Below are 56,407 nucleotides of genomic sequence, written 5' to 3'. Positions count from 1 at the left end.
ACGTCGCTGTCGACCCGGCCGTCGACGAAGCGCACGGTGCGCCGTGCATAGACGGCCATGTCGGGCTCGTGGGTGACCATCAGCACGGTGATGCCGCGGTCGCGGTTCAGGCCGACGAGCAGGTCCATGATCTCGCGGCTGCGGGCGGTGTCGAGGTTGCCGGTCGGCTCGTCGGCGAGCAGCACGGTCGGCTTGCTGACGATGGCGCGGGCGATGGCCACGCGCTGCTGCTGGCCGCCGGACAGCTCGGCCGGCGTGTGCGTTTCCCAGCCGGCCAGCCCGACGGCGGCCAGCGCCTCCCGGGCGTTTCGGTGGCGGTCGGCGACCGACTCGCCGCGGTAGAGCAGCGGCAGCTCGACGTTTTCCTGCGCGCTCGTGCGCGCCAGCAGGTTGAAGCCCTGGAAGACGAAGCCGAGGTGGCGCCGGCGCAGGCGGGCGCGCTGGTCGCGATCGAGCCGTTCGACGTGCACCCCGTCGAACAGGTACTGGCCCGCCGAGGGCACGTCGAGGCAGCCGATCAGGTTCATCGCCGTCGACTTGCCCGAGCCGCTCGGACCCATGATGGCGACGAAGTCACCCGCATCGACATCGAGGTCGATGCCGCGCAGCGCCTGGAAGGCGGCCGTGCCTTCGCCGTAGACCTTGACGATGCCGCGCAGGCGGATCAGCGGCCTGCTCATGGTGCGGCGCTGGCCTGGCTGACGATGACGGCCTGGCCGGCGCTCAGGCCTGCGCCGCTCACCTCGGTCAGGCGGCCGTTGGACAGGCCGGTGGTGACGGTCAGCGGGGTCGGCTGCTGGCCCTGCAGGATCCAGATCTGGCGCTGGCCGCCTTCGCGGATGGCGGTGTTGCCAGCGCGTTTGGTCGTGGTGTTGCCGGGCGGGCGGGGCATGAGCTTCGAGACCAGACTGCCGCCGCTGGCCGCCGCGGCTGAGGCGGTGGCCGGCGTGAAGCGCAGCGCGGCGTTCGGCACCAGCAGCACGTTCTGGCGCTCGGTGGCCGCGATCGTGGCGGTGGCGGTCATGCCGGGGCGCAGGCTCAGGTCGTCGTTGGTCACCTGCAGGTCGGTCGGGTAGGTGACGACGTTGTCGGTGATGGTCGAGCCGAAGGCGACGCGGCGGATGGTGGCCGGCCAGTTACGCGCGGGCCAGGCACTGACGGTGAACTGGGCGGTCTGCCCGGCCTGGACCATGCCGACGTCTGCCTCGTCGACCTTGACCTGCAGCTTGAGCTGGCGCAGATCCTCCGCCAGCGTCAGCAGCGTGACGGCCTGCAGCGAGGCCGCGACCGCGTTGCCGGGCTCGGCCGTGCGGGTCAGCACGACGCCGTTGATCGGCGAGCGGATGGAGGCTTTTCCGAGATTCGTCTCGTCGACCCGGACGGCTGCGCGCGCGTCGGTCACGCTGGCGCGGGCCATCGCCAGCGCGGCATTGGCGCGGGCCACACCGGCGCGGCCCGTGTCGAGTTCCGCCTTGGACGGCACCTTGCCGCCCGACAGCCGCGCGACTTCTTCAAGGCGGGCCAGGTTGCTGCGCTGTTCCGCCGCGGTCGCCTCGGCCTGCTGCACGCCCGACTGCGCCGAGGCCAGCGCGGCGCGCGAGCGGGTGAGCTGGTCGTCGAGCTTGCTGGTGTCCAGCTCGATCAGCACCTGCCCGGCGCGCACGGTGTCGTTCACGTCGACGTGCACGCGCTTGATCGTGCCGGACAGTTCGCTGCCGAGGGAGACCTGGCGGGTCGGCTGGAGCGTGCCGTTGGCGGTGACGGTGATGGTCAGGTTGCCGCGGGTGACCGGCTCGGTGACGTAGCGCGGGGCTGACTGGGCGACCTGCCGGTCCTGCCACCAGACGAAGGCGGCGCCCGCGGCGGCGAGCAGCACGACGCCGATCCAGACGGCGCGCCGGCGCCACCACGGCGCGGCCACGGCGTCGGCGCCGAGCAGGGCGGTCAGCTCGGCCGGGGTGTTGCCGGAGGCCGGGACCAGCGGGGCAGGGGAAGCAGAGGTGGGTGTCGTCATGGGGCGGTGTGTCCGGCCGGGTCCTGGGCAGTCCAGTCGCCTCCGAGCGCCTTGTGCAGGCGGATCAGGTTCAGGCTGGTGTCGGCGGCGGCGGCTGCGCGGCTGCTGTCGATGCTCAGCAGGGTGCGCTGGGTGTCGAGCAGGGTGGTGAAGTCGACCAGGCCGGCCTCGTAGCGCTGGCGGGCCATGCGGTTGGCGTTGCGGGCGGCGTCGGTGGCGGCGTCGAGGGCGGTGGTCTGGCGGCGACTGCCCTCCAGGGCGCTCACCGCGTCGGCGACATCCTGGGCGGCGGCGAGTGCCGTGGCCTGGTAGGTGAGGCGGGCGCGGGCGAGCACGGCCTGCTGCGCCTGCACCTGCGCGGCACCACGGCCGCCGTCGAGGATCGGCCAGTCGACCGCGGCGGCCAGGCTCGCCGCCAGCGCACCGGGACTGCCGAGGGCTGCCAGCGTCAGCGCCTGCCAGCCGAGCGCGCCGCTCAGGCGGAAGGCGGGGCGGCGGGCGGCCTGTGTCTGGTCGAGCCGGGCGAGTTCGGCGGTGATGGCCGATTCGGCGGCCTGCACGTCCGGCCGCTGGCGCAGCAGGTCGGCGGGCAGGCCCTGGCGCATGAGGTCGTCGACGCCGGTGGCGGCAGCGGGCACCGGCACGCGGGTGCTGTCGCCCAGGCGGGTGCGCAGGGCCTCGGGCTCTTGGCCGAGCAGGATCGCCAGCGCGTGTTCGCCCTGCGCGATGGCGGTGTCGTAGGCGGGGATCTGGGCGCGCGTCTGCTCGGCGCTGGCGCGGGCTTGCTCGACCTCCAGCGAACTGGCCAGCCCCGCCTGGGTGCGCCAGCCGGTGAGCTGCAGCGTCTCGTCCTGGGCGGCGAGGCTGGACTGGGTCAGCGCCCGCCGGGCGCGGTTGGCGCGCAACTGCACATAGGCCAGCCCGACTTCGCCGGCTACGGCGAGGCGCGCCGCTGCGAGGTTGGCGCTGGCGGTGGCGAGGTCGGCGCGGGCGCCCCGTTCGGCCGAGGCGAGTTCGCCGAACAGGTCGGCTTCCCAGCTCGCGTCGAGTCCGAGGCTGTAGGACGAGGCGGTCCGGTCGCTGCTGCGGTTGCGTGACAGGCTGGCGCTGCTGCCGAGTTGCGGCGCGCGGCTGGCGGCGGTCTGGTCGCGCAGCGCGCGGGCCTGCAGCAGCCGCGTGCGGGCGATGCCGAGGTCCAGGTTGGCCTGCAGCGCGTCGGTGACCAGCGCCCCCAGCAGCGGGTCGTCGAAGCGGGTCCACCAGGGCGCCTGGGCCCGCAGGCGCAGGGTGTCGGCCGAAGGTGCGTCTGCGTCTGCTGCTGCTGCGGGTGCTGCGGTGGGTGGGCGGTCGCCTTGGGGCGTCAGCGTGGCACAGGCGGTCAGCATGGGCAACAGTGGCAGCCATGCCAGCCACCGCAGAGGGCGGGACGCGCCGCGAGGGCGCCCGTCAGGCAGATCGTCGGAGGTCATCGCGCACAGTCCATGTCATGGAGCAAGGGTGTACCAAGCCCGGGTGGCGTGTCTGTGCGCTGTACGTAAAGTTAGGTGGATGACCGCAGGGAGCGGGTCCGTGGCTTGATCTGGATCAGGCCGGGACGGCCGTGGCGCTGGCCTCGACCGTGCTCCGCGGGGCCAGCACGACCTGCCCGCGCCCGGCGCGCTTGGCTTCGTAGAGGGCGGCGTCGGCGCGGCGCAGCAGGTCGTCGAGCGACTGGTCGTTCGGGCCCTGCGCGGCCAGACCGGCGCTGTATTCGAGCAGGAACCCCAGCTCCTGCTCCGACTGCAGGCGCAGGCAGTGGCGCAGCCGCTGGTCGAACGAGAGTGCCTGGCCTTCGCGGGTGTGGGTCAGGATGACGCAGAACTCCTCGCCGCCGTAGCGCCCGGCCAGGTCGCCGCCCCGCAGTTCCTCGCGCAGCAGGCGTGCGAGCAGCTGCAGCGCGTGGTCGCCCTTGGCGTGGCCATGGGCATCGTTGACGTGCTTGAAATGGTCGATGTCGAGCATGACCACCACCAGCGGATGCCCATAGCGGCGGGCGTCGGCCAGTTGGGCCTCGGCCCGCTCGGTCCAGGCACGGCGGTTGAGCAGGCGGGTGAGGTCGTCGGTGATGGCCTGTGCGTGCAGTTCGCGCTCGGCTTCCTCGCGGTAGGCCATCAGGATGGCGGCGGTCGTCAGCACCAGCGAGAGGTTGCTCACCAGCGCGGCCACCTTGTTGACCGGGTGCGGCGCGGTCAGGAAGGGGTAGGAGGCGGTGAAGAAGGCGCCCAGGATGCCGCGCCAGAAGGTCACGGTCGCGGTGGCGCCCATGCACAGTCCGATCAGCGCGCGCCAGCGCCAGCCCGTCGCGGGGCTGTGCCGGCTGACAGCGAACACGATCGCCAGCATCTGTGTCCCCAGCACGCCGTTGGCCAGTCCGACACGCCATGGGTAGTTCTCGAATCCGATGCCATAGCCGAGGGTCATCAGTACTGTCAGGGTCCACATCGGCCAGGCCCGCTGCGGACGTCCGGTCCACAGGCCGATCGACCGCCAGAGCAGCACGAGGCTGGCGGACATTCCCGCCATCGCCAGCACCGAGCACACCTGGTCCTGCCACTGCTGGCGCCAGAAGGTCGACAGCACGAGGAAGAACCATCCGCCCGCCTGCAGCAGGGTCGACAGCACGGCTTGCCGCGCGGCCGGTCCCACGCGCCAGCCCATGATGGCGGGCAGCGCCAGTGACACGGCGAAGACGTTCACCGTGAACACGACCATCAGGGTGCGGACATCCAGCTCCATTTACTGGAACGCGACTTCGGCGAAGCTGCGCAGCTTGCGGCTGTGCAGGTGGTCCAGCCCCTGGTGGCGCAGGATCTCGATGGCACGGATGCCGATGCGCAGGTGCTGATCGACCCGCTCGCGGTAGAAATGGTTGGCCATGCCGGGGAGCTTGATTTCGCCGTGGAGTGGCTTGTCGGAGACACACAGCAGGGTACCGTAGGGAACCCGGAAGCGGAAGCCATTGGCGGCGATCGTGGCGCTTTCCATGTCGAGTGCCACGGCGCGGCTCTGGCTGAAGCGGCGTTCCGGACCCGGGTGCGGCAGCAGCTCCCAGTTGCGGTTGTCGGTGGAGGCCACCGTGCCGGTGCGCATGATCTTCTTCAGCTCGTAGCCGGAGAGCTGCGTCACTTCGGCCACCGCGGCTTCGAGCGCGACCTGGATCTCCGCCAGGGGCGGGATCGGCACCCACAGCGGCAGCTCCTCGTCGAGCACGTGGTCCTCGCGGACATAGCCGTGGGCGAGCACGTAGTCGCCGAGCTGCTGCGTGTTGCGCAGGCCGGCGCAGTGGCCGAGCATCAGCCAGGCGTGCGGGCGCAGCACGGCGATGTGGTCGGTGATGGTCTTGGCGTTGCTGGGACCGACGCCGATGTTGACCATCGTGATGCCGCTGTGGCCGTGGCGCTTGAGGTGGTAGGCCGGCATCTGCGGCAGGCGCGGCGGCGGGGCGCCCAGATCGTCGCCCGGCTCGGCGGGCAGGCCGGTGCGGCGCGTCAGCACGTTGCCGGGTTCGACGAAGGCGGTGTATTCGCCGGTCTCGTCGGCCATCAGTTCGTGGCCGAGGCGGACGAACTCGTCGATGTAGAACTGGTAGTTCGTGAAGAGCACGTAGTTCTGGAAGTGCTCGGGCGCGGTGCCGGTGTAGTGGCGCAGGCGGTGCAGCGAGTAGTCGATGCGCGGCGCGGTGAACAGCGCCAGCGGGTGGCGGGTGAGGCCGTCGGCGCTCGGGTGGGGTTCGTGGCTGCCATTGGCGATGCCGTCGTCCATCGCGGCGAGGTCGGGCAGGTCGAACAGGTCGCGCAGGCGCGAGCGGCGCTCGGGCGCCATCGTGCCTTCGATGTGGTCGTGCTCGGCGAAGCTGAAGTGCACGGGGATCGGCTGGTTCGACAGGCCGACCTCCAGCGCGATGCCGTGGTTCTTCAGCAGCAGCTTGAACTGCTCGCGCAGGTAGTGGCGGAACAGGTCCGGGCGCGTCAGCGTCGTCTCGTAGACGCCCGGGCCGGCGACGAAGCCGTAGGACAGCCGGGAGTCGGCCCGCTCGACGGTGTCGACCCGGACCCGCACGAACGGATAGCAGGCCCGCACATGGGCCATGCCTTCCTGTCCGCCGACAAAGTCCTTCAGCGACTGCCGAAGGTGGGCAATGCCCGAGTCATAGATGGCCTTGGCGTGCGCGAGCGCGGCGTCGGCGTCGGTGAAGCTTTGGGTGTTGATGACGGTGCGTGGCATGGGCCATTGTCCACGCAGCGGGCCGATTGTTCCAGTTCCCGCGCGGCGTCAGAGCCTGCCGAGCAGTTCCGATTTCTTGGCCGCGAATTCTTCCGCTGTCAGCAGGCCCTTGGACTGCAGATCGCCCAGGCGCTCGATGGCGGCGAAGATCGCGGTGGCATCTCCGGCCGGGGGGGCCGCGACCGGGGAGGACGGCGCGTTGAACGCCGGTGCACCGTAGGCGGGGGCCGGTGTCGGTGCCGATGCTGGTGCGGCGACGGGCGCAGCCTGCACTTCCTGCCCGTTGCGCAGCACCACCGGCAGGCTGCCGAGGTTCACCGTGCCGTACTGGCTGGAAAAGGTCATGCCGCCGCCCGAGCCCTGCTGCTGCGAGAAGCCGCCGATCTGGTGGTCGAGCGTGTCGTAGACCCAGACGTCGCCGCCGGTGTCCACCGCCAGCCGGCGGCTGTTGGCGAAGTAGGCATAGCGGGTGTTGTTCTGCGCGCCGGTGGCATTGGGGCTGCCCAGCCAGGCGGGCCACCACGTCACCGCCGCCGGTGCGGGCGGGACCAGGTCGCTGCGGCTGGCCAGCAACTGGCTCAGCTCGCTGCACAGGCTGTCGACGCGGCCCTTCAGCTGGTTGTTGAACATGTCGCCCAGCATGATCATGCCGCCGCGCATCCACTGGCCCGAGCCACCGAACTCCCAGTGGCTGAACTGCGCCATGCTGCCGTTGCCGTTCCAGACGGCCCACAGCATGTGCGTGACGGCCTCGGGGCTGAAGCCGTGGCGGGCGGCGATCTGCTGGACGGCTTGCTGGCCGGCGGCGGTGAGTGACTGCATGGTGGTTCTCTGGCTGGAAGGTGGTCTGGTCCGCAGACTAGCAGACGCCATGCCAGATTCCATGACAGCCTTCGCCGCCGGGCTCAGAGCGCGTTCAGCGGGATCTTCAGGTAGGAGATGCCGTTGTCCTCGGGCGGCGGCAGGTGGCCGGCGCGCATGTTGACCTGCACCGAGGGCAGGATCAGCACCGGCATGTCCAGCGTCGCGTCGCGCGCCTGGCGCATCGCGACGAAGTCCGCTTCGGCAATGCCGTCGTGCACATGGACGTTGGCGGCGCGCTGCTCGGCGACCGTGCTGACATGGGCCAGCGGGCGGCCGCCGGGGCGGTAGTCGTGGCACATGTAGAGCTGCGTGTCGCCGGGCAGCGCCAGCACGCGGCGCACCGAGCGGAACAGCGTGGCTGCGTCGCCGCCGGGGAAGTCGCAGCGCGCGGTGCCGTAGTCGGGCATGAACAGCGTGTCGCCGACGAAGGCGGCGCGGGTGTCGCCGTCCTCCACCAGGTAGGTCATGCAGGCGGGGGTGTGGCCGGGGGTGTGCAGGGCCGTGGCGCGCAGGCCGCCGATGGCGAAGGTGTCGCCGTCGCGGAACAGGTGGTCGAACTGGCTGCCGTCGCGGGCGAAGCCGGGCTCGGCGTTGAACAGCGTGCCGAAGGTCTTCTGCACCGTGGTGATCTGCGCACCGATGGCGATCTGGCCGCCGAGCTGCGCCTGCAGCCACGGGGCGGCCGAGAGGTGGTCGGCGTGGACGTGGGTCTCCAGCAGCCACTGCACCTGCGCGCCTAGTTCGCGCACACGGGCGACCAGCCGCTCGGCGCCGGTGGTGCGGGTGCGGCCGGATTTGGGGTCGTAGTCGAGCACGCTGTCGACCAGCGCGCACTGGCCGGTCTCCCGGTCGAGCACCAGGTGGCTGAAGGTGGACGAGGCCTCGTCGAAGAAGGACTCGACCTGCAGGCGGGAGAGGGAGGCGGTGGCGGTGTGCATGCCGCGATTCTATATACCTGTCAGGGTATGTTGTGGTGTTCCCGGTGCTTGGCTGCACGGGGAGACAGGGCATTGGGGAAATACAGCGCAGTCAGGCTCTTGCTGTGCACGGGCGAGTAGCCGCGGCCCTCGCTGCCCTGGGCGGTTTCGGCGTAGCGGCGCCAGTCGCGCACCCAATGCAGGTGGTCACAGACGTCGAGCAGGCCCATCGTTTCCCGGTCGCCGACCAGCACGCCCTGCACCCGCAGCCCGAAGCGCGCCCGGGCGTCGTCCAGCCGCGCCAGCGTCGCCGGCATGCAGCCGAACTCGCCGTCGCTGACGATGAGCAGATCGGCCTGCTGCCAGCGCGCCTGGTGGACGCGCTCGATGGCGTGCTCGATCGGCGTCTGCACGTCGGTGCCGCCGTCGAAGCTCTGGCCCATCAGGTCCATCAGCGCCTGCAGGCCGGCGGGGCGCAGGTCCAGCTCGCGCTCGATCACCTCGTCCGGCCCGCCGAAGGCGATCAGCACGCAGCCGCGCCGCTCGGCGTGCGCGGCACGCAGGGCGGCGATGACGACGGCCTTGGCGATGTTTTCCGGCGCGCCGCGCATCGAGCCGGAGGTGTCCAGACAGAGGATGAACGGCCCGCGGGCGCGCGGCTCGGGCTGCGGCGGCGTGGCGCTGGTGCGGGGTGGGGCGGCGGGGTCGTGGCGCCAGTCGGTCAGCACGGCCTGCGACTCCCAGCTCAGCAGCCGCGACTCGGCATGGCGCGCCCGCCACAGCCGCTGCAGCACCGGGTGGCGCAGCATCACCGCCTCGCTGGCCAGCATGCGCTCGATGCGGCCCGAGAGGTGGATGCCGGTCAGCTCGCCCGGCATGTCCGGCAGCCGGGTCTCGACGGCGCGCAGGCCGTGCACCGGGCGGCGGTCTGGTTCCGGCGCGATGGCCGGTGCGGGCGGGCTGGCGTCGTGGCGCTCGGCGCGGCCAAGCTGGCGGATCAGCTCGGCGAGCTGCGGCAGTTTCTCCAGCCAGGCGGCGGCGCGGCGGGCTTCGGCCCAGGGGCGCGAATGCAGGTGGCCGCGCAGGTCGTCCCAGCGCAGCGCGCTCAGGTCGCCCAGGCCCTGCAGCAGCACGAAGTGTTCCTCCCAGCCCTGCGTCTCGATCTGCCAGGCGCCGCGGAAATCGTCCACCACCTGCGCGATGGCGCCAGCGCGGTCGAGGCGGGGCTGGTGGTCGGCGATGCGGTCGAGGTGCCACAGCAGCGTGCGCAGCACCTGTTCGGCCAGCGCTGGCGCGCTGCGACTCAGGCCCGGCAGGCCGAGTTCGCCGACCACCGCCCGCAGCGGCTCGGCCGCCTGCGCGTCGCCAAAATCGGCGTCGGCGGGCGGCAGGTCGCCCGCCAGCAGCGCCTGTTCCCAGCGGCGCGTGTCGAGCAGCCGGGCCTCCGCGGAGCCGACGCTGGCGATCAGTGCCGGCAGCCACAGCGTGCGTGGCAGCGGGGCGAGGTGGTGGAACGGCGGGTCCGCCGATGGCTGCGGCGTCACGCTAGAGCGCCACGGGTTCCGGTGCCGGCGCGGGGGGTGCGTCGGTCGCGGGGGTTTCGACCGGCAGCGCAGCGAAGCCGGCGCGGGTGGCCTCCAGCCGGGCCAGCAGACCGTCGAGCGTGGCCAGCGTGTGGGTGTGGGCGCCGAGCAGGCGCTCCAGCACCGGGGCCGGCATCCACACGCGGTCGTGCAGCCGGTCGGCCAAGGCCGTGGCGTCCTGGTGGACCCGGGTCCAGTGCGCGGCGGCCGGGCCGGTGATCTCGTCGAGCTGCGCCAGCCGGGCGGCGATGTGGACCGGGCTGTAGCGGCGGCGCGTGTGCGCTTCGAGCGACTCGGTCATCAGCCGGGCCATGCCGCCGTCGTCCTGGCTGCCGCTGATGGCGCGGGCCAGCGCCAGCTTGCCCGCCGTGCCATCGTCGTCTTCGGCCTCGGCGCTGCGTTCGATTTCCCACTGGTGCTCGAAGGCTTCGACGGCGCGGGTCAGCCACGGCGCATCCTGCGGCACGGCACCGGCGACCTCGGTGTCAAACCACTGGGTCAGCCTGGGCACCATCTCCGGCGTCGGGCTGGCCATGAACGGCGCCAGCCACAGGTCGAGCGCATCGACCTGTGCCCGGCCCTCGGTGGCGGCCGCCGTGCGCATCAGGCCGACCCACAGCCGCCAGCGGCGATCCGACAGCGTGATCTGCTGCTCCCCGAGCCAGCGGCGCAGCGCCCGCAGCGCCTCGACCGCCTCGACGCTCAGCCGCACCCGGGCGCTGGCGCGGGTGATGTCGGCCCGTTCGGCGGCGGTCAGCGCGTCGGTGGGCGTGGTGTCGTCGTCGGTGGTGGTGAGCCGCAGCAGGGCCTCGAAGCTGGCGTCGCTGACGGGCGCGATCGGCAGGCGCACGAGGAAGCGGTCGTGGAAGGCCTGCAGCGCTTCATCGGCCGGCACCTCGTTGCTGGCGGCGATGACGCTGACGAGCGGCGTGCGGGTGCGGCCGACGCCGTTGTCGAACTCGCGTTCGTTGAGCAGCGTCAGCAGCGCGTTCAGGATCGCGGAGTTCGCCTTGAACACCTCGTCGAGGAAGGCGATGCCGGCGGTGGGCAGGAAGCCGGCGGTCAGGCGCTCGTAGCGGTCGTCCTCCAGCGCCTTGAGCGAGAGCGGGCCGAACAGCTCCTCGGGCGTGGAAAAGCGGGTCAGCAGGCGCTCGAAATACGGTGCACCCTCGAAGACGCGGTGCAGGCGGCGGGCGAGCTCGCTCTTGGCGGTGCCGGGCGGGCCGATCAGCAGGACGTGCTCGCCGGCCAGTGCGGCCAGCAAGGCCAGGCGGACCTCGGTGGCGCGTTCCAGCAGACCGGATTCCAGGGTGGCGAGCAGTCCGCGCAGGCGGTCGGGCGAGGGCAAGGGGAGCGGGGTGTTGTCGACCATGGCGAATTTTCAGTGGCCGGGGCGGATTGCGCCAGCCCTGCTAAACCCGACGGCCCGGCCCGGGGGCCCGTGGTCGCGGGTCAAGGTTTATCGGGTGATCCGTACATCGTCCAGGTAGACCGTGGTCGCTGTCGCGCTGTAGAGCTGGATCGTCACGCGCTTGGCCAGGTCGGGATTGCCCAGCTGGCTCCGGGTGACCACGACATCGGTCCAGACGCCGGCGGGCAGCGTGACGTAGCGCGGAGTGAAGCCCGTGCTGCTGTCGCTGGTCTGCACGTAGATCTGCAAGGGGGTCGTGACGGCGCTGTAGGCCCAGAAGCGCAGGGTCGAGGTGGCCGACAGCGGCACGCCGGTGGTGTGGCTCAGCGACAGGCCGCCCCAGCCGCTGTAGGCCACCTTCAGCGAACGGGTGCCGACCTTGACCGGCGTCGCGTTGGCGTAGTCGCGCACGGCCCCCCAGGACCAGTCGCCCCAGCCCGCACCGAGCGCGTCGCCATAGGCCAGTGTGCTGGCGGTCGGGCAGGCCGCGGTGGTGAAGGCCAGGGTGTTGCTGGCCGCCGAGGTGTTGCCGGCCGCGTCGCGGGCCCGCAGCGTCAGGGCGTAGCTGGTGGCGCAGGCGAGATTGCTCAAGGTGGTCGAGGTGCCGCGCAGGTTGCTGGCGAGCAGGGTGGTGCCGCCGCGGTACAGGTCGTAGCCGGTGACGCCCACGTTGTCGGTCGAGGGGCTCCAGCCCAGGATGGCGCTGGTGCCGAGGCTGCTGCTGACGACGGCCAGCTTGGTCGGGGCGGTCGGCGGGGTGGTGTCGGGCGCGGAGGCGACCATCAAGCGGGCCAGCAGCTGCACATAGGCCGCCTGGTAATAGATGCCCGGCTCGGAGATCTCCCAGGAATTTTCGGGCCAGCTGCTGTTCCAGTCCTTGTAGGCCTTCTGGCGGGGCTGGTTGCTGATGCCGGCGACGCTGCCCGAGTAGTTCGGGTTGGGGCCGCCGGGCAGGTAACCCGGCGCGGGGCCATTGACCGAGGTCCTGGCGCTGTCCCAGAGCGAACCATCTTTGAACCAGGCGTGGTAGATCTCGCTGACCGAGGACTCGGCGCCGTAGGCCCCCATGTTCGACAGCATCACCAGCCCCAGCGGGTTGGCGCCGTGCAGCCAGTGCAGGTGCTGTTCGGCGACGTGGCGGTATTGCGCGGCATTGGCCGTGTTGAGGTTGAAGGCGATGAAGTCGAGGTTGTTGTTGGCGGCATTGGCCCGGACCATGTTGTGGCCCCACTGGTACTCGTTGTCGCTGATGTGGGCGCGGTAGAGGTCGGTGCCGGCGTTGAAGTCGTTCAGGGACAGGGTGCTGTCCTGCGTGCTCTTCTTGCTGCGGAGGTCGGCGGCCACGGTGGCGCTCACGCCCGCCAGTCCGGCGTAGCGCAGCAGGGCCACCTGGTTGGTCGAGGAGTAGGGGCTCCACCACCAGGCCGACGTGCGGTACGGCTCGGCGCGGGTGTAGTTGCCTTCGACGAAGCTCCGGTACTCGGCCTTGCCGGTGGCCTCGTACAAGGAGATGGCGGCGATCAGCGCGCTGTCCAGCTGTCTGCCGGCGTCGACGTCCGCGTCGCCCGCGCGGATGTCCAGGTCATCGCACTGGGTCTGGAAGGTGGTGAAGTTCGCCGTGGTGGTCTTGGCGCGGTTCCAGGCGGCCTCGGCGCGGGCCAGCAGGTCGGCGCCGTAGGTGGCTTGCGAGGTGATCCCTTTGTAGACCACGCTGGCGGCGGCGAACACTGCGCTGCCGGCCAGCGTGGACGAGGTGCATTCGGGCAGGTAGTAGCGCGGGCTGGTATCCAGGCTGAGCGGCGTGATGTCCCGGGCGGTACCGTCCACGCCGACCTTCAGGAACAGGCCACCGGTGCCGGTGGCGTTCTGCATGCGCTTGAGGAACTCCAGCTCCCACTTCACCTCGTCCAGCACGTCGGGCAGGCCGTTGCCGGACTCCGGGATGCCGAAGTTGTCGCCGAAGACCCGCGGGTTCAGGCGGTAGGCGTCAAGCAGCTGCAGCACGGCCGACTGGGCGAAGGTGGTGTACTTGTTGGTGTCCCCGGCGTCCATCCAGCCACCCGAGAGGTCACGTGCCGTCGCCGCATCGCCCTTGGCCCAGCGGCTGGTGGCGTAGCGGTCCTGGTTCTTGCCCTCGAAGGCGGCGGTGTCGGTCCATTTCGCCTCGGCGTAGGGCAGGGCCTTCGGGGTGTTCAGCCGCTGGTAGTAGTAGGTCCGCACGGCCTGCTTCAGCACCGCGTCGTAGACGTTCGGGCCGATCTCGAAGCGGCCCGAGCCGACCTTGTTGACCGTGTCGTAGACGTAATACGCGCCGGCCGTGGTCAGCGCCGAGAAGTTGAAGTGCCAGCCGCGGTCGCCGGACTGGGCGTGGGTGGCGCCCGCCTTCCAGGGGGTCAGCGTGCCCGAGAGCACCGGCACGTCGTCGGCCCAGCGTCGGACTTGATACTGGTTGGCGCCTGTGCCCGGGGTGAAGGATTCGGCGGCGTTGTAACCCGCCTGCGGATCGACCACGATGGCCACCTTGCCCATGTTGCCCAGATAGCCGAACTGGTCAACCTTGAGGTAGGGCACGGTGGTGGTGGGGGCAGCGTGTGCTGTCGACCATCCCGCAGCGAGGGGCAGCACCGCCAGGGCGACAAGCCGTCTGCACCGCGCTGGGTGCTGTGTGCGGTACGAATGGACTCTGGTCATGGCATCCCCTCCTTGAATCGGACTGCAAGCTTGTACTTGCGAGGCTGACAGTGTCCCTTCAGACCGTGCATTTTTTCATTATTTTTCGTTTTAGGGTGTGTCGCGCCTTTGTCGCCCGGCGAGGTGTCCGGCGTCACCAGGTCGTGTCCACGAACCGGTGCGGATCCAGGATCGCCACATGCGAGCCTGCCAGATCCAGGGCCCGCGGCAGCAGTTCGATCTGCACGCGCAGGCTCGCGGCCAGCAGATCTCCATCGACACGCAGCGACAGCGACCGGTCGCTCTCGACCCGGAGCAGGCGCCCCTGGCAGTGGGGCATCGGTGCCGCGGCCGACGGCAGGCCGAGCGGTCGCAAGGGCCGCAGCCAGCGCAGCCAGCGGCCTGCGCCACCGACGACCACGGCGTCGAACTGTCCGTCGTTGAGCTGCACCGGCAGGCCTTCGGGGGTACTCCATTGCGGCAGCGCGTTGCAGAGCAGGACCCGCCGTGCCGTGCCTGTGGGCAACCGCTGGTCGTCTGCCCACACCGACCACCCGGCCGTTCCCCAGCGGCCGAGCCCGCCAGCCCGGTCGACCCGCACCTGGGAGATGAAGTGGGTGACCGTCTCCCCGGTGTCCAGCAGCCCGACATCCACCGGTCCGGTCGGCGAGCGCAGCGCGAACACCAGCGCCTGCGACCAGGTCAGCTCGTCCAGCCCGAGCGTGCGTGCCAGCAGGTTGTGCCGGCCAGCCGGCACGAGGCCGACCTTCAGCCCGCCCTTGAGCAGCGCCGGCAGCATGGCACTCACGGTGCCATCCCCGCCGATCAGCACCACCCGCGTGCGCGGCGCGAGGATGGTGAGCATGGCCCGGGCTTCGAGAATGGAGTCCGGCACCAGCAGCGACACGCCTGGTGCGTGGCGCGACAGCCAGGCCGCGACCGGGCGACGCAGTTCGGCCGCCCGGCCCGCGTCGGCGACCGGATTCAGCAGGGCAACGGCGGCAGACGACGTCACCAGGCCCGGATCAGTAGGCGTAGACACCACGCCCGCTCTTGCGGCCGAGGTAGCCGGCCGCCACGTATTCCTTCAGCAGCGGGCAGGGGCGGTACTTCGAGTCGCCGAACTGGTTCAGGTAGACCTCCATCACCGCCAGACAGACGTCCAGGCCGATCATGTCCGCCAGCGCCAGCGGGCCGATGGGCTGGTTGCAGCCGAGCTTCATGCCGGCGTCGATGTCTTCCGGCGTCGCCAGCCCTTCCGACAGCACGAAGAAGGCCTCGTTGATCATCGGCACCAGGATGCGGTTGACGACGAAGCCGGGCGCGTTCTTGACCGTGATCGGCGATTTGCCCAGGCGCACGGCCAGGTCCTTGACAGCGTCGTGGGTCGCATCCGAGGTCTGCAGGCCGCGGATGATCTCGACCAGCGCCATCATCGGCACCGGGTTGAAGAAGTGCATGCCGATGAAGCGGTCGGCGCGCTTCGTGGTCGCGGCGAGCTGGGTGATCGAGATGGAACTCGTGTTGGTGGCGACGATGACCTCGGGGGCGAGCTGCGCGTCGAGCTGGCCGAGGATCTTGATCTTCAGCGCCTCGTTCTCGGTGGCAGCCTCGATGACGAACTGGGCGGCGTTCAGCGCGGCGTAGTCGGTCGAGGTGGTGATGCGGGCGAGGGCGGCGGCCTTCTGCTCGGCGGTGAGCTTGTCCTTCTTGATCAGGCGATCAAAGCTGCCGGCGATGGCGGCCAGGCCCTTGCTGACCGCGGCGTCGCTGATGTCGACCATCACGACGTTGATGCCGGACTGTGCGCAGACCTGCGCGATGCCGTTGCCCATGGTGCCGGCGCCGATGATGCCGACGGTCTGGATGGTCTGGGTGGTCATGGAGTGTTCCTTTTCGGGGTGGTCGATCGGCCAGTGGCTGGCACGTCGGGATTGTTCATTCGGAGGCCGCCCGGATTTTGCATCGGGCCGGCGCAGCCACAGTTCATAGAATGACGCCCTTGTCCGCGAGACCACCACAACAGCCATGACCGACGCCCTGAACGCCCTCTCCAAGTCCTTTGAGCCCGCTCCGATCGAAGCCCGGTGGGCGCCGCAGTGGGAGGCCAGCGGGGTCTACGCCCCGACGCTGGACCCGACGAAGCCGAGTTTCTGCGTCCAGCTGCCGCCGCCGAACGTGACCGGCACGCTGCACATGGGCCACGCGTTCAACCAGACCATCATGGACTCGCTGACGCGCTACCACCGCATGTCGGGCGACAACACGCTGTGGGTGCCCGGCACCGACCACGCGGGTATCGCCACGCAGATCGTCGTGGAGCGCCAGCTGCAGGGGCAGGGCGTCAGCCGCCATGACCTGGGCCGCAAGAACTTCGTCGCCAAGGTCTGGGAGTGGAAGCAGCAGTCCGGCGCCACGATCACGCAGCAGATGCGCCGCATGGGTGACTCGGTGTCGTGGGGCCACGAGTACTTCACGATGGACGACAAACTGTCCAAGGTCGTGACCGAGACCTTCGTGCGCCTGTTCGACGAAGGGCTGATCTACCGCGGCAAGCGGCTGGTGAGCTGGGATCCGATCCTGAAATCGGCGGTGTCCGATCTGGAAGTCGAGAGCGAGGAGGAAGACGGCTCGCTGTGGCACATCCGCTATCCCGTCGATGGCTCGGACGAGTCGCTGGTGGTCGCGACGACGCGGCCGGAAACCATGCTCGGCGACACCGCCGTGATGGTCCACCCGGAAGACGAGCGCTACACCCACCTGATCGGCAAGCAGGTGCGCCTGCCGGTCACGGGCCGCCTCGTGCCGGTGATCGCCGATGACTACGTGGACAAGACCTTCGGCACCGGCGTCGTCAAGGTCACGCCCGCGCACGACCAGAACGACTACCAGGTCGGCCTGCGCCACAAGCTGCCGATGCTGACGATCTTCGACCTGGAAGCCAAGGTCAGCGCCCATGAAGCCACCGACATCCCCGCCGAGTACGTCGGCGTGGACCGCTTCGTCGCCCGCAAGCAACTCGTGGCCCGCTTCGAGGCCGAGGGGCTGCTGGTCGAGGTGAAGAAGCACAAGCTGATGGTGCCGCGCTGCGCCCGCACCGGGCAGGTGATCGAGCCGATGCTGACCGACCAGTGGTTCGTCGCGATGACCAAGGCCGGCGCCAACGGCAAGTCCATCGCCGAGGAAGCCATCGAGGCGGTGGACTCGGGCGACGTGAAGTTCGTGCCCGAGCAGTGGGTCAACACCTACAACCAGTGGATGAAGAACATCCAGGACTGGTGCATCTCGCGCCAGCTCTGGTGGGGCCACCAGATCCCGGCGTGGTACGGCACCGACGGCCAGCTCTTCGTCGCCCGCAGCGAGGACGAAGCCCGCGAGAAGGCGACGGCCGCCGGCTACACCGGCGCGCTGACCCGCGACGAGGACGTGCTCGACACCTGGTACTCGTCGGCGCTGGTGCCGTTCTCGACGCTCGGCTGGCCCGAGAAGACCATCGAGCAGGATCTCTTCCTGCCGAGTTCAGTGCTGGTGACCGGCTACGACATCATCTTCTTCTGGGTCGCCCGGATGATCATGATGACCAAGCACTTCACCGGCCAGGTGCCGTTCAAGCACGTCTACATCCACGGCCTCGTGCTCGATGCGCAAGGCAAGAAGATGTCCAAGTCCGAGGGCAACGTGCTCGACCCGGTGGACCTGATCGACGGCATCGAACTGGCGCCGCTGCTCGACAAGCGCACCCAAGGCCTGCGCAAGCCGGAAACCGCGCCCAAGGTGCGCAAGGCCACCGAGAAGGAATTCCCGGACGGCATTCCCGCGTATGGCGCCGATGCGCTGCGTTTCACCTTCGCGGCGATGGCGACGTTGGGCAGAAGCGTCAATTTCGACTCCAAGCGCTGCGAGGGTTATCGCAACTTCTGCAACAAGCTGTGGAACGCGACCCGCTTCGTGCTGATGAACACCGAGGGCCAGGACTGCGGTCTGAAGGACCACACGGCCGAAGAATGCGCCGTGGGCGGCTACCTGCGCTTCAGCCCGGCCGACCGCTGGATCACGGGGGAACTGCAGCGCGTCGAGGACACGGTGGCCCGCGGCTTCGCCGATTACCGCCTCGACAACGTCGCCAACGCCATCTACCAGTTCGTCTGGGACGAGTACTGCGACTGGTACCTGGAGATCGCCAAGGTCCAGCTCCAGGTCGCCAAGGATGCCGGTGACGAGGCCGCCGCCCGCGCCACGCGCCGCACGCTGATCCGCGTGCTGGAGACGACGCTGCGCCTGCTGCACCCGGTGGCGCCCTTCATCACGGCCGAGCTGTGGAACACGGTGGCGGTGGTGGCCGGACGCAAGACGGCGGACTCCACCGAGACGGTGGCGACGGTGGCCTACCCGGTGGCGCTGCTGGCCAAGGTCGATCCGGTGGCCGATGCCTGGGTGGCGCGGCTGAAGGATCTGGTCGGCGTCGTGCGCGCGCTGCGCAGCGAGATGGGCTTGTCGCCGGCCGAGCGGGTGCCGCTGCTGACCTTCGGCGATGCGGACTTCATCGGTTCGGCCGCGCCCGTGATCCGCGCACTCGCCAAGCTGGGCGAGGTGCAGGTGATCACCGACGAGGCGGTGTTCGCCGCCGCAACCGAGATGGCGCCGGTGGCGGTGCAGGGCGCGGCGCGGCTGGCGCTGAAGGTCGAGATCGACGTGGCTGCCGAGCGCGAGCGCCTGGGCAAGGAAGTCGCCCGCCTGACCGGCGAGATCGCCAAGGCGACGGCCAAGCTCTCCAACGAGAGCTTCGTGGCCCGCGCGCCGGCCGCGGTGGTCGAGCAGGAACGGGCGCGGATCGCCTCGTTCAGCGAGACGCTGGCGAAGCTGCAGACGCAGCTGGCGCGCCTGGGCTGATCCAGTCGCGCAGCACCGGCGGGGTGGTTGCGCCCGGCCGTGCACCCGGTCGCACCGTGGCCGGTGTGCGGCGCAGCACGTCGTGCAGCTGCCGTGCCACGCCCCAGGCACTGCGCAGGCGGGCCTCGCGGGTGTAGGCCGCCAGCCGGGGGGTGGTCTGCAGGCCCGCGGCCCCGTGCAGCGGCTGTCCGGGGGCGAGCGGTCCGGGGGCGACGCTGTCCAGCCAGGCCGCAGCCAGCCGGCCGCTGTTGAGCATGTCGGCCAGCACCGCCTCGTCGAACAGCTCGATCGGTGCCACGCTCACCAGCACCTGCCCCGGCTTGCACCACGGCAGGATGCGGTCCCCGAGCAGCCCGACATAGCGGCTGTAGAGCGGCAGCTGCACGCACACCGCGTCCGACTGCTCGAACAGCTCGCGCAGGCTGACCGGCTGCACGCCCCAGCGGCTCCAGTGCGCGCTGTTGGCGTGCAGGGCCGGGTCGTAGCCGCGCACCTGCGTGCCGAGCGCCTGCAGCACGGTGGCGAGGCGGCGGGCGCCGGCGTCCATGCCGACCAGACCGACGGTGCAGTGGGCCAGCTCCCGGCCGACCACCCGGTGTGGCGCCTGCGGATTCGGCCGCAGCAGGGTCAGCAGCGCGCCGAGCATGAACTCGGCTTCGGCCGGAGCGCTGGCTTCCGGACTGCGCAGCACGGTGACACCGGCGCCGTTGCAGGCGTCCAGATCGATGTTGTCCTGACCGCCCACGACCCGGCCGATGGCGCGCAGCAAGGGCGCACGCGCCAGCACCCGGGCGTTGACCGGAATCTGCGCTGGCAGGATCACCGCGCGAGCCTGTGCCAGCGCCTCGGCGAAGCGCTTGCGGTCCTCGGGCAGCCGCGGGGCGTAGTGCAGTGCATGGCGCGTCTGCAGCCATTGCAGCACCTCGGCTTCCAGGGGTTCGGCAACGAGCAGGTCCATGATTTCGTGAGAGATGAACAAGGGCTGATGTTAATCAGTGGAGCTCTGGCTTAGCCCCCCCTGATCACGCGCCGGAATGTCACGTTCTCATGCCAGAATTGAAGCAGTTGACGCAGTTTAGGTGTTCTTTAGAGAGGACTTGGCGCGTTACTTCAACTGCATTCCAGTTTCATTCCGGTTTCATTTCAACTCCATTCCAACTGCATTTCACAGGGTACTTCCGCACATGCAAATCAAGAAAGCCATCTTTCCCGTTGCCGGTCTGGGCACGCGTTTCCTGCCCGCCACCAAGGCGCAGCCCAAGGAAATGATGCCGGTGGTCGACAAGCCGCTGATCCAGTACGCGGTCGAGGAAGCCTATGCCGCCGGTGTGCGTGAAATGATCTTCGTGACCGGCCGCCACAAGCGCCCGATCGAGGACCACTTCGACATGACCTTCGAGCTGGAAGTGGCGCTGGAAAACGCCAACAAGACCGAGCTGCTGAACGTCGTGCGCAGCGTCAAGCCCAAGGACATGGAGTGCATCTATGTCCGCCAGGCGCAGGCGCTGGGCCTGGGCCACGCGGTGCTGTGCGGACAGCGGCTGATCGGCAACGAGCCGTTTGCCGTGCTGCTGGCCGATGACCTGATGATGGGCGAGCCGCCGGTGCTGGCCCAGATGGTCGAGCAGTACAAGGAGTGGCGTGCTTCGATCCTGGCCGTGCAGGAAGTGCCGGCAGAGCACACCAAGCGCTACGGCATCGTCGCCGGCACGCTGGTCAACGACCGCGTGATGGACGTCAGCAAGATCGTCGAGAAGCCGTCGCCGGAAGATGCCCCGTCGCGCTGGGGGGTGGCCGGCCGCTACATCCTGACGCCGGGCGTGTTCCACGAGATCGCCACCCAGCCGCGCGGTGTGGGCGGCGAGATCCAGCTCACCGACGGCATCGCTGCGCTGCTGCGCCGCGAGAAGGTGTTTGCCTACCGCTACGAGGGCCGCCGCTACGACTGTGGCAGCAAGGAAGGGTTCCTGCAGGCCAACGTCGAGCTGGCCCTGAAGCATCCCGAACTCCGTGACTCGTTCCGCCAGTACCTCAAGGAACTCGAGTTCTGATCTCAGCGCCGGCGCAGCAGGTGCACGAACTCGTTGCCGGGCAGGGTCTCCTGCCCGAGCAGGGCATGGCCGGTCTGGCGCGCGAAGGCCTGGAAATCGCGCAGTGACCCCGGGTCGGTCGCCAGCACCCTGAGCACCTGGCCGCTGGTCAGATCGGCCAGGGCTTTCTTGGCTTTCAGGATGGGCAGCGGGCAGTTGAGCCCGCGGGTGTCGATTTCCTTGTCGGCAGTGGTCTGGGTGTCCATCGGGGCTCCTTGGCGGCCCTGATTCTAGTCACCCTTGTCCACCCGCCCCCCGCGGGTTTTCAGCGCTGGTAGCGCTGCGCCAGCGCCTGCTGGGCGCTCACCCCGGTCTCGCCGACACGCTGGTAGCGGCCCGTGCTGTCCAGCGTCCACGCATCGCGTTCGTCGCGCAGGTAGGGGACCAGGCACTCGTCGATCACGCGCTGGCGCAGGCTGGCGTCGCGGATCGGCCAGGCGATCTCGATGCGGCGCAGCATGTTGCGCGTCATCCAGTCGGCGCTGCTGAAATACAGGGCTTCGTCCGTTTCCTGTGCGCCCCAGCGGAAGTACAGCACCCGCGTGTGCTCCAGGAAACGCCCGACCACCGAGCGCACCCGGATGTGGTCGGTCTGGCCGGGCAGGCCCGGCGGCAGCGCGCAGGCGCCGCGCACGATCAGGTCGATCTCCGCGCCGGCCTGACCGGCGGCGATCAGCGCGCGGATCAGCGTGGCATCGGTGAGCGCGTTGAACTTGCAGACGATGCGCGCCGGCTGCCCCGCCCGGGCCGCGGCCGCGACCCGCTCGATCAGCGTCACCATCGTGGACTGCAGCGTGAACGGCGCCACCAGGAGCTGCTTCGTCGGGCGCAGCGTGTTCAGGCTGGCCAGGTGCAGGAACACGGCGTCGGCGTCGGCGGTGATCTCGGGGTCGGTCGTGAGGAAGCCGACGTCGGTGTAGAGCCGCGCGGTCTTCGAGTTGTAGTTGCCGGTGGACAGGTGGCCGTAGCGCACCAGCCGGCGGCCTTCCTTGCGCGTGACCAGCAGCAGCTTGGCGTGGGTCTTCAGCCCGACGATGCCGTACACCACCTGCACGCCCACGGCTTCGAGCCGGTCCGCCCAGTTGATGTTGGCCTCTTCGTCGAAGCGGGCCTTCAGCTCCACCACGGCCAGCACTTCCTTGCCGCGCCGCGCCGCCTCGATCAGCAGGTCCATGAGCACCGACTCGCTGCCGGTGCGGTAGATGGTCTGCTTGATGGCGAGCACCTGCGGATCCTCGACCGCCTCGCGCAGGAACTGCACCACGGGGTCGAAGGACTCGAAGGGCTGGTGGGTCAGGATGTCGCGCTCGGCCATGCAGTCCATGACACGGCGGCCGAGCGGAAGCTGGTCGGTCGGCCACGAGGGCTCGTGGGGCGGGAACCGCAGGGCCGGCGCGTCGGCGCGGTCGATGAGCGTGTTCATGCGCACCAGGTTCACGGGGCCGTTGACGCGGTAGAGCGCAGCCGCCGGCAGGTCGAACTGCGTGAGCAGGAAGTCCGACAGGCGCGCCGGGCAGGTGTTGACCACCTCGATGCGCACGGCGCGGCCATAGTGGCGCGTCGTCAGCTCGCTGCGCAGGGCCTGGCGCAGGTTGGTGACGTCGTCCTCGTCGACGTCCATGTCCGAGTCGCGCGTCACGCGGAACTGCGAGAAGGCCTCGACCTCGCGTTCGGGGAACAGCTCGCCCAGGTGCGCCCGGATCACGCTGGTCAGCAGCACGAAGACCTGCTTGCCGTCGGACAGCCGGTCCGGCAGACGGATCACGCGCGGCAGCACCCGCGGCACCTTGACGATGGCGATGGTGTTCTCGCGCCCGAAGGCGTCGATGCCGCCGAGCTGCGCGATGAAGTTCAGCGACTTGTTGGCGACCTGCGGAAAGGGGTGCGCCGGGTCCAGCCCGACCGGCACCAGCAGCGGCTGCACTTCCCGGTGAAAGAACTGGGACACCCACTGCCGCTGGGCGGCGTTGCGGTCGGCGTGGTTGACGATGACGATCTGCTCGGCCGCCAGCGCGGGCATGACCTCGTCGTTGAAGATGCGGTACTGCTCGTCGATCAGCGCATGGGCGTCGGCGGCGACGACGGCCAGATCGCTGTGGCTCGTGCCGCTGTCGGGCAGGCGGGCGGCGTCCAGTGCGTCCGAGAAGCGCACCTCGAAGAACTCGTCCATGTTCGACGAGACGATGCAGATGTAGCGCAGCCGCTCCAGCAGCGGCACGTCCGCACGCCGGGCTTGGGCCAGCACGCGCCGGTTGAATTCCAGGATCGCGCGCTCGCGGCTGAGCAGGGTGACCGGATCGGACGGGGTCGAGGAGGCTTCGGGCATGGCCCGATCCTAGGCCCGCTGCGTGACCAGTTCGTGACAGCGGGCGGGTGGCCGCATCGGAAGTTTCAGCCGGTTTGCACGGTCTGCAGGCGCACGGCGCTGACCTTGGCCCACGCCTCCACCTCGCCCTGCAGCAGGTGCAGCGTGCGGGGGTGTTCCCGGGCCCAGTCCGCGGTGAAGCCCAGGCGGACCTGGCGACCATCGGTGGACAGGCTCGGCAGCGGTTGCTCGGGCGCGCTGCGGGCATGGCAGAGCAGCACCGCCAGCCGCAGCGCCAGCACCTGCTGTGCCAGCACGGGGTCGGCCAGCGCCACGTCGATCTTGCGCAGTCCGCCGCGGTGGCCGAGCACCAGATCGGCCAGCCGGCGCTGCTGGTTCTGCGAGAAGCCGGGCGCGTCCACATGGCCGATCAGGTAGGCGCTGTGGCGGTGGTGGTCGTGGTGCGAGACCATCATGCCGATCTCGTGCAGCGCGGCGGCCCAGCCGAGTTCGCGCTGGTGGTCGAGCGTGGCGCGGGGCTGCACCTGCCGGTGCAACTGGCCAGCGACCTCCTGCACCCGCCGCGCCTGGGCCACGTCGATGCGGAAACGCTGCTGCAGATCGACCACGGTGTCGTCGCGCAGGTCGTGGTGGGTCGGGTCGCGGTCGGCGGCCAGGCGCTCTTCGAGGTCGAAGATCACGCCCTGGCGCAGCGCACCGCGTGCCGGTTGCAGTGCCGAGATGCCGAACTGCGCCGCCAGCGTGCTCAGGATGGCCAGTCCGCCACCGAGCACCGCGCGGCGTTCCGGCTTGAGGCCCGGCAGCTTCAGCGCGTCCTGGTGCCCGGCGCGGATGCACTCCTGGATGCACCATTGCAGGCCCTCGGGGGTGATCGCGCCGTCGGTGATGCCGCTGGCGGCCAGCAACTGGGACACCGCACCGGCCGTGCCCGACGAGCCCAGTGCCTCGACCCAGTGCTGGTGGGAGAACTGCGCCAGTGCCTCTTCCAGTTCGGCGCCGGCGGCGATCTGGGCGGCCTGGAATCGTTCGGCGGTGAAGCAGCCATCGGCGAAATACTGCATCGACAGGCTGACGCTGCCGATGCGGAAGGACTCGGCCTGCAGCGGCGTGGCGCCGACGCCGATGATCATCTCGGTCGAACGTCCGCCGATGTCCACGACCAGGCGCTGCCGGTCCGAAGGCTGCAGCCGCGCCACGCCCTTGTAGATTAGCCGGGCCTCTTCCCGGCCGGAGATCACCTCGACAGGATGCCCTAGCGTTTCACTGGCCCGGGCCAGGAACGCGTTGCGGTTGGTGGCCTCGCGCAGGGTCTGGGTCGCCACGGCGCGCAACTGCTTCGCCGGGATGCCGGCCAGCCGGGTGCGAAAGCGTGCCAGACAGGCGAGTCCGCGCAGCGCGGCTTCCTCGCTCAGCAGGCCGTCGGCATCAAGGCCTGCACCCAGGCGCACGGTGTCCTTGAGGTAATCGATGCGGCGGTAGCGGCCGCGGGTGATCTGGCCGATCTCCAGGCGGAAGCTGTTCGAGCCGATGTCGATCGACGCGAGCACGCCGCGCCAGGACGGTCCGGCGGTGGAAGTGGAGGTCACGGTGGAGGCGTTCTGGAATGGCATGGCCCTATTGTCCATGTCCCGGCAGAGGGCTTGTCCGGGGCACCGCCCGCCACCGCCCGCATTCCTAGAATGCGCCTTCCCCCTGCAACGGAGTTTCCCCATGACCGACCCCGTGAACCGCGCCGAGTTCGACAGTCTCACCCCCACCCGGGACTTCACCCGGCGCAACTTCGTGCAGACCGCCATCGGCAGCGGGTTTGCCGCTGCGGTGCTGCCGGTCGTGGCGCAGAACGTCATCACCACGCCATCCGACGGACTGGTGGTCGGCGAGGTCACGATCGACGTGGCCGGCTTCAAGATGCCGGCCTACCGCGCGGCGCCGGCGGGGGGCAAGAACCTGCCCGTGGTGCTGGTGATCAGCGAGATCTTCGGTGTCCACGAGCACATCGCCGATGTCGCCAAGCGCTTCGCCCGGCAGGGCTGCCTGGCGATCGCGCCCGAGCTGTTCGTGCGCCAGGGCGATGCGGGCAGCTACGGCGAGATGGCCAAGCTCATGAGCGAGGTCATCGGCAAGGTGCCTGACGCGCAGGTCATGGGCGACCTTGATGCCGCCGTCGCCTGGGCAGCGGCCAACGGCGGGGACACCGCGCGGCTGGGCATCACCGGCTTCTGCTGGGGCGGCCGCATCACGTGGCTGTACGCGGCGCACAACCCGGCGATCAAGGCCGGTGTGGCGTGGTACGGGCGGCTGGTGGGCAACGCGACGGCGCTGACGCCGCGGCACCCGGTGGAGCTGGCGGGTGACCTCAAGGGGGCGGTGCTGGGTCTGTACGGCGAGAAGGATGGTGGCATCCCGCTGGACACGGTCGAGAAGATGAAGGTGGCGCTGGCCGCGGGCAGTGCCGCCGCGAAGCGTTCCGAGTTCGTGGTCTACCCGGACGCGCCCCACGCCTTCCACGCCGACTACCGTCCGAGCTACCGCCAAGCGGCGGCGCAGGACGGCTGGGCGCGCTGCCTGGCGTGGTTCAAGGCCAACGGCGTGGCCTGAACTGCGACCGATTTCCCCCTGATGTGATGGCGATCATGCAGGGGGGCGCGGGGGCACGCGGCGTGACGGGAGCCACCAGTACACTGCCGCACCGTGTTCTGGACCTCCCGCTGCATGATCTCGCGTCGCTCCTGTGTGTTCTCCTCCGCCGCCGCACTGCTGGTGGCCGCCTGCGATGCCCGTGTGCCCGGAGTCGCAGCGCCGTCCACGGCCGGATCCGCACCCGTGCCTGCGTCGTCGCCCGCGTCCAGTCTGGCCGCTTCGGCTGTTGACGCGGCTTCGGCACCTGCCGCCTCTGCTGAGTCCGCCGCTTCCTCGCCTGGCGCGCCGGGCCGCCCGCCGATCTTTGTCCTGAACTCGCTGGACGCCACCATCAGCGTGATCGATCCGGTCACGATGACCGAACTGCGCCGCCTGCCGACCGGCAAGGAGCCGCACCACCTCTACCTCTCGCCCGACGAGAAGTCGCTGCTGGTGGCCAACGCGGTCGGCAACACCATCACGCTGGTCGATCCCCGCACGGGCCAGATCCAGCGCACGATGACCGACATCATCGACCCCTACCAGCTGCGCTTCTCGCCGGACATGAAGTGGTTCGTCACGGCCGCCAACCGGCTCAACCACATCGACATCTACCGCGTCACGCGCCCGGCGGCGGGCGGTTTCGAGCTGGCCCTGGCCAAGCGCACCGCCACCGGCAAGACGCCCAGCCACGTCATCATCGACACCAAGTCCACGGTGGTCTACGGCAGCATCCAGGACGACGACCAGATCACGTCGATTGACCTGGCGACCCAGACCACCCGCTGGACGGTGCCCTCCGGCAAGATGCCCGCCGACGTGTTCCTGAGCGCCGACGACAAGACGCTGTTCGTCGGGCTGACCGGCGACTCGGTGGTCGAGGCGTATGACGTGAGCGTCAACCCGCCGAAGCTGGTCAAGCGCATCCCGACCGGCGCCGGTGCCCACGCCTTCCGCGCCTGGGGCGACAAGCGGCATGTGCTGGTCAGCAACCGCGTGGCCAACACCATCAGCCGCATCGACACCCAGACGCTCACCGTGGTCGACAACTACCCGGCGCCGAGCGGCCCGGACTGCATGGACCTCTCGCCCGACCGCAAGTTCATCTTTGTGGCCTCGCGCTGGGCCGGCAAGCTGACGGTGATCGACACCGAGCAGAAGAAGGTGGTGCGCCAGATCAACGTCGGCAAGTCGCCGCACGGCGTGTGGACGCTGGAGCACGCCGGGCGGCTGTGAGGACTCGATGAAGCGCTCGTTCACGCAAGGACTGGCGGCGGTCGCCTTGGTGCTGGTCGCCGGCAGCGCGCAGTCGGCGTCCTGCGAGAAGCCGCTGTTCCTGACCTTCGACACCGGCCACATGGGGGTCGCGCCACTGGTGGCCGAGGTGCTGGCGCGCCAGCAGGTCCAGGCCACCTTCTTCCTCGCCAGCGAGCGCACGAAGACCGAGGGCCGCAGCCTGGATGCGCAGTGGGCGCCTTGGTGGAAGGCGCGGGCGGCGGAGGGCCACCTGTTCGGCTCGCACACCTTCGACCACGTCTACTGGCGTGCCGACCGGGCCGATGGCGCCTTCGACGTGCGCCCGACCTTCGGCCCGCAGGCCGACCGCACGCTGCGCATGGACGCCGCGGCCTACTGCGCCGAGCTGCAGCGCTCGGCCACCCGCTTCACCGAGATGACCGGCCAGCGCATGGCGCCGCTGTTCCGCGCGCCGGGTGGCAAGACCTCGCCCGCGCTGCTGGCGGCGGCGGCGCGGTGCGGCTGGGCGCATGTGCCGTGGAGCCCGGCCGGGTTTCTTGGCGACGAGCTGTCGAGCGACAAGTTCCCCAACGCGACCTTGCTGCAGAAGGCGCTGCGCGACATCCGCCCCGGCGACATCCTGCTGGCGCACCTGGGCATCTGGTCGCGCCAGGACCCGTGGGCACCCGCCGTGCTGGAGCCGTTGCTCACCGGTCTCCAGCAGCGCGGCCACTGTTTCGCGACGCTCGCCGAGCACCCGACGTACCGGGACGCCCTGCGCACCACGCCGACACGGTCTGGACCATGAACGTGACCGTGATCGACACGCTTGTCGAGGCCTTCGGGCTGACCCAGCAGTGGCTGTTCGAAACCCTCGTGCAGCCGGTGGTGTTCGGGCTGGGTGGTGCCTCCATCCTGGTGGATGCCTACAACGCGACCGGCTGGCTGCTGGTCGGGCTGCTGCAGTTGATCGTCATCGTGGGGGTGTTCGGGTCGCTGCAGCGCTGGCGCCCGATCCAGGCCGTCACCGACCGCGCGGCGGTGCGCACCGACGTGGTCTACACACTGGTCCACCAGCTCGGGCTGTTCCGGCTGGTGCTGTTCTTCGCGGTCGATCCGCTGTGGGAGACGCTGTGGGGCTGGCTGGCGGTGCAGGGCGTGACGGGCTGGCAGCTCGACACGCTGATCGCACCACTGTGGCCGGGGATGACCGACACGGCGCTGGCGTCCTTTCTGGCCTACCTGGTGGTGTTCGATCTGGTCAACTACCTCATCCACCGCGGTCAGCACCAGTTCGGGTGGTGGTGGGCGCTGCACGCCGTGCACCACAGCCAGCGCCAGATGACGATGTGGACCGACAACCGCAACCACCTGCTCGATTCGCTGATCGTCGATGTGCTCATCGTGCAGATCGGCCACGCGATCGGTGTGGCACCGGGGCAGTTCGTCGCCGTGGTGGCGCTGTCGCAGCTCGTCGAGAACCTGTCGCACGCCAACGTGCGTCTGCGGTTCGGCTGGCTCGGCGAGCGGCTGCTGGTCAGCCCGCACTTCCACCGCATCCACCACAGCCTGGGGCTGGGCCACGAGTCCCGCGGCAAGGGCACGCTGGGCGGACACAACTTCTCGGTGCTGCTGCCCGTGTGGGACATGCTGTTCGGCACCGCGCGCTTCGAGGGCCGGCCGGGTGATACCGCCACCGGCATCCGCGACCAGCTGCCCGAAGAGGGCGGGCGCGACTACGGGCGCGGTTTCTGGGCGCAGCAGCGGCTGGGCGTGCTGCGGCTGCTCGGGCGCGCCTGAGCGGCAGCGGAAGCAGGCCTTCAGCAGGTCCGGCGCCGAGTCGGTATGCTGGTGGGCATGTCCAAAGTCCTTGATGCCTTCTGGCGCGCGCTGGGCTACTGCCTGCTGCCGCGCGTGATCTTCCTGTCGCTGCTGCCGGTGCTGCTGCTCGGCGGACTCGCGTTCGGGCTGGCGTGGTTCTTCTGGGATCCTGCGGTCGAGGGCGTGCGGCAGTTCATGCTCGACACGCCGCTGCTGGCGCCCGTCACCGCCTGGATCGACCAGTTCACCGGCGGTGTCTTCCGCAGCGTGATCGGGCCGCTGGTCGTGGTGGTGCTGGCGGTGCCGGTGATGATCGTGGCGTCGCTGCTGCTGGTGTCGGCGTTCATGGGCTCGACCGTGGTCACCCTGGTGGCCCGCCGCCGCTTCGAGACGCTGGAGCGCCGCCACGGCGGGCGCTGGTGGCAGGCGCTGTGGTGGTCGCTGGGCTCGACGCTGCTGGCGCTGGTGGTGATGGTCGTCAGCCTGCCGCTGTGGGTGATCCCGCCGCTGGCGCTGCTGGTGCCGCCGCTCATCTGGGGCTGGCTGACCTACCGCGTGATGGTCTACGACGCGCTGTCCGACCATGCCACCCACGAGGAGCGCCTGGCCATCATGCGCCGCCACCGCACGCCGCTGCTGGTGATCGGCGTCGTCTCGGGCTACCTGGGCGCGGCGCCGTCGCTGATCTGGGCGATGGGGGCGCTGGCGCTGCCGATGATGCCGCTGCTGATCCCGGTGTTCGTCTGGCTCTACACGCTGGTGTTCGTGCTGGCGGCGCTGTGGTTCACGCATTACAGCCTGGCCGCGCTGGACGCGCTGCGCCGTGAACAGGCCGTCGAGGTGCTGCCGCCGGTGGTGCAGCCTGCACCCGCCGCACCTGCCTTGCCGGGCAGCCCGACCACCGGCTCCGGCCCCGATTCCTTCCCACCCATCGCCCTCCCATGAACTTCGGCCTCATCATCATCGGCGACGAGATCCTCTCGGGCAAACGCCAGGACAAGCACCTCGCCAAGGTCATCGAACTGCTGTCGGCCCGCGGGCTGGCGCTGGCCTGGTGCACCTACGTCGGCGACGACCCGCGCCGCATCACCGACACGCTGCGCACGGCCTTTGCCAGTGGCGACGTGGTGTTCTCCTGCGGCGGCATCGGCGCGACCCCGGACGACCACACGCGCCAGTGCGCGGCCGCAGCACTCGGCGTGCCGCTGGCGCTCCACCCGGAAGCCTACGAACTCATCATGGAGCGCGTGCGCCAGATGGCCATCGAGAAGGGCTGGAGCGACGATCCGAACCACCCCGACACCATCCACCGCACGAACATGGGCGTCTTCCCGGTCGGCGCGCAGATCATCCCGAACCCGTACAACAAGATCCCCGGCTTCTCGGTCGGCGACGTGCATTTCGTGCCCGGCTTTCCCGTGATGGCACACCCGATGATCGAGGCGCTGCTCGACACCCGCTATGCCCACCTGCATGGCGCAGGGGCACAGGAAGAGCGCTCGGTCATCGTCTATGGCTCGATGGAGGCCAGCCTCACGCCGCTGATGATCGACATCGAGGCCCGGTTCGATGGCATCAAGGTGTTCAGCCTGCCCAGCGTCGACCATCCGGTGCATGGCCGGCACATCGAACTCGGGGTCAAGGGGCGACCCGGATCCGGGCTGCTGCAAGCCTATGCGGCCCTGTTGCAGGGCTTGCAGTCCCCGGACATTCCACTGGGCCCTGAAATGGTGCGTTGATGCACATCATTGGTGCATGTCGAGAAATATGCTGCACTGCGGTGCCACTGTGGCGCCGAATTTCATCAGGTGAATCCGATGCGGCAACAGCTTGCAAAGCTGCCGCACCGTCAAAGGGAGTGGGCATGGATTCTGCTACATTCCCGAGCGGTTCTCAGCCCGGCTGAGCACCTGAAAACACCCCCTCATTCAATTGCAATTCCCATCTCGCTAGGAGCCTCTGATGGCCAAGACCGTCGCCGACGTGATGAAGATGGTGAAGGAAAACGAAGTCAAGTTCGTCGACTTCCGTTTCACCGACACCCGTGGCAAGGAACAGCACGTCTCGGTGCCCGTTTCCCACTTCGATGAAGACAAGTTCACGTCGGGTCACGCATTCGACGGCTCGTCGATCGCGGGTTGGAAGGGCATCGAAGCCTCGGACATGCAGCTCATGCCCGACGCCAACACGGCCAACATCGACCCGTTCTTCGAAGAGACCACGCTGATCCTGACCTGCGACGTCATCGATCCGGCCGACGGCAAGGCCTACGAGCGCGACCCGCGCTCGCTGGCCAAGCGCGCCGAGGCCTACATGAAGTCGACCGGCCTGGGCGACACCGCCTTCTTCGGTCCGGAACCCGAGTTCTTCGTGTTCGACAGCGTGCGCTGGGGCGCCGACATGTCGGGTTCGTTCTGCTCGATCGAGTCGGAAGAAGCCGCCTGGAACACCGGCAAGGACTACGAGCACGGCAACAAGGGCTTCCGTCCGACCGTCAAGGGTGGCTACTTCCCCGTGCCGCCGGTCGACTCGGGCCAGGACATGCGCTCGGAGATGTGCCTGATCCTCGAATCGATGGGCATCCCGGTCGAAGTGCACCACCACGAAGTGGCCAACGCCGGCCAGATGGAAATCGGCACCCGTTTCAGCACGCTGATCCAGCGCGCCGACTGGGTCCAGCTCCAGAAGTACATCATCCACAACGTCGCGGGCGCCTACGGCAAGACCGCCACGTTCATGCCGAAGCCGATCGTTGGCGACAACGGTTCGGGCATGCACGTCCACCAGTCGGTGTGGAAGGATGGCGTCAACCTGTTCGCCGGTGACGGCTACGCCGGCCTGAGCGACTTCGCGCTGTACTACATCGGCGGCATCATCAAGCACGCCCGTGCGCTGAACGCGATCACCAACCCCGGCACCAACAGCTACAAGCGCCTGGTCCCGGGCTACGAAGCCCCGGTGAAGCTGGCCTACTCGGCCAAGAACCGCTCGGCCTCGATCCGCATTCCGTACGTCGCCAATCCGAAGGGCCGCCGCGTCGAAGCGCGTTTCCCGGATCCCCTGATGAACCCGTACCTGGGCTTCGCCGCGCTGCTGATGGCCGGCCTGGACGGCGTCGAGAACAAGATCCACCCGGGCGAAGCCGCCACGAAGGATCTGTACCACCTGCCGCCGGAAGAAGACGCGCTGATCCCGACCGTGTGCTCGTCGCTGGAACAGGCGCTGGAGTATCTGGACAAGGGCCGTGCGTTCCTGACCAAGGGTGGCGTGTTCACCGACTCGTACATCGATGCGTACATCGATCTGAAGATGCAGGAAGTCCAGCGCATGCGCATGACGACCCATCCGATCGAGTTCGACATGTACTACACCCTGTGATGTGCCCGGGGTCTGGTCACTGATCAGGCCGGAGTGCATGAAAGGCGGCCTGCGGGTCGCCTTTTTTATGGTCCATACTGCGGCGCGATGAGCACGACCTTCCTTCCGCGCGTCCTGCGCACGACGATGGCGATGGCCCTGGTGGCTGGTGCGACTGCGGCCAGCGCCCAGGAGCGCCCGGTCTACCGCTGCCCCGGCAACCTCTACACCGACCAGTACAGCCCCAAGGAGGCGGCCGAACTGGGCTGCAAGACGCTGGATGGTGCGCCGGTGACGGTGGTGCAGTCGCCCGTGCGGCGCCCCGCCAGCAGTGGTGGCGGCGGCGGTGGTGGCGGGGAGGGCGCAGCCGCTCGCCCGGCCAGCGGTGCGGCGCCAGCAGCGCGTGCCAGCGGCGAGATGCGGGTCGATCCGGCCCAGCAGCGCGCCCGCGACAGCGACGCCCGGCGCATCCTCGAAGCCGAGCTGCGCAAGGAGGAGGAGCGCCTCGCCGCGCTGCAGAAGGACTACAACCAGGGCGAGCCCGAGCGCCGCGGCGACGAGCGCAACTTCGCGCGTTACCAGGAGCGTGTGGCCGAGATGAAGGCCTCCATCGCCCGCAAGGAAGCCGACATCGCCGCCCTCAAGCGCGAACTTGCCAAGCTGCCCGCCCCATGAATCTGACGCGTACCCATGCCCACGCCTTCGATGCGTTCGACCACCTGGCCACGATGGTGGCCGTGCTGCGCCGCGACGGCCGCTGCGTCTATGTGAATGCGGCCTTCGAGAGCGTGCTCGGCCTGCCGCGGCGGGCACTGCAGCGTGGCCGGGTGTTCGACTGGTTCGTCGATCCCGCCACGCTGAAGGTGACGTTCGATGCGGTGGTCGCCAACGAATTTGCCACGGCCCGGCTGGAGGCGCTGCTGCGCCGCCCCCCCGGCGCGGCGTCCACCGAGCCACTGCCGGTGCACGCCATCGTCACCCAGATCGACCACGGCGAGCAGGTGCTGCTGGAACTGGTCGAGATCGAGCAGCAGACCCGCCAGGACCGCGAGACCCGCACGCTCGACCAGGCCCGCATCACCAAGGAGCTGATCCGCAACCTCGCCCACGAGATCAAGAATCCGCTGGGTGGCATCCGGGGTGCGGCACAGCTGCTGGAGATGGACCTGGAGAGCAAGGCGCTGCGCGAGTACACCCAGGTCATCATCCACGAGGCCGACCGCCTGCAGGCGCTGGTGGACCGGCTGCTGGCGCCGCACCGGCGGCCGCACATGGTCTCGGACGTCAACATCCACGAGGTGCTGGAGCGGGTGCGTGCGCTGATCCTGGCCGAATTCCCCAAGGGACTCGTGGTGCAGCGCGATTACGACACCTCGCTGCCCGAGTTCCGCGGCGACGGCGAGCAGCTGATCCAGGCGGTGCTCAACATCGTCCACAACGCGGCGCAGGCACTGGCCACCCGGCGACAGGACGATGGCGATGCCCGCATCGTGCTGCGCACCCGTGCGGCCCGCCAGGTGACGATCGAGCGCCAGCGCTACCGGCTGGCACTGGAATTGCATATTGAAGACAACGGACCCGGCGTGCCGCCCGAGATCCGTGATCGCATCTTCTTCCCGCTGGTGTCCGGCCGGGATGGCGGTTCAGGCCTCGGACTGACGCTGGCACAGGACTTCATCCAGCAGCACCATGGCCTGATCGAATGCGAGAGCGAACCCGGGTGCACGCTGTTCAAGATACAGATTCCGCTGCCTTGATCCTTGTGGCGCTTGCGCCAGCAGGGTCGAGGCACCGACCGACCTGCTGACAGGCTGACAGGCATCGCATGAAACCCATCTGGATCGTTGACGACGACCAATCCATCCGCTTCGTGCTGGAGAAGGCACTGGCCCGCGAGGACCTGCCGGTGCGCAGCTTCACCAATGCCCGTGACGTGCTGACGGCGCTGGAAGACGATGCCCCGCAGGTCCTGGTGAGCGACATCCGCATGCCCGGCGGGACCGGCATCGACCTGCTCGCCAAGGTCAAGGCCAGGTACCCGGGGCTGCCGGTCATCATCATGACGGCCTATTCGGACCTGGACAGTGCCGTCTCGGCCTTCCAGAGCGGCGCCTTCGAGTACCTGCCCAAGCCCTTCGCCCTGCCCAAGGCGGTGGCGCTGATCCGCCGCGCGGTGGATGAAAGCCTGCGCGAGGAAAGTGTCGACGAGGCCACCGCCGACGTGCCCGAGATGCTCGGCCAGGCGCCGGCGATGCAGGACGTCTTCCGCGCCATCGGCCGGCTCAGCCAGAGCAACGTCACGGTGCTGATCACGGGTGAATCCGGGTCGGGCAAGGAGCTGGTGGCCCGGGCGCTGCACAAGCACAGCCTGCGCGCCGGCGGGCCGTTCGTCGCGATCAACACCGCGGCGATCCCGAAGGACCTGCTGGAGAGCGAACTTTTCGGCCATGAACGCGGCGCCTTCACCGGCGCGCAGGCCACCCGCCGCGGCCGCTTCGAGCAGGCCGAGGGCGGCACGCTCTTCCTCGACGAGATCGGCGACATGCCCTTCGACTTGCAGACCCGGCTGCTGCGGGTGCTGTCGGACGGCCAGTTCTACCGCGTCGGTGGCCACCAGCCGCTGAAGTCGAACGTGCGGGTCATCGCCGCGACCCACCAGAACCTGGAGACGCGGGTGCGCGATGGCGCGTTCCGCGAGGACCTGTTCCACCGCCTCAACGTGATCCGCCTGCGTCTGCCGGCCTTGCGCGAGCGGCGCGAGGACATTCCGGCGCTGGCCCGGCACTTCATGCAGCGCAGTGCCAAGGAGCTGGGCGTCGAGTCCAAGCGCCTGTCCGACCTGGCGCTGCAGCAGATCGCGCTGTTCGACTTCCCCGGTAACGTGCGGCAGCTGGAGAACCTCTGCCACTGGCTGACCGTGATGGCCCCGGCGCAGACCATCGATCCCAAGGACCTGCCGCCGGAGATCCAGGAGCATGTCCTGGCCATGGCAGGGCAGCGCCCGGCGCCCTTGCCCGTCGCTGCCGTGTTGCCGTCGGCGTCCGCCGGGCAGCCGCTGTCGGCCGCGGTGCCTGCGGGTGTCGGTCTGCCCATGGGCGGGGCGCCTGTGCGCGAGGTGCCGGTGGTGCCAGTGGACACCTGGCTTGACGATCTGGAGCGAGAAGCCCGCGTGCTGCTGGAGCAGGGGCATCCGCAGGTCTGGGATGACCTGACCCGGCTCTTCGAGGGCCGCCTGATCCAGACCGCACTGGCCATCACCAAGGGGCGGCGCATCGAGGCCGCGCACAAGCTGGGCATCGGGCGCAACACGATCACCCGCAAGATCCAGGAACTCGGGCTCGATTGAGCCTGCCGGTGTTGACTTGCCTCAACAGTCGAATGGGCGACTTGGGTGACAGTGCAAGCAGGTTCTTTCCCCCCTGCTTATCTCGACTTGCACTGATTGCCGCCCATGGAGATGTACCCCCCTCTCGCGGGGCCCTGGCCCCGGCCCCGACGTCGCCTTGCCGGTGCGCCTCCGGCTGCAGCTGATCCGGCGCCTTGGCTGCGGGTGCTGTCCGCCTCGATTCTGGCGCCCGCCGATGTGGACCTGCTGATGCGTCTGGCGCACCGCCGCACGGTGGCCGCAGGCGACGCGGTGCTGGACCGCAGCGCGCCAGCACACGCGCTGGTGCTGCTGCTGTCCGGTGATGTGGTGCTGGGCTCCCGTGCTGCGGACGGCAGCCTGCGCACCGAGCGCAGCGTGACCGGTCCGGCGTGGCTGGACGTCAGTGCCGCCTGGCTGGGCCAGCCCCATGCCATGGAAGCGCAGGCCCTGTCGGACGTGGTGGTGGCCGATCTGCCACTCGACGCCGTGCGCAACCAGATGTCGATCCATCCGACGCTCGCCCAGCAGTTCTGCGAGACGCTGGCGCAGCAGGTCCAGCAGATGACGATGGCCTCGCGCAACCTGCTGCACAACGACGCGCCGGCCCGGCTGGCGCAGTGGCTGCTGCAGCGCCTGCCGCAGCGCAGCGGCCAGGCCGAACTGCGTCTGCAGGAACGCAAGCGCGACATCGCCCAGCAGCTGGCCATGTCACCCGAGACGCTGTCGCGGCTGATGCGCAGCTTCGAGCTGCGCGGCGTGCTGTCGGTGCGGGGCTACCAGGTGCAGGTGCGCGACGTGGACGAGTTGCGCGCGCTGGCCGGTACCGTGGCCTGAGCCGCGGCAGTCCGGTCAATCGATCTCGATGCCGGGGTGGTAATCAGCGGCCGGAATGATCTTCCAGCGCCCGGCCAGCGTGGCCCCCAGCAGCGCTGCGCCACCGCAGCCGGCCACCACCGCCCAGTGGGCCAGCCATTGGCCGTCATAGGCGCCGAACATGCTGGCACGGAAGGCCCGCACGACCCAGGTGAACGGCAGATAGGGGTGCAGCGCCTGGAAGAAGGGTGTGGCCAGCTCGATCGGCAGGGTCGCACCGGCGGACGACAGCTGCACGATCAGCAGGATGATGCCCAGCACCTTGCCCAGCTCGCCGAACCAGCGGACCAGCGCGAACAGGATGAGCAGGAAGGTCAGCGACGCCGCGGCCACCGTGATGACGAAGGGGCCGAGGTCATGCACCCGGATGTTCAGCACCCCCATCATCATCGCGGCCATCACCGCGGACTGGCCCAGCACCACCGCGGACGGCCAGACCAGCTTGCCTGCGACCTGGGCTGAACGGCGCAGCCCGGCCGCGGTATCGGGCAGGCGGCGCAGGTTGAACAGCAGTGCCGCCGTCACCGCTCCGACCCACAGCGACATCGGCACGAAGTTCGGTGCGACGCCCGCGCCGTCGTTGCCCACGGGGGCGACGATTTCCAGCACCGGTTCGACCGAGTCGGCCAGCCCGCGTGCGCTGCCTTCGGGCAGCGGCATGTCGCCGGGCAGGGCGCTGGCCAGCAGGGCCAGCCCGTCGCGCAACTGGGCACTGCCGGAGTCCAGGCGGGTGAGTCCGGCATGGAGCTGGGTGTGGCCGCCCTGCAGCTTGCGCAGTCCGTCGCCCAGTGCCAGCGCGCCGCTGCCGAGCTGCTGTGCGCCGTGGGGCAGGGCATCGACGCGGCTGTCGTCCGGCAGGGCGGCGGTGATCTGGTGCACGGCGCCACCGAACTGCAGGAAGCTGCCGGTCACGCTCTGGATACCGGTCTGCAGCTGCTGCGTCCCGCTGACCAGCCGCTGGTTGCTGTCGCGGGCCTGCACCAGACCCAGGCCGAGCAGTTCGATGCCGTCCTCGATCGCCTGTGCGCCCTCGGCCAGACCGTCGCCGATCAGCGGGATCGGCTGTGCGCTGCGCTGCAGCGCCTGGGTGCCGGTCTGGAGCTGCCGGGTGCCCTGGTGGAGCTGGTCCAGGCCTTTGCCCAGCTCGGTCTGGCCCTGTACCAGACGCTGCGCGCCGGTCTTCAGCGGGTCGAGGTCCGTGTCCGTCGGGCGGTGGCTGTCCAGTGCACGCAGTCCCGAGGAGAGCTGTCGCCAGCCGCCGGCGAACTGGGTGCCGGCATCGGCCAGCTGGGTGGCTCCACGCTGCACCTGCTGCGCGGCCTCGCCCGCCTTGCCCAGTCCCAGGGCCAGCTCGGCCGCACCCTGCCGTGCCTGGTGGGTGCCGTCGGTCAGCAGCCGGCTGCCGTCATGGAGGTGCGCGACCCGGTCACGCAAGGTCGCCAGGTTCAGCTTCGACCCCTGCGCCGTGGTCAGCACCAGGTCCCAGCGTTGTTCGTTGAGGGCCTCGTTGACGCGGTGCGCCAGTTCCGGCGCAAACCGCTTGGCGAAGCCGGCGCCGCTGTAACTGTTGCCCTCGGAGGTGTAGATCACCAGCTTGGCCGCGCCGGCTTCGCGGCCTGGCACCGCCTGCGCGCTGAAATCGGGCGGGATCAGCACCGCGAAACTCAGCTCGCCCCGCCGCACGGCGCGCCGGGCCGACTCGGCGTCATCGAAGCGTTGCCACTGGAACAGGCCCTGGCGCAGCAGGGTCTGGCTGACGTCCTCGCCCATGTGTGTCGCTTGGCCGCGGAAGACCACGCCCGTGTCCTCGTTGACGAGGCCTGCGCGCAGGGCGCCCGTGCGCGTGCTCGGGTCCCACATGCTGGACAGGTAGATCAGTGCGTACAGCGCCGGGATGAACAGCGCCCCGGCCACCGCCGCCGCGAACCGGCCGTCCTGCGCCAGCAGCGTCCAGTCTGCGCGTGCAAGCAGGCAGGCCGCCCGCCACCAGCCCATCGTCTTGTCCTGCTCGGTTCTCTCTGGATTGATCATGCTCACCAGTCTGGCCTTTGTGTGCTTTTCTTGCTTTGGCACTCGCTGAGTGCGAGTGCTAGACTCAACGGGAACTCCAGGACGCAAGCACAGTCTATGTCCACCATGCAACTGAAATCGTCATCCTCCACCGCACTTTCCCTGCGCGACCCGTGGGCTCTGGTGCCTTCGCTCGGCAATCTGGATGCCTACATCAGTGCCGTCAACCGGTTGCCGATGCTGACGGCCGAGGAAGAGTCGGGTCTGGCGCGCAAGCTGCGTGACAAGCAAGATCTGGACGCTGCCGGCCGGCTGGTGCTGTCGCATCTGCGGCTGGTGGTGTCGGTGGCCCGCCAGTACCTCGGCTATGGCCTGCCGCATGGCGATCTGATCCAGGAAGGCAATGTCGGCCTGATGAAGGCCGTCAAGCGCTTCGACCCGGAGCAGGGGGTGCGGCTGGTCAGCTATGCGCTGCACTGGATCAAGGCCGAGATCCACGAATACATCCTCAAGAACTGGCGCATGGTCAAGGTGGCCACCACCAAGGCCCAGCGCAAGCTCTTCTTCAACCTGCGCTCGATGAAGCGCCAGTTCAAGGGCGAGGCCGCCGAGGGCGACACGCACCGCGCCAGCCTGTCCGATGCCGAGATCGACAAGGTCGCCGCACAACTCAACGTCAAGCGCGAAGAGGTCATCGAGATGGAGACCCGCTTCGCCGGTGGCGATGTGGCCCTCGATCCCAGCGGCGATGACGATGAGGACAACGCCTACGCCCCGATCGCCTATCTGGCCGACGACCGCCACGAGCCGACGCAGGCGATCGAGGCCCGCCACCGCGATGAACTGGCGGGTCCCGGTCTGCTGCGTGCCCTGGATGCGCTCGACGCCCGCAGCCGCCGCATCGTGGAAGAGCGCTGGCTCAAGGTCAACGACGACGGGTCCGGTGGTCTCACGCTGCACGATCTGGCTGCCGAGTACGGCGTCAGCGCGGAGCGCATCCGCCAGATCGAGGTCGCGGCGATGAAGAAGATGAAGAAGGCGCTGGTCGAGACCGCCTGATTTCATGGCTGCAGCGCATCACGCGCTGCGCTGAATGCCCGCCAGAACCCCGCATCCTGCGCCGTCGCGAAGTTGATCCGCATCCGCGTGCTGGGCTGGCGGCGGGCATGGAAGAGGCTGCCGGGTGCCATCAGCCAGTCGGCGTCGAGCAGGCGCTGGGCGAGTTGCTCGGTGTCCACGCCGGTCTCGACCCAGCCGAACAGCCCCTGCGGCGGACAGACGAAACTGCAGCCAGCCCCGAGCGCCAGCTGCACGCTGCGGCTGCGCGCTGCATCCAGCCGGGCGCAGACCCGCTCGGCGTGGCGGCGCAGCTGCCCCTGTTCCAGACAGACCGCCACCGCCTGCTCCAGCAGCGCGGGCGTGGTCAGGCTCGACAGCAGCTTCACGTCGATCAGCCGCTCCACCTGCGATTCGGGCGCCGCGACATAGCCGACGCGCCAGCCCGGCGCCAGGATCTTCGAGAAGCCGCTGACATAGAAGGTGCGGCGCAGGCCGTCGAGTGCAGACAGGCGCGGGGCGTGGGCCGGGGCGAGGTGGGCGTAGGTGTCGTCCTCCAGGATCTGCAGGTCGTGGTCCTGCGCGAGCTGCAGCAGGCGGTGCGCCGTGGACAGGCTCAGCATCCCGCCGGTCGGGTTGTGCAGCACCGAGACGGTCACGTACAGCCGCGGGCGGTGTTCCCGCGCCAGCGTGTCCATCACCGCCAGATCCGGGCCGTCCGGGCCGCGGGGCACCGGCAGCAGGCGCATGCCGAGGTGGGTCAGCCGGGCGTATTCGACCGACCAGCCCGGTTCGTCCACCAGCACCGCGTCCCCGGGTGTGAGCAGCGTGCGTGACACCAGGTCCAGCGCCTGCGTCGCGCCGACGGCGGTGAGGATCTGCGACGGGGCGGCGCGCACGCCGAAGTCGGCGATGCGGTCGGACAGCGCGGCCCGCAGGCGCGGATCACCCGCCGGTTCACCGTATTGCAGCGAAGCGGCGGCGTCGTCGAGGCCACGGTCTTCGCTCAGCACCTTGCGCAGCGCGGCGTGCAGCATCGGCAGGTCGAGCCAGCTCGGCGGCAGCGTGCCCAGGCCCGGGCCCGGGCGCTGGCTGTTGCGGCCGAGCATGCCGCGGATCAGCGCGCTGGCGTCGAAGGGCACGGTGCGGGGTGTCGGCGGCGTGGTGTCCCGCGTGGCCGGCAGATCGCGCCGCAGTTCGCGCACGAAGAACCCCCGTTGCCGCCGGGCTTCCACCAGCCCCTGCGCGAGCAACTGGTCGTAGGCCGCGACGACGGTGTGCGGGCTGACCGCATGCCGCTGCGCGCAGTCGCGCACCGAGGGCAGCCGCGCGCCGGGCGAGAGCAGGCGGTGGCGGATCTGCTGGGCGAAATGGGCGGCGAGCTGTTCGGCCAGGGTCTGGTCGCTGTGGCGGCTGAGCTGGGGGGTGTGCATGGGGTTGCGGGTGTCCGTCCATGTGTCACTGCCCCCACCAGTACAGTGGTGAACAGTATCGGCCTGAAGTGTACTGGTGCTGTGCTGCTGTGGCGCCCTAGACTGGCGGCCATGTTTTCCCTGCCCACGATCAACGCCGCCGATTACCTCGCCTTGCTGGCGCTGGGCACGGCCATGTCGTTCACGCCCGGCCCCAACACGACGCTGTCGACCGCGCTGGCCGCCAACCTGGGGCTGCGGCGGGCGCTGCGCTTCTGTCTGGCGGTGCCGGTGGGCTGGGCGCTGATGCTGGGGCTGTGCAGCGTCGGGCTGGGGGCGGCGATCGCGGCGCAGCCGGTGCTGCGGCTGGGCATCAAGGCGGTCGGCCTCGGCTACCTGCTGTGGCTGGCGTGGAAACTGGCGCGCACGACGCAGCTGGGGCAGGTCGATGCCGCAGGCCTGCAGGTCGGTTTCTGGCAGGGCGTGGCGTTGCAGTTCGTCAACATCAAGGGCTGGATGTTCGCGCTGTCGGTGACGGCCGGCTGGGTGCTGCCGGGGCCGGTGGGCGAGCGGCTGCTGTGGGTGCTGCCGACGATGGCGGCCTTTGCCTTCACGAGCAACTTCACCTATGCGCTGGTCGGCGCGCTGCTGCGGGGCTGGCTGGCGCAAGGGGCGCGGCTGGCGTGGTTCAACCGGGGCATGGCGGCGGTGCTGGTGCTGACGGCCGTGTGGATGGGGCAAGCATGACGACGCACCAATCGACGCTGTCGACAGAGAACCGGGGCCTGTTGCTGGGGCTGATGGGTGTGGTGATCTTCGCCCTGACGCTGCCGATGACGCGGCTGGCGGTCGGCCCCGGCGAGGCGCCGCAGTTGCCGCCGCTGTTCGTCACCGCCGGGCGGGCGGCGGGGGCGGCGCTGCTGAGCGTGGTCTACCTCTGGCTGACCCGTGCCCCATTGCCGACACGCCGCGACGCCCTGCCACTGGCGGTGGCCGCGCTGGGCACGGTGCTCGGCTTTCCGCTGTTCATCGCGCTGGCGCTGCGCCAGGTGCCGTCGATGCACGCGGCGGTGATCACGGGCGTGCTGCCGCTGTTCACGGCGGCGGTGGCCGCGTGGCACCTGCGCCAGCGGCCGTCGAACGGGTTCTGGGCGTGTGCGGTGCTGGGCTGTGCGCTGGTGCTGGGCTTTGCGGCGGTGCAGGGCGGCGGGCATCTGGTCGCGGCGGATGGTCTGCTGCTGGGCGCGATGCTGAGTGCCGCGGTCGGCTATGTCGCCGGGGCGCAGCTCTCGGCGCGCTGGCGGGCCGAGCATGTCATCTCCTGGGTGCTGGTCATCAGCCTGCCGCTGACGCTGCCGGTGGCGTGGTGGGTGCGGCCCGCCATGCCCGCCGACATTTCTGCAGCGGCCTGGGGCGGCTTCGCCTACGTCACGGTGTTCTCGATGTGGCTGGGCTTCTTCGCCTGGTTCCGCGGGCTGGCGCTGGGCGGCATGGTGCGGGTCAGCCAGGTGCAGATGGTGCAACCCTTTCTTTCCCTGCTGCTGGCGGTGCCGGTGCTGGGGGAGCCTTTGCAGGTATCGACGCTGGTCTTCGCCGTCGCGGTGGTCGCGGTGGTGTTCATCGGTAAGAGAATGGCGGTCCACAAGGAACCACGCGCATGACTTTCGAACTCCCCCTCTGGAATCCCGCCCGCCGCGCGGCGCGGATGAACCCGTCCATCCTGCGCGAGATCCTCAAGGTCACTGACCGGCCGGGCATCCTGTCGATGGCCGGCGGCCTGCCGTCGCCGGACACCTTCCCGGTCGAGGCCATGCGTGCCGCCTGCGACAAGGTGCTGCGCGAGACGCCGCGCGAAGCGCTGCAGTACGCCGCCAGCGAAGGCTTCATGCCGCTGCGCGAGTGGGTGGCCAAGCACCTGCGCGGACAGGGCATGACCGTCGACGCCGACCAGGTGCTCATCACCACCGGCTCGCAGCAGGGGCTGGATCTCGTGGCCAAGGTGCTGGTCGACGCCGGCGCGCCGGTTGCGGTCGAGGCGCCGACCTACCTCGGCGCCCTGCAGGCCTTCGCGCCGATGGAGCCGATCTTCGCCAGCATCCCCAGCGACGCGGACGGCCCGTTGCCGGAGGCGGTGGCCGCGCTGCCCCACGACGCGCCCGGCACCCGCTTCATGTATGTGCTGCCCAACTTCCAGAACCCGAGCGGCCGCGTCATGCCCGAGGCGCGGCGCGAGGCGCTGATCGCCGCGGCGAAGCAGGCCCGCGTGCCGCTGGTCGAGGACAACCCCTATGGCGATCTCTGGTACGACACGCCGCCGCCGAAGACGCTGGCTTCGCGCTGGCCCGAGGGCGTGATCTACCTGGGTTCGTTCTCGAAGGTGCTGGCACCGGGCCTGCGCCTGGGCTATGTGGTGGCGCCGCGCGAACTCTTCCCCAAGCTGCTGCAGGCCAAGCAGGCAGCCGACCTGCACACGCCCGGCTTCAACCAGCGCGTCGTGTACGAGGTGATCCGCGACGGTTTCCTCGACCAGCACGTCCCCACCATCCGCGACCGCTACCGCGCCCAGCGCGACGCGATGCGCGAGGCGCTGACGCAGCATCTGCCGCCCGGCAGCGTGTGGCAGGCACCGAGCGGCGGCATGTTCTGCTGGGTACGGCTGCCCGAGGGCTGTGACGCCGTGGCGCTGCTGCCGAAGGCGGTCGACGAGGGCGTGGCCTTCGTCCCCGGCGCGGCGTTCTATGCCCACGCGCCCGATCCGCGCACGGTGCGCCTGTCCTTCGTGACGCTGACGCCGGACCAGATCCACACCGCCGTGGCCATCTTCGGCATGGTGCTGAAGCGCCACCTGACCGAGGACCAGCCGGAGCCGACGCCGTGAGCGTGCCACGGGACCGCCGCACGGTCGTGCTCGACGTCTTCACCGCGGAGCCGCTGAAGGGCAATCCGCTGGCGGTCGTCGTCGATGCCGACGGGTTGAGCGATGCGCAGATGGCGGCGTACGCGCGCTGGACCAACCTGTCCGAGACCACCTTCCTGCTGCCGCCGACCGATCCGGAGGCGGATTACCGGGTGCGCATCTTCACGCCGGGTGGCGAGTTGCCCTTCGCCGGCCATCCGACGCTGGGCAGTTGCCAGGCGTGGCGGGATGCGGGCGGCGTGCCGCGGCAGGCGGGTGTCGTGGTGCAGGAGTGCGGTGTCGGGCTGGTGCGCGTGCGGCAGGTCGACGGTGGATCGAATCGCCTGGCCTTCGCCGCGCCACCGCTGCGGCGCAGTGGTCCGGCCGAGCCCGAGGTGGTGGCGCAGGCGCTGCGTGCGCTGCGGTTGTCCGCCGACGCGGTGCTGCAGGTCGAGTGGGTCGACAACGGCCCCGGCTGGCTCGGTGTGCGTCTGCACGATGCGGCCGCCGTGCGCGCGCTGGTGCCGGACTACGCGGCGATGCGCGGGCTCAATGTCGGCGTGGTCGGCGCGTGGCCGGCGGGCGGTGCGGTCGATGTGGAGGTGCGGGCCTTCGTGCCGGACCTCGGCGTGCCGGAAGACCCGGTCACCGGCAGCCTGAATGCGGGCCTGGCGCAGTGGCTGATCGGCACCGGACAGTTGCCGGTGCGCTATGTTGCCGGGCAGGGCCAGGCGCTGGGGCGCGATGGCCGGGTGCATGTCGAGCACATCGCCGAGGGCGACTGGGCTGGCGTGTGGATCGCCGGCGACGTGACCCGCTGCATCGCCGGAACGCTGCGGCTGTGAACCGCGGGCGTTCCGCGTGGGGTCATTCCTTGCGGTAGTTGTCGTGGCAGGCCTTGCAGGTCTGCGCGGCGGCGCCGAAGGCGGTCTTCAGCTGCGCCAGATCGCCGGTCTTTGCTGCGGCGTTGAGCTTGTTCAGCTCTTCGCCCATCTTGTTCATGCCGCCCTTGAACTTGTCGGCTTCCGTCCAGATCTCGGGCTTGGCGCGGGTCTCGCCCTTGTCGGTACCGGCGATGAAGCCCGCCGCGGGCAGCACGGACAGGTGCGTCAGCAGTTCGGCGTTCTCGGCAGCCGCCTTGGCGTCGAAGGGCGCCTTGTTGTTCACCATCGCGCCGATGCGGCCGAAGTGGTTGGCCATCACCGTGAAGGCGGCCTTGCGGTACTTGATCGCATCCTCGGGCTTCTGGAACTGGGCGCTGGCGGGCAGGGCCGCGAACAGGCCGGCGGTGGCGCACAGGGCGATGCACAGACGTTTCATTGGCAGAACTCCGGGTGGACTGGCGCGGCCACATGGTCGCCGGACCAGTGTAGCCTCGCGACCATGACCGGTTTTGATGCGAGGTGAAGCGATGGGATCGACCAGGAACGAAGTCACCGGAGGGCTGCGTCCGGTGCGGGTCTGGGACTGGCCGACGCGGCTGTTCCACTGGGCGCTGGCGCTGTGTGTCGTCGGGGCGGTGCTCAGTGCCAAGGTAGGCGGCAATGCGATGGAGTGGCACTTCCGGCTCGGGCTGGCGGTGCTGGCGCTGCTGGTGTTTCGCCTGCTCTGGGGCGTGGTCGGCGGGCGCTGGTCGCGCTTTGCCAGCTTCGTCTACGCACCGGCGACCTTGCTGCGCTACGTGCGCGGGCGGGCGCTCCCGCAGGAGCATCTGGATGTGGGCCACAGCCCCACTGGGGCGCTGTCGGTGTTCGCGCTGCTGGGCTTGCTGGCGGTGCAGGTGGCGACCGGGCTGGTGGCCGACGACGAGATCGCCAGCACCGGGCCGCTGGTCCGCTTCGTCGAGTCGGCCACCTCGCTGGCGGCGACGTCCTGGCACAAATCCTGGGGGCAGTGGCTGTTGCTCGGCCTGGTGGCGCTGCACGTGGCGGCGATCGCCGTCTACCGGCTGGTGCACCGGCGCGATCTGGTCACGCCGATGCTGGTGGGCGACAAGCCGCTGCCGCCCGACGTGCCCGCATCGGCCGACCATGCCGGCCGCTGGGGGCTGGCGCTGATCGCCTTGTCACTGGGTGTTGCACTGGCGTTGTGGGTGCAGGCGCAAGGCGGCTAGACTGCGGCCATGCACGCCCCCGAGATTCGCCTGATCGTGCCGGACACCCCGGCGCTGATCGAGGCCACGCGCGCCATCTTCCGCGAATACGCCGCCAGCCTGGAGGTCGATCTGTCGTTCCAGGACTTTGACCAGGAATTGCAGGATCTGCCGGGGGAATATGCCGGGCCCAACGGGTGCCTGCTGCTGGCGCTGGTGGACGATGCCGTGGCCGGCTGCGGCGCCTACCGCCGCATCACCGATGTGGATTATCCGAATGCCTGCGAGATGAAGCGGCTCTACGTGCGCCGGGCATTTCGACGTTTCGGCCTGGGGCGGCAGGTGGCGCAGGCGCTCATCGACGATGCCCGCCGGGCCCGCTATTCGTCGATGCTGCTCGACACGCTCGACGACATGGAGGCTGCGCGCGAGCTGTACGGGTCACTGGGGTTCGTGGAGGTGCCGCCCTTCTACTTCAATCCGCTGCCCGGTGCGCACTATCTCTGCGTCGATCTCGACGGTGCGCACAGCCGCTATTGAGAAGAACGTGCGTGGACGCAGGCTGCGCGGTTACAGCGTGGTACGGCGTTAGCATCGCGGCCCGATTCCGACTTCCCCTTCCTCTCAAGCGAGCCGCCATGGATGCCGACCTGATCCGCGCTGTCAGTGAACCCTGTCTGCTGGGTGAATCGCCGATGTGGCATCCGCAGGAGCAGGCGCTCTACTGGTGCGACATCCCCGGGCGCCGCCTGCACCGGCTGGATCCGGCCTCGGGCGAGACCCGGCAGTGGGATTTCCCCGTTGAGCCGGCCAGTTGCGCGCCCATCCTGGGCGGAGGATTGCTGCTGGCGATGCGCGACGGGCTGTGGCGCTTCGATACGGCGTCCGGGGTCCGCAGCCTGCTGGCCCGGCCGCCCTATGACCCGACGACCGAGCGGTTCAACGACGGCAAGTGTGACCCGCAGGGACGGTTCTGGGTCGGTACCATCTACGAGCCGCGCGATCCGCCGCTGGCGGCGCTGTACTGCTGGGACCAGGGGGCGCTTGCCCGCCGCGCGGATGGCATCACGGTGTCCAACGGGCTCGCATGGAGCCTGGATGGCCGGACGATGTACTGGTCCGACACCAAGACGCACACCGTGTTTGCCTTCGACTTCGATCCTGCGGACGGGCGGCTGTCGGGGCGGCGCGTCTTCAGGACCTTTGCGCTGCGTGTGGCAGGGCAGCCGCTGGAGACCTATGGGGGTCGGCCGGATGGTGCGGCCGTGGATGCCGAGGGGTGCTACTGGGTGGCGATGTTCGAGGGGCAGCGGCTGGTGCGCCTGTCGCCGCAAGGCGAGGTGTTGCGCGAGGTGCGGCTGCCGGTGCGCTGTCCGACGATGCCCTGTTTTGGTGGCGCGGATCTGAAGACGCTCTATGTCACCACGGCCCGCGACAAGCGCCCGCCGGAGGAACTGGCGCAGCAGCCGCTGGCCGGCTGCGTGCTGGCGTTCCGGGTGGAGGTGCCGGGGCTGCCCCTGCACTTGTCAGGGTGCTGAGTGCCCTTTGCCGGTGCGCTGCCGACGCAAGCGCTGCGTCAATGAACTTGAGCATAATCACCGCCGAGCAGACATGAAGCCGCCTGCAGCGTGATGGTGTGCACGCACGGTCAAGTGTTGCTTTGGACGCACGTTTTGGGTGCGCTGACGCGCCGATGCATCGTTTGATCGGTGACCGGCAAAGTAGTGGGGGTTTCCACGTATAATTCGATGGTTTTGCCGCAACTGCTCGTCAACAAACGTGAATCAGCGCACACCCATGCATAACGGCCTGTGCACCGATCCGGATGACGGTGCATCTGAGGCTGACGAAACAGAATTCAAGAGCCTGACGCGAGAAGAGGCGCAAGCCCTTCGAGATCGACTCCCGCTGGTGTCTCCGTGGCGGGTAGTGGCTGCGCAAGCAGCGGCTGGACTGGTGATGGCGGCCGTCTGCGGCGGTTTCACCGGAACGGGGGCGGCGGTCTGGTCTGCGCTGTATGGTGCAGCCACCGTGGTGGTGCCGACGGCCTTGCTGGCGCGTGGCATGGCCCGGGTGAGCCGGCTGTCGGAGGTGAAGGCGAATGTTGCGGCATTCAACTTCATGTTCTGGGAGTTCCTGAAGATAGGTGTCTCGGTGGCCATGCTGGCTGCTGCGGCAAAAGTCGTGCCGGACCTGAACTGGCCAGCCATGCTGGTCACGCTGGTCGTGTGCATGAAGATGAATTGGCTGGCCCTGCTATGGCAGGGTCGGGTGACAACCACTCGGTCTTAAGACAAGACACACGTTCGAGAGAAGACGATGGCTGCCGAAGAACACGTTGCAGAGCATGCACCGACCGCGGGGGAGTACATCTCCCACCACCTCACCCACCTGACCAGTCGTACCCAGACCGGGATCGCCGATTTCTCGCTGAGTGATCCGGTCCTGAAGCTGGATTCGCTGTTCTTCTCGATCCTCCTGGGCGTGCTGGGCTGCTTCCTGCTGTGGAGCGTGGCGCGTCGCGTGACCTCCGGCGTGCCGGGTCGCATGCAGGCGGCCATCGAGTTTCTGGTCGAGATGGTGGACACGCAGGCCAAGGGCATCGTCCACAACGAGGAATCGCGCAAGGTGGTGGCGCCGCTCGCGCTGACCTCCTTCGTGTGGATCTTCCTGCTGAACGCGATGGACCTGCTGCCGCTGGACCTGCTGCCGACCCTGTGGGCAAAGATCTACGGCGCCATGGGCCATGACCCGGCCCACGCCTACCTGCGCATCGTGCCGACCGCCGATCTGTCGGTGACGCTGGGCATGTCGTTCACCGTGCTGCTGACCTGTCTGTACTACAGCATCAAGATCAAGGGCCTGGGCGGCTGGGTGGGCGAGCTGTTCTCGGCTCCGTTCCATGCACACGGTCCGGCCGCGCTGCTGCTGGCCCCGATCAACTTCACGCTGCAGCTCATCGAGTTCGCCGCCAAGACCATCTCGCACGGCATGCGACTGTTCGGCAACATGTTTGCCGGCGAGTTGGTGTTCATGCTGATCGCGCTGATGGGTGCCGTGGGCTTCGGCTCGTTCGGTGGCATCGCACTGTGGTTTGGTCAGATCATCGCGGGCACTGCCTGGGCGATCTTCCACATCCTGATCATCACGTTGCAGGCCTTCATCTTCATGATGCTGACCCTGGTCTACGTCGGTCAGGCGCACGACAAGCACTGATCCAGTCGAGAAATCTGGCACAGTCTCGCCGGCTCCGCGGAGCCGGTGCGGCTGGCGCCGGCCCCTCGGTTCACGTTCCCGTTCCCTTTTCCCTTTCCGTTCGTCAACAACCTCTCTTAGGAGCAATCATGGAAAACGTCCTCGGTCTCGTCGCTCTGGCTTGCGGCATCATCATCGGCCTGGGTGCTATCGGCGCCTGTATCGGTATCGCCCTGATGGGTGGCAAGTACCTCGAAGCTTCGGCCCGCCAGCCTGAGCTGATGAACGAACTGCAGACCAAGATGTTCCTGCTGGCCGGTCTGATCGACGCGGCCTTCCTGATCGGCGTCGGTATCGCGATGCTGTTCGCCTTCGCGAACCCGTTCGTCCTGAAGTAATCGGTCTTTCTCGTCGTACGTCATTCCCCTAAACGAGAAAGGTCGAAGCCGTGAATCTGAACGCAACACTGTTGGCGCAGATCGTGGTCTTCGTGATCCTGTGGTGGTTCACGATGAAATTCGTGTGGCCACCGATCACGAAAGCGCTGGACGATCGGGCCAAGCTGGTCGCGAGCGGTCTGGCTGCGGCCGACAAGGCCAAGCTGGAACTTGCAGGCGCTAACAAGCGCGTCGAGGAACAGCTGGCTCAATCGCGCAACGAGACCGCCAAGCTGCTGTCCGACGCCGAAAAGCGTGCACAGGCCATCGTCGACGAAGCCAAGCGTCGTGCCGAGGAGGAAGGCGCCAAGATCGTCGCCGCCGCCAAGGCTGAAGCAGACCAGCAGGCCATCCAGGCCCGCGAAGTCCTGCGCGACCAGGTCGCCGTCCTGGCTGTCAAGGGTGCAGAGCAGATCCTCAAGCGCGAAGTCAACGCCGGCGTCCACGCCGACCTGCTGACCCGCCTGAAGACGGAGCTGTAACCATGGCCGAACTCACTACCATCGCACGCCCCTACGCCGAAGCGCTCTTCCAGGTGGCCCGCAAGGGTGACGTGGCAGCTTGGGGCCGGCAGATCGAGGCACTGTCCCAGGTGGCTCAGAACCAGCAAGTGCGCCAGTTCGCCGACAGCCCCAAGGCGTCGGACGAGCAGGTGGTCGATCTGGTATCCACCGCTGCGCAGCTTCCGCTGGAACCCGGCGTGCAGAATTTCCTGCGCGCACTGGTCGCCAACGGACGCCTTGTGGCATTGCCGGCGATTGCCGAGCAGTTCCACGCACTGGTCAACGCCTCTTCTGGCGTCGCCGATGCCGTGATCTACAGCCCGTACCCGATCGAGCCGGCCCAGCTGGCGGACGTCGTGTCGAGTCTGGAGAAACGCTTCGGGCGCAAGCTCTCGGCCAGCGTCCAGCTGGAGCCGGAGCTGATCGGTGGCATCCGCGTGGTGGTGGGCGACGAGGTGCTCGACACTTCCGTCAAGGCCCGACTGGAACGCATGAAGGTGGCGCTGAGCGCTTGAGGCTTATGTACAGGCGCGTGACGACACGCATCGAATTCATCCCTGCGTCACGTCTGCCCTCTGCAAAGAGGCCGCTTGACCAGACTGGGAGCAAGCAATGCAACTGAATCCCGCAGAAATTTCCGAACTGATCAAGAGCCGTATCGAGGGCCTTGGCGTCGCCGCAGACATTCGCAACCAGGGTACCGTGGTTTCGGTGACGGACGGTATTGTCCGAGTCCACGGCCTGAGCGATGCCATGCAGGGCGAAATGCTCGAGTTCCCGGGCAACGTCTTCGGTCTGGCCCTGAACCTGGAGCGCGACTCCGTCGGCGCCGTGATCCTGGGCGAGTACGAAGGCATCTCCGAGGGCGACACGGTCAAGTGCACCGGTCGCATCCTGGAAGTGCCCGTCGGCCCGGAACTGCTTGGCCGCGTGGTCAACGCGCTCGGTCAGCCGATCGACGGCAAGGGCCCGATCAACGCCAAGATGACGGACGTCATCGAGAAGGTCGCTCCGGGCGTGATCGCCCGGAAGTCGGTCGACCAGCCGGTGCAGACCGGTCTGAAGTCGATCGACTCGATGGTGCCGGTCGGCCGTGGTCAGCGCGAGCTGATCATCGGTGACCGCCAGACCGGCAAGACCGCCGTGGCCATCGACGCGATCATCAACCAGAAGGGCCAGAACATGGCCTGCATCTATGTCGCGATCGGCCAGAAGGCTTCGTCGATCAAGAACGTGGTGCGCTCGCTGGAAGCCGCTGGTGCGATGGACTACACCATCGTCGTGGCGGCCTCGGCCTCTGAATCTGCTGCCATGCAGTACGTGTCGGCCTACACCGGCTGCACGATGGGCGAGTACTTCCGCGACCGTGGCGAAGACGCCCTGATCGTGTATGACGACCTGTCCAAGCAGGCCGTCGCCTACCGCCAGGTCTCGCTGCTGCTGCGCCGTCCTCCGGGCCGCGAAGCGTTCCCCGGCGACGTGTTCTATCTCCACAGCCGCCTGCTCGAGCGCGCAGCCCGCGTTAATGCCGACTACGTCGAAGCGTTCACCAAGGGTGCCGTCAAGGGCAAGACCGGTTCGCTGACGGCCCTGCCGATCATCGAGACGCAAGCTGGTGACGTGTCCGCGTTCGTTCCGACCAACGTGATCTCGATCACCGACGGTCAGATCTTCCTGGAAACCAACCTGTTCAACGCTGGTATCCGTCCCGCCATCAACGCGGGTATCTCGGTGTCCCGCGTGGGTGGTGCTGCACAGACGAAGCTGATCAAGGGCCTGTCCGGCGGTATCCGTACCGACCTGGCGCAGTACCGTGAACTGGCTGCGTTCGCGCAGTTCGCTTCCGATCTGGACGAATCGACCCGCAAGCAGCTCGACCGCGGTGCCCGCGTGACCGAACTGCTCAAGCAGGCCCAGTATTCGCCCCAGCCCATCAGCCTGATGGCGGCCACGCTCTACGCGGTCAACAAGGGCTTCATGGACAGCGTCGAAGTCAAGAAGATTCTGGCGTTCGAAAGCGGCATGCACCAGTACCTGAAGACCAGCCACGGTGCGCTGCTGAAGAAGCTCGAAGACAACAAGGCGATGGACAAGGACGCGGAAGCCGAGCTGCAAGGCGCGATCGCTGCGTTCAAGAAGTCCTTCGCCTAAGCCGGGAGCATCGTCATGGCGGCAGGCAAGGAAATACGCGGCAAGATCAAATCGGTGGAGAACACCAGGAAGATCACGAAGGCCATGGAAATGGTGGCCGCGTCCAAGATGCGCAAGGCGCAAGAACGCATGCGCGCGGCTCGTCCGTACGCTGACAAGATCCGCAACATCACGGCCAACCTGTCGCGGGCGACCCCTGAGTACCACCATCCGTTCGTGGTCAAGAACAGTGGCACGGGTTCGGTGGGTGTCATCGTCGTCACGACCGACAAGGGTCTGTGCGGCGGGATGAACACCAACGTGCTGCGGGCGGTGACGACCCGGTTGCGTGAATTCGAGGGGACCAGCACCAAGGTGCAGGCCGTCGCGATCGGCAACAAGGGCTTCACCTTCCTGAACCGCGTGGGCATCAAGGTGGTCTCGCACGTCACCCATCTGGGTGACACCCCGCACCTCGACAAGCTGATCGGCCCCGTCAAGGTGCTGCTCGACCAGTACGCCGAAGGCAAGCTGGACGCTGTCTACCTCTGCTACACCCGCTTCCTCAACACGATGAAGCAGGAACCGCAGATCGAGCAACTGCTGCCGCTGGCAGCAGACCGGCTCGAACAGTCGGCGAGCGAGCAGCAGGCCCATGGCTGGGACTACCTGTACGAGCCGGACGCGCAGTCGGTCATCGACGACCTGATGGTGCGCTACGCCGAAGCGCTGGTGTTCCAGGCGGTGGCCGAGAACATGGCGTCCGAGCAATCGGCGCGGATGGTGGCGATGAAGGCTGCGACCGACAACGCCGGCACGCTGATCAACGACCTGAAGCTGGTCTACAACAAGACCCGTCAGGCCGCGATCACCAAGGAACTCTCCGAGATTGTCAGCGGTGCGGCGGCGGTGGGTTGACCCGGCCACGCGACGACGAGACGCAACGTATCAAGATTGAAGGAACGAAAAATGGCGAACACTCAAGCAGTGGGCAAGATCGTTCAGTGCATCGGCGCCGTGGTGGACGTGGAATTCCCGCGCAACCAGATGCCGAAGATCTATGACGCACTGAAACTGGATGGCAGCGCGCTGACGCTGGAAGTGCAGCAGCAGCTCGGCGACGGCGTGGTCCGTACCATTGCGCTGGGCTCCTCCGACGGCCTGCGCCGCGGTCTGGAAGTGCGCAACACGCGTGGTCCGATCATGGTGCCGGTTGGTCCGGCTACCCTTGGCCGCATCATGGACGTGCTGGGCAGCCCGATCGACGAACGTGGTCCCGTCAGTGCGGAACACACGGCTTCGATCCACCGCAAGGCGCCGGCCTATGACGAGCTGAGCCCGTCGCAGGACCTGCTGGAAACCGGCATCAAGGTGATCGACCTGATCTGCCCGTTCGCCAAGGGCGGCAAGGTGGGTCTGTTCGGTGGCGCCGGCGTGGGCAAGACCGTGAACATGATGGAACTCATCAACAACATCGCCAAGGCCCACAGCGGTCTGTCGGTGTTCGCTGGTGTGGGCGAGCGGACCCGTGAAGGGAACGACTTCTATCACGAAATGGCCGATTCGGGCGTCGTGAACCTGGAAGATCTGGGCAAGTCCAAGGTCGCCATGGTCTACGGCCAGATGAACGAGCCGCCGGGCAACCGTCTGCGCGTGGCCCTGACCGGTCTGACCATCGCGGAATCCTTCCGTGACGAAGGCCGTGACGTGCTGTTCTTCGTGGACAACATCTACCGCTACACGCTGGCCGGTACCGAAGTGTCCGCACTGCTGGGCCGCATGCCCTCCGCCGTGGGTTACCAGCCGACGCTGGCCGAGGAAATGGGCCGTCTGCAAGAGCGGATCACGTCGACCAAGGTCGGCTCGATCACCTCGATCCAGGCCGTCTACGTCCCTGCCGATGACTTGACCGACCCGTCGCCTGCCACGACCTTCGCCCACCTGGATGCCACCGTGGTGCTGTCGCGTGACATCGCTTCGCTCGGTATCTACCCGGCTGTGGATCCGCTGGATTCGAACAGCCGCCAGGTGGACCCGAACGTGGTCGGTGAAGAGCACTACAACACGACCCGTGCGGTGCAGCAGGTGCTGCAGCGTTACAAGGAACTGCGCGACATCATCGCCATTCTGGGCATGGACGAACTCGCGCCGGAAGACAAGCTGGCCGTGTCCCGTGCACGGAAGATCCAGCGTTTCCTGTCGCAGCCGTTCCACGTGGCTGAAGTGTTCACCGGCTCGCCCGGCAAGTACGTGCCGCTGAAGGAAACCATCCGCGGCTTCAAGATGATCGTCGCCGGCGAGTGCGATCACCTGCCGGAGCAGGCGTTCTACATGGTCGGCACCATCGACGAAGCCTTCGAAAAGGCGAAGAAGCTGCAGTGAACCCCGGTGGGCGGCGCACCGCAAGGCGCTCCGCCCCTGGTTTGCTGACTCCTCTTCAACCCCCTCAGAAGGAAGAACATGGCAACGATCCACGTTGACGTCGTTTCGGCAGAACAATCGATCTTCTCGGGTGAAGCGAAGTTCGTCGCGCTGCCGGGTGAGAACGGCGAGCTGGGCATCCTGCCCCGCCACACGCCGCTGATCACCCGCATCCGCCCCGGTGCGGTGCGCATTGAGCGCGCCGACAACGGTGAAGAAGAGTTCGTGTTCGTGGCTGGCGGCATTCTCGAAGTGCAGCCGGACCGTGTGACCGTGCTGGCCGACACCGCGATCCGCGGTCACGATCTCGACGAAGCCAAGGCTGTCGAAGCCAAGCGCCTCGCCGAGGAAGCGATGAAGAACGCCAAGAGCGACATCGACCTGGCCCGTGCCCAGGGCGAGTTCGCTGCCATGGCCGCCCAGATCGCCGCGATCCAGAAGTTCCGCCGCAAGTAAGCAGCTCCGCTGCCTGACGCGCACCACCAAGCCCGCCCAGGTTCACGCCTGTGGCGGGCTTGGTCCGTCTGGTGTCCGACAGACACGTCCGTGCTGTTTCAGCGCAGATCGACCTGGTTGGGCAGCTCGTTGGGGTTGCGCTGGTCACCGCCGTGCACCGGAAACCAGTGGCGCAGCGCCTCGTCGAGTGCCGCGATGGTCTGCTGCAGCGCGGTTTCATGCTGGCCCTGGCGCAGCAGCGGCGCCATGGCGGCAATCAGCGCCTGCCACTGGTCTGGGTCGATGTGCCGGTGCAGCCCGCGGTCGGCGACGATCTCCACTGCGCGGTCGGCCAGCAGCAGATAGACGAGCACGCCGTTGTTGTGCTCTGTGTCCCACACGCGCAGCTTGCCGAACATCGACAGCGCCCGCTCCCGCGGACTCGCGCCTGCACGCAGATAGCGCCAGGGCAGCGCGGCCTCGACGCACAGCCGGATCTCGCCGCTGTGGTGCAGTTCGCTCGCGGTGATGCGTGCTTCGAGGCGGGCGAGGGCCTCGGTGTCGAGCACGTGGGTGATGTCCGAGCGGTCGGACCAGAGGTGCCGGAGCCACTGGCGCCAGGGGCGGTGCAATCGGACGGTGGACATGTCGTGTGCGGTCTGTCGTGTCTTGTTCATGGAGCGCTCACCAGCCACCGGACGCACCGCCGCCGCCAAAATCGCCCCCGCCACCGGACGAGAACCCGCCGCCGGAGCCACCACCGCGGCCCCAGCCACCGCCGCCACCACCGCCCCAACCGCCGGGCATCGGCAGAGACCGGCCGCGGCTGACGCTCGGCGAGATGAAGCTCATCACGCCCATCACCAGCGCGACGACCAGCCCGACGACCGCCGCCAGACCGGCCACCGCCAGGCTGGCCGTCATCAGCCAGGTGAGGCCGCCCGCGCCGGCGCTGGTCAGCAGCGGGCCGAGCTTGCGCCCGAAGATCCCGACCAGCGCGCGCGCGAACATCGGCAGCATGACCACGGTCAGCAGGATCCACATCATCGGGTCCGGGCTGTCCTGGGCACCGCCCCCCTGGTCGGAGGCCGATGGTGCGGGCAGCCCTTCGCCCTTGATCAGGCCCCCCAGCACGCGCACCGCCGACGACAGGCCGCTGGCGTAGTCGCCCTGGCGGAAGGCCGGCGTGATCTGCTCGTTGATGACCCGCTTGGCCATCAGGTCCGGAATGGCCCCTTCGAGTGTCTTGGCCACCTCGATGCGCACCTTGCGGTCCTGCGTGGCCACGACGATCAGCAGCCCGTCGCCCACCGTGCGGCGGCCAATCTTCCAGGTGTCGCCCACGCGCTGGGCATAGGCGGCGATGTCCTCGGGCTGTGTGCTGCGCACGAGCAGGACCACCACCTGCGAGCCGGCTTCCCGCTCCAGCGCGGCGAGCTGGGCGACCAGGGCCTGGTGCTGCGCCGGCTGGAGCGTGCCGGTCTGGTCGATCACCCGGTCGGTGAGCGCGGGCACGGGC

51 protein-coding genes (2 of these 51 cut by a window edge) are annotated in these 56,407 nt (G+C 68.8%); 30 read left to right on the top strand and 21 right to left on the bottom strand.

Annotation, left to right across the window (positions count from 1 at the left end; genetic code table 11):
• From BDD16_RS05215 to BDD16_RS05160, 12 genes are all read right to left on the bottom strand, one after another.
• Positions 1–680, bottom strand: partial view of an ABC transporter ATP-binding protein gene (locus BDD16_RS05215; protein ID WP_179632967.1) — the 5' portion only. The gene continues 25 nt to the left of window position 1, outside the view; only the first 680 of its 705 coding nucleotides appear in the window; its start codon is at positions 678–680; its stop codon lies beyond the left edge, outside the window.
• Positions 677–2,014 carry an efflux RND transporter periplasmic adaptor subunit gene (locus tag BDD16_RS05210; protein WP_179632966.1) on the bottom strand — a complete coding sequence of 446 codons (1,338 nt, stop codon included), beginning with the start codon at positions 2,012–2,014 and terminating at the stop codon, positions 677–679. The genes BDD16_RS05215 and BDD16_RS05210 overlap by 4 nt, the downstream gene beginning before the upstream one ends.
• Positions 2,011–3,399, bottom strand: coding sequence for an efflux transporter outer membrane subunit (locus BDD16_RS05205; protein ID WP_246332473.1), 1,389 nt, complete (start codon positions 3,397–3,399; stop codon positions 2,011–2,013). The genes BDD16_RS05210 and BDD16_RS05205 overlap by 4 nt, the downstream gene beginning before the upstream one ends.
• Before the next feature lie 199 nt (positions 3,400–3,598).
• Positions 3,599–4,789 (bottom strand): GGDEF domain-containing protein, encoded by a 1,191-nt coding sequence (locus BDD16_RS05200; protein ID WP_179632964.1) that lies wholly within the window; start codon positions 4,787–4,789, stop codon positions 3,599–3,601.
• A complete protein-coding gene (locus BDD16_RS05195; protein WP_179632963.1) occupies positions 4,790–6,277 on the bottom strand; it encodes an AMP nucleosidase in 1,488 nt (495 codons plus the stop codon).
• Positions 6,278–6,325: 48 nt separating this feature from the next.
• Complete coding sequence (locus BDD16_RS05190) at positions 6,326–7,099, bottom strand: SHOCT domain-containing protein (RefSeq protein ID WP_179632962.1); 774 nt, start codon at positions 7,097–7,099, stop codon at positions 6,326–6,328.
• Positions 7,100–7,182: 83 nt separating this feature from the next.
• Positions 7,183–8,079 (bottom strand): MBL fold metallo-hydrolase, encoded by an 897-nt coding sequence (locus BDD16_RS05185; RefSeq protein ID WP_179632961.1) that lies wholly within the window; start codon positions 8,077–8,079, stop codon positions 7,183–7,185.
• Between the two features lie 20 nt (positions 8,080–8,099).
• Complete coding sequence (locus tag BDD16_RS05180) at positions 8,100–9,602, bottom strand: VWA domain-containing protein (protein ID WP_179632960.1); 1,503 nt, start codon at positions 9,600–9,602, stop codon at positions 8,100–8,102.
• Position 9,603: 1 nt separating this feature from the next.
• Positions 9,604–11,013, bottom strand: coding sequence for an AAA family ATPase (locus BDD16_RS05175; RefSeq protein ID WP_179632959.1), 1,410 nt, complete (start codon positions 11,011–11,013; stop codon positions 9,604–9,606).
• A gap of 87 nt (positions 11,014–11,100) precedes the next feature.
• A complete protein-coding gene (locus tag BDD16_RS05170) occupies positions 11,101–13,623 on the bottom strand; it encodes a glycoside hydrolase family 9 protein (protein WP_179632958.1) in 2,523 nt (840 codons plus the stop codon).
• Between the two features lie 253 nt (positions 13,624–13,876).
• Positions 13,877–14,764 carry a diacylglycerol/lipid kinase family protein gene (locus BDD16_RS05165; protein WP_218897701.1) on the bottom strand — a complete coding sequence of 296 codons (888 nt, stop codon included), beginning with the start codon at positions 14,762–14,764 and terminating at the stop codon, positions 13,877–13,879.
• Positions 14,748–15,752, bottom strand: coding sequence for a 3-hydroxybutyryl-CoA dehydrogenase (locus BDD16_RS05160; protein WP_179632956.1), 1,005 nt, complete (start codon positions 15,750–15,752; stop codon positions 14,748–14,750). The genes BDD16_RS05165 and BDD16_RS05160 overlap by 17 nt, the downstream gene beginning before the upstream one ends.
• Here BDD16_RS05160 and BDD16_RS05155 point away from each other — a divergent pair.
• Entirely contained in the window at positions 15,751–18,612 is a 2,862-nt protein-coding gene (locus BDD16_RS05155; RefSeq protein WP_179632955.1) for a valine--tRNA ligase, read from the top strand. The genes BDD16_RS05160 and BDD16_RS05155 overlap by 2 nt on opposite strands.
• Here the strand turns inward: BDD16_RS05155 and BDD16_RS05150 are convergent.
• The gene (locus BDD16_RS05150; protein WP_179632954.1) at positions 18,563–19,570 is read right to left on the bottom strand and encodes an NAD(P)-dependent oxidoreductase; all 1,008 of its coding nucleotides are present in this window, start codon (positions 19,568–19,570) and stop codon (positions 18,563–18,565) included. The two genes, BDD16_RS05155 and BDD16_RS05150, sit on opposite strands and share 50 nt — an antisense overlap.
• A 226-nt stretch (positions 19,571–19,796) precedes the next feature.
• Here BDD16_RS05150 and galU point away from each other — a divergent pair, with 226 nt between their 5' ends.
• Positions 19,797–20,663: a UTP--glucose-1-phosphate uridylyltransferase GalU gene (galU, locus tag BDD16_RS05145; RefSeq protein ID WP_179632953.1), complete on the top strand. Its 867-nt coding sequence runs from the start codon at positions 19,797–19,799 to the stop codon at positions 20,661–20,663.
• Between the two features lie 2 nt (positions 20,664–20,665).
• On the opposite strand, the gene BDD16_RS05140 is transcribed toward galU, so the two are convergent.
• The 3 genes from BDD16_RS05140 to BDD16_RS05130 form a co-directional block, all read right to left on the bottom strand.
• Positions 20,666–20,908, bottom strand: a complete 243-nt coding sequence (locus BDD16_RS05140) for a sulfurtransferase TusA family protein (RefSeq protein WP_179632952.1) — start codon at positions 20,906–20,908, stop codon at positions 20,666–20,668.
• Between the two features lie 59 nt (positions 20,909–20,967).
• Positions 20,968–23,028: a polyphosphate kinase 1 gene (gene ppk1 / locus BDD16_RS05135; protein ID WP_179632951.1), complete on the bottom strand. Its 2,061-nt coding sequence runs from the start codon at positions 23,026–23,028 to the stop codon at positions 20,968–20,970.
• Positions 23,029–23,093: 65 nt separating this feature from the next.
• The gene (locus tag BDD16_RS05130; protein ID WP_179632950.1) at positions 23,094–24,638 is read right to left on the bottom strand and encodes a Ppx/GppA phosphatase family protein; all 1,545 of its coding nucleotides are present in this window, start codon (positions 24,636–24,638) and stop codon (positions 23,094–23,096) included.
• Positions 24,639–24,738: 100 nt separating this feature from the next.
• On the opposite strand from BDD16_RS05130, the gene BDD16_RS05125 reads away from it, so the two are divergent.
• The 11 genes from BDD16_RS05125 (at position 24,739) to BDD16_RS05075 (ending at position 36,262) form a co-directional block, all read left to right on the top strand.
• Entirely contained in the window at positions 24,739–25,626 is an 888-nt protein-coding gene (locus BDD16_RS05125) for a dienelactone hydrolase family protein (RefSeq protein WP_179632949.1), read from the top strand.
• A gap of 93 nt (positions 25,627–25,719) precedes the next feature.
• A complete protein-coding gene (locus BDD16_RS05120; protein WP_310732806.1) occupies positions 25,720–26,883 on the top strand; it encodes a YVTN family beta-propeller repeat protein in 1,164 nt (387 codons plus the stop codon).
• 7 nt (positions 26,884–26,890) lie between these two features.
• Positions 26,891–27,691 carry a polysaccharide deacetylase family protein gene (locus tag BDD16_RS05115; protein ID WP_179632948.1) on the top strand — a complete coding sequence of 267 codons (801 nt, stop codon included), beginning with the start codon at positions 26,891–26,893 and terminating at the stop codon, positions 27,689–27,691.
• 11 nt (positions 27,692–27,702) lie between these two features.
• Complete coding sequence (locus BDD16_RS05110; protein WP_179636008.1) at positions 27,703–28,683, top strand: sterol desaturase family protein; 981 nt, start codon at positions 27,703–27,705, stop codon at positions 28,681–28,683.
• Between the two features lie 57 nt (positions 28,684–28,740).
• Positions 28,741–29,649 (top strand): EI24 domain-containing protein, encoded by a 909-nt coding sequence (locus tag BDD16_RS05105; RefSeq protein WP_246332472.1) that lies wholly within the window; start codon positions 28,741–28,743, stop codon positions 29,647–29,649.
• Complete coding sequence (locus BDD16_RS05100) at positions 29,646–30,443, top strand: competence/damage-inducible protein A (protein WP_179632946.1); 798 nt, start codon at positions 29,646–29,648, stop codon at positions 30,441–30,443. Before BDD16_RS05105 ends, BDD16_RS05100 begins: the two co-directional genes overlap by 4 nt.
• Before the next feature lie 223 nt (positions 30,444–30,666).
• Positions 30,667–32,082, top strand: a complete 1,416-nt coding sequence (glnA, locus tag BDD16_RS05095; RefSeq protein ID WP_179632945.1) for a type I glutamate--ammonia ligase — start codon at positions 30,667–30,669, stop codon at positions 32,080–32,082.
• A gap of 87 nt (positions 32,083–32,169) precedes the next feature.
• Positions 32,170–32,736 (top strand): hypothetical protein, encoded by a 567-nt coding sequence (locus BDD16_RS05090; RefSeq protein WP_375139064.1) that lies wholly within the window; start codon positions 32,170–32,172, stop codon positions 32,734–32,736.
• Complete coding sequence (gene glnL, locus BDD16_RS05085) at positions 32,733–33,818, top strand: nitrogen regulation protein NR(II) (RefSeq protein WP_179632944.1); 1,086 nt, start codon at positions 32,733–32,735, stop codon at positions 33,816–33,818. Before BDD16_RS05090 ends, glnL begins: the two co-directional genes overlap by 4 nt.
• Positions 33,819–33,886: 68 nt before the next feature.
• A complete protein-coding gene (gene ntrC, locus BDD16_RS05080; RefSeq protein ID WP_179632943.1) occupies positions 33,887–35,407 on the top strand; it encodes a nitrogen regulation protein NR(I) in 1,521 nt (506 codons plus the stop codon).
• 204 nt (positions 35,408–35,611) lie between these two features.
• On the top strand, positions 35,612–36,262 hold the full coding sequence (locus tag BDD16_RS05075; RefSeq protein WP_310732805.1) for a Crp/Fnr family transcriptional regulator: 651 nt from the start codon (positions 35,612–35,614) through the stop codon (positions 36,260–36,262).
• Between the two features lie 15 nt (positions 36,263–36,277).
• Here the strand turns inward: BDD16_RS05075 and BDD16_RS05070 are convergent, their stop codons facing one another.
• A complete protein-coding gene (locus tag BDD16_RS05070) occupies positions 36,278–38,332 on the bottom strand; it encodes a YhgE/Pip domain-containing protein (protein WP_179632942.1) in 2,055 nt (684 codons plus the stop codon).
• Positions 38,333–38,428: 96 nt separating this feature from the next.
• On the opposite strand from BDD16_RS05070, the gene rpoH reads away from it, so the two are divergent.
• Complete coding sequence (gene rpoH / locus BDD16_RS05065) at positions 38,429–39,370, top strand: RNA polymerase sigma factor RpoH (protein ID WP_375139063.1); 942 nt, start codon at positions 38,429–38,431, stop codon at positions 39,368–39,370.
• A gap of 2 nt (positions 39,371–39,372) precedes the next feature.
• Here rpoH and BDD16_RS05060 read toward each other — a convergent pair whose 3' ends face one another.
• A complete protein-coding gene (locus tag BDD16_RS05060) occupies positions 39,373–40,800 on the bottom strand; it encodes an aminotransferase-like domain-containing protein (protein ID WP_179632940.1) in 1,428 nt (475 codons plus the stop codon).
• 111 nt (positions 40,801–40,911) lie between these two features.
• On the opposite strand from BDD16_RS05060, the gene BDD16_RS05055 reads away from it, so the two are divergent.
• From BDD16_RS05055 to BDD16_RS05040, 4 genes are read left to right on the top strand one after another with little or no spacing between them, the layout of a single operon-like run.
• The gene (locus BDD16_RS05055) at positions 40,912–41,526 is read left to right on the top strand and encodes a LysE family translocator (RefSeq protein ID WP_218897699.1); all 615 of its coding nucleotides are present in this window, start codon (positions 40,912–40,914) and stop codon (positions 41,524–41,526) included.
• Positions 41,523–42,440, top strand: a complete 918-nt coding sequence (locus BDD16_RS05050; RefSeq protein WP_179632939.1) for a DMT family transporter — start codon at positions 41,523–41,525, stop codon at positions 42,438–42,440. The genes BDD16_RS05055 and BDD16_RS05050 overlap by 4 nt, the downstream gene beginning before the upstream one ends.
• Positions 42,437–43,657, top strand: coding sequence for an aminotransferase-like domain-containing protein (locus tag BDD16_RS05045; RefSeq protein ID WP_179632938.1), 1,221 nt, complete (start codon positions 42,437–42,439; stop codon positions 43,655–43,657). The genes BDD16_RS05050 and BDD16_RS05045 overlap by 4 nt, the downstream gene beginning before the upstream one ends.
• Positions 43,654–44,520, top strand: coding sequence for a PhzF family phenazine biosynthesis protein (locus tag BDD16_RS05040; RefSeq protein WP_310732804.1), 867 nt, complete (start codon positions 43,654–43,656; stop codon positions 44,518–44,520). The genes BDD16_RS05045 and BDD16_RS05040 overlap by 4 nt, the downstream gene beginning before the upstream one ends.
• 22 nt (positions 44,521–44,542) lie before the next feature.
• Here the strand turns inward: BDD16_RS05040 and BDD16_RS05035 are convergent, their stop codons facing one another.
• A complete protein-coding gene (locus tag BDD16_RS05035) occupies positions 44,543–44,995 on the bottom strand; it encodes a c-type cytochrome (protein WP_179632937.1) in 453 nt (150 codons plus the stop codon).
• 91 nt (positions 44,996–45,086) lie between these two features.
• On the opposite strand from BDD16_RS05035, the gene BDD16_RS05030 reads away from it, so the two are divergent.
• The 12 genes from BDD16_RS05030 to BDD16_RS04975 all read left to right on the top strand — a co-directional run bounded on the left by BDD16_RS05030 (position 45,087) and on the right by BDD16_RS04975 (position 54,909).
• Positions 45,087–45,788 carry a cytochrome b/b6 domain-containing protein gene (locus BDD16_RS05030; protein WP_179632936.1) on the top strand — a complete coding sequence of 234 codons (702 nt, stop codon included), beginning with the start codon at positions 45,087–45,089 and terminating at the stop codon, positions 45,786–45,788.
• Between the two features lie 9 nt (positions 45,789–45,797).
• On the top strand, positions 45,798–46,307 hold the full coding sequence (locus BDD16_RS05025) for a GNAT family N-acetyltransferase (RefSeq protein WP_179632935.1): 510 nt from the start codon (positions 45,798–45,800) through the stop codon (positions 46,305–46,307).
• 98 nt (positions 46,308–46,405) lie between these two features.
• Complete coding sequence (locus BDD16_RS05020; protein ID WP_179632934.1) at positions 46,406–47,305, top strand: SMP-30/gluconolactonase/LRE family protein; 900 nt, start codon at positions 46,406–46,408, stop codon at positions 47,303–47,305.
• Between the two features lie 259 nt (positions 47,306–47,564).
• Positions 47,565–48,059, top strand: a complete 495-nt coding sequence (locus tag BDD16_RS05015; RefSeq protein WP_179632933.1) for an ATP synthase subunit I — start codon at positions 47,565–47,567, stop codon at positions 48,057–48,059.
• Positions 48,060–48,086: 27 nt separating this feature from the next.
• A complete protein-coding gene (gene atpB, locus BDD16_RS05010) occupies positions 48,087–48,983 on the top strand; it encodes a F0F1 ATP synthase subunit A (RefSeq protein ID WP_179632932.1) in 897 nt (298 codons plus the stop codon).
• Between the two features lie 128 nt (positions 48,984–49,111).
• Positions 49,112–49,360 carry a F0F1 ATP synthase subunit C gene (gene atpE, locus BDD16_RS05005; RefSeq protein ID WP_012348532.1) on the top strand — a complete coding sequence of 83 codons (249 nt, stop codon included), beginning with the start codon at positions 49,112–49,114 and terminating at the stop codon, positions 49,358–49,360.
• Between the two features lie 50 nt (positions 49,361–49,410).
• Positions 49,411–49,881, top strand: coding sequence for a F0F1 ATP synthase subunit B (locus BDD16_RS05000; protein ID WP_179632931.1), 471 nt, complete (start codon positions 49,411–49,413; stop codon positions 49,879–49,881).
• Between the two features lie 2 nt (positions 49,882–49,883).
• Positions 49,884–50,417: a F0F1 ATP synthase subunit delta gene (locus tag BDD16_RS04995; protein WP_179632930.1), complete on the top strand. Its 534-nt coding sequence runs from the start codon at positions 49,884–49,886 to the stop codon at positions 50,415–50,417.
• Between the two features lie 97 nt (positions 50,418–50,514).
• Positions 50,515–52,053 (top strand): F0F1 ATP synthase subunit alpha, encoded by a 1,539-nt coding sequence (atpA, locus tag BDD16_RS04990; protein ID WP_179632929.1) that lies wholly within the window; start codon positions 50,515–50,517, stop codon positions 52,051–52,053.
• A 15-nt stretch (positions 52,054–52,068) separates the two neighbouring features.
• The gene (atpG, locus tag BDD16_RS04985) at positions 52,069–52,950 is read left to right on the top strand and encodes a F0F1 ATP synthase subunit gamma (protein WP_179632928.1); all 882 of its coding nucleotides are present in this window, start codon (positions 52,069–52,071) and stop codon (positions 52,948–52,950) included.
• A gap of 51 nt (positions 52,951–53,001) precedes the next feature.
• Positions 53,002–54,414, top strand: coding sequence for a F0F1 ATP synthase subunit beta (atpD, locus tag BDD16_RS04980; RefSeq protein WP_179632927.1), 1,413 nt, complete (start codon positions 53,002–53,004; stop codon positions 54,412–54,414).
• A gap of 78 nt (positions 54,415–54,492) precedes the next feature.
• A complete protein-coding gene (locus BDD16_RS04975) occupies positions 54,493–54,909 on the top strand; it encodes a F0F1 ATP synthase subunit epsilon (protein WP_179632926.1) in 417 nt (138 codons plus the stop codon).
• A gap of 98 nt (positions 54,910–55,007) precedes the next feature.
• Here the strand turns inward: BDD16_RS04975 and BDD16_RS04970 are convergent, their stop codons facing one another.
• Both BDD16_RS04970 and BDD16_RS04965 read right to left on the bottom strand, forming a co-directional pair.
• Positions 55,008–55,565, bottom strand: a complete 558-nt coding sequence (locus tag BDD16_RS04970; protein WP_246332471.1) for a TPM domain-containing protein — start codon at positions 55,563–55,565, stop codon at positions 55,008–55,010.
• 7 nt (positions 55,566–55,572) lie between these two features.
• Positions 55,573–56,407 carry the 3' portion of a TPM domain-containing protein gene (locus BDD16_RS04965; protein WP_179632925.1) on the bottom strand. The gene runs 80 nt beyond the window's last position, so 835 of the gene's 915 nt are visible here — the last part of the coding sequence; the start codon falls outside the window, past its right edge — the gene reads right to left on this strand; it ends in the stop codon at positions 55,573–55,575.

Origin of the sequence: Sphaerotilus montanus (assembly GCF_013410775.1) — a bacterium.
Classification (GTDB): Bacteria; Pseudomonadota; Gammaproteobacteria; order Burkholderiales; family Burkholderiaceae_C; genus Sphaerotilus; species Sphaerotilus montanus.
This window is presented reverse-complemented; position numbering and strand designations above follow the sequence as displayed.

What these genes read in the sequence shown, in the direction of transcription:
- atpD (WP_179632927.1), top strand. Translation starts at nt 53,002, where the DNA reads ATGGCGAACACTCAAGCAGTGGGCAAGATCGTTCAGTGCATCGGCGCC.
- atpA (WP_179632929.1), top strand. Translation starts at nt 50,515, where the DNA reads ATGCAACTGAATCCCGCAGAAATTTCCGAACTGATCAAGAGCCGTATC.
- ntrC (WP_179632943.1), top strand. Translation starts at nt 33,887, where the DNA reads ATGAAACCCATCTGGATCGTTGACGACGACCAATCCATCCGCTTCGTG.
- BDD16_RS05020 (WP_179632934.1), top strand. Translation starts at nt 46,406, where the DNA reads ATGGATGCCGACCTGATCCGCGCTGTCAGTGAACCCTGTCTGCTGGGT.
- ppk1 (WP_179632951.1), bottom strand. Translation starts at nt 23,028, where the DNA reads ATGCCCGAAGCCTCCTCGACCCCGTCCGATCCGGTCACCCTGCTCAGC.
- BDD16_RS05130 (WP_179632950.1), bottom strand. Translation starts at nt 24,638, where the DNA reads ATGCCATTCCAGAACGCCTCCACCGTGACCTCCACTTCCACCGCCGGA.
- galU (WP_179632953.1), top strand. Translation starts at nt 19,797, where the DNA reads ATGCAAATCAAGAAAGCCATCTTTCCCGTTGCCGGTCTGGGCACGCGT.
- BDD16_RS05045 (WP_179632938.1), top strand. Translation starts at nt 42,437, where the DNA reads ATGACTTTCGAACTCCCCCTCTGGAATCCCGCCCGCCGCGCGGCGCGG.
- BDD16_RS05175 (WP_179632959.1), bottom strand. Translation starts at nt 11,013, where the DNA reads ATGGTCGACAACACCCCGCTCCCCTTGCCCTCGCCCGACCGCCTGCGC.
- BDD16_RS05035 (WP_179632937.1), bottom strand. Translation starts at nt 44,995, where the DNA reads ATGAAACGTCTGTGCATCGCCCTGTGCGCCACCGCCGGCCTGTTCGCG.
- atpE (WP_012348532.1), top strand. Translation starts at nt 49,112, where the DNA reads ATGGAAAACGTCCTCGGTCTCGTCGCTCTGGCTTGCGGCATCATCATC.
- BDD16_RS05125 (WP_179632949.1), top strand. Translation starts at nt 24,739, where the DNA reads ATGACCGACCCCGTGAACCGCGCCGAGTTCGACAGTCTCACCCCCACC.
- BDD16_RS05115 (WP_179632948.1), top strand. Translation starts at nt 26,891, where the DNA reads ATGAAGCGCTCGTTCACGCAAGGACTGGCGGCGGTCGCCTTGGTGCTG.
- BDD16_RS05150 (WP_179632954.1), bottom strand. Translation starts at nt 19,570, where the DNA reads ATGGACCTGCTCGTTGCCGAACCCCTGGAAGCCGAGGTGCTGCAATGG.
- atpG (WP_179632928.1), top strand. Translation starts at nt 52,069, where the DNA reads ATGGCGGCAGGCAAGGAAATACGCGGCAAGATCAAATCGGTGGAGAAC.
- BDD16_RS05200 (WP_179632964.1), bottom strand. Translation starts at nt 4,789, where the DNA reads ATGGAGCTGGATGTCCGCACCCTGATGGTCGTGTTCACGGTGAACGTC.
- BDD16_RS04975 (WP_179632926.1), top strand. Translation starts at nt 54,493, where the DNA reads ATGGCAACGATCCACGTTGACGTCGTTTCGGCAGAACAATCGATCTTC.
- BDD16_RS05090 (WP_375139064.1), top strand. Translation starts at nt 32,170, where the DNA reads ATGAGCACGACCTTCCTTCCGCGCGTCCTGCGCACGACGATGGCGATG.
- atpB (WP_179632932.1), top strand. Translation starts at nt 48,087, where the DNA reads ATGGCTGCCGAAGAACACGTTGCAGAGCATGCACCGACCGCGGGGGAG.
- BDD16_RS05025 (WP_179632935.1), top strand. Translation starts at nt 45,798, where the DNA reads ATGCACGCCCCCGAGATTCGCCTGATCGTGCCGGACACCCCGGCGCTG.
- rpoH (WP_375139063.1), top strand. Translation starts at nt 38,429, where the DNA reads ATGTCCACCATGCAACTGAAATCGTCATCCTCCACCGCACTTTCCCTG.
- BDD16_RS04970 (WP_246332471.1), bottom strand. Translation starts at nt 55,565, where the DNA reads ATGAACAAGACACGACAGACCGCACACGACATGTCCACCGTCCGATTG.
- BDD16_RS05060 (WP_179632940.1), bottom strand. Translation starts at nt 40,800, where the DNA reads ATGCACACCCCCCAGCTCAGCCGCCACAGCGACCAGACCCTGGCCGAA.
- BDD16_RS05015 (WP_179632933.1), top strand. Translation starts at nt 47,565, where the DNA reads ATGCATAACGGCCTGTGCACCGATCCGGATGACGGTGCATCTGAGGCT.
- BDD16_RS05050 (WP_179632939.1), top strand. Translation starts at nt 41,523, where the DNA reads ATGACGACGCACCAATCGACGCTGTCGACAGAGAACCGGGGCCTGTTG.
- BDD16_RS05185 (WP_179632961.1), bottom strand. Translation starts at nt 8,079, where the DNA reads ATGCACACCGCCACCGCCTCCCTCTCCCGCCTGCAGGTCGAGTCCTTC.
- BDD16_RS05190 (WP_179632962.1), bottom strand. Translation starts at nt 7,099, where the DNA reads ATGCAGTCACTCACCGCCGCCGGCCAGCAAGCCGTCCAGCAGATCGCC.
- BDD16_RS05070 (WP_179632942.1), bottom strand. Translation starts at nt 38,332, where the DNA reads ATGATCAATCCAGAGAGAACCGAGCAGGACAAGACGATGGGCTGGTGG.
- BDD16_RS05100 (WP_179632946.1), top strand. Translation starts at nt 29,646, where the DNA reads ATGAACTTCGGCCTCATCATCATCGGCGACGAGATCCTCTCGGGCAAA.
- BDD16_RS05205 (WP_246332473.1), bottom strand. Translation starts at nt 3,399, where the DNA reads ATGCTGACCGCCTGTGCCACGCTGACGCCCCAAGGCGACCGCCCACCC.
- BDD16_RS05160 (WP_179632956.1), bottom strand. Translation starts at nt 15,752, where the DNA reads ATGGCTGTTGTGGTGGTCTCGCGGACAAGGGCGTCATTCTATGAACTG.
- BDD16_RS05195 (WP_179632963.1), bottom strand. Translation starts at nt 6,277, where the DNA reads ATGCCACGCACCGTCATCAACACCCAAAGCTTCACCGACGCCGACGCC.
- BDD16_RS05155 (WP_179632955.1), top strand. Translation starts at nt 15,751, where the DNA reads ATGACCGACGCCCTGAACGCCCTCTCCAAGTCCTTTGAGCCCGCTCCG.
- BDD16_RS05030 (WP_179632936.1), top strand. Translation starts at nt 45,087, where the DNA reads ATGGGATCGACCAGGAACGAAGTCACCGGAGGGCTGCGTCCGGTGCGG.
- glnL (WP_179632944.1), top strand. Translation starts at nt 32,733, where the DNA reads ATGAATCTGACGCGTACCCATGCCCACGCCTTCGATGCGTTCGACCAC.
- BDD16_RS05210 (WP_179632966.1), bottom strand. Translation starts at nt 2,014, where the DNA reads ATGACGACACCCACCTCTGCTTCCCCTGCCCCGCTGGTCCCGGCCTCC.
- BDD16_RS05055 (WP_218897699.1), top strand. Translation starts at nt 40,912, where the DNA reads ATGTTTTCCCTGCCCACGATCAACGCCGCCGATTACCTCGCCTTGCTG.
- glnA (WP_179632945.1), top strand. Translation starts at nt 30,667, where the DNA reads ATGGCCAAGACCGTCGCCGACGTGATGAAGATGGTGAAGGAAAACGAA.
- BDD16_RS04995 (WP_179632930.1), top strand. Translation starts at nt 49,884, where the DNA reads ATGGCCGAACTCACTACCATCGCACGCCCCTACGCCGAAGCGCTCTTC.
- BDD16_RS05105 (WP_246332472.1), top strand. Translation starts at nt 28,741, where the DNA reads ATGTCCAAAGTCCTTGATGCCTTCTGGCGCGCGCTGGGCTACTGCCTG.
- BDD16_RS05140 (WP_179632952.1), bottom strand. Translation starts at nt 20,908, where the DNA reads ATGGACACCCAGACCACTGCCGACAAGGAAATCGACACCCGCGGGCTC.